Source organism: Oerskovia gallyi, from assembly GCF_014836745.1.
GTDB lineage: Bacteria > Actinomycetota > Actinomycetes > Actinomycetales > Cellulomonadaceae > Oerskovia > Oerskovia paurometabola.
Genome location: NZ_JACSQE010000004.1, coordinates 149622 through 206088, shown reverse-complemented (window position 1 = coordinate 206088; position 56467 = coordinate 149622). Strand labels below are relative to the sequence as shown.

Sequence of the window (56467 nt, the reverse complement as noted above, 5' to 3'; positions counted from 1 at the left end):
GCGGCCACGACTGGGACGTCTGGCAGCCCGCGTTCCGCGAGGCGATCGTCGACGTCTCCTCGCGTCTGCGCACCGAGCCCACCGTGCCGTGGGACGCCGAGCTGCTCGGCTCCGCGGGTGACGACCGTGCGGGCGGCATCCTCGCCACGCCCGACGGCGGCACGACCGTTGCCCTCAACCTCGCCGGGGCGTGGGCCGGGTCGCAGCCCGCGGGCGGCCTCGACGTCGTGCTCGCGCGCCGCGACGCGGACGGGGCGACCCAGTGGCAGCACCAGATCGCGACGGCCGCCGACGAGCGCGCGTACGGCGTGGTCGCCGGGCGCGCCGGGACGACGCTCGTCGCGGGGTACACCAAGGGCGACCTCGACGGGAAGCACCCGGGCTCGTCGCGCGACGACGGGTTCGTCGCGGCCGTGACCGCCGCGGGTGAGCGCGCGTGGACGCTCCAGACGGGCGACCCCGCCGCGGCCGACCGCTTCTACGCCGTCTCGTCCGACGGCGCGGGCGGCGCGTACGTCGCCGGGTACACGAGCGGGACCGTCCCTGGCGGGACGAGCGCGGGCGACAAGGACGCGATCGTCGGGCGCGTGTCGGCCGGTGGCGAGCTCCTGTGGCTGCGCCAGGTCGGCGGGCCGGGCGAGGACAAGGCGCTCGCCGTGGCCCCCGGGCCGGACGGGTCCGTGTACGTGGGCGGGGTCGCGGGGCAGGGCATGCCGGGCGCGCAGGGTGCCGGCGCCAACGACGGCTGGGTCGCGCGGTACGACGGCGCGGGCGAGCTCGTGTGGCTGCGCGGCGTCGCGACGTCGGCCAACGACCAGGTGAGCGGGCTCGTCGCGCGCGCCGACGGGTCGGTCGTCGCCGTGGGGCACACGCGCGGTGCGCTCGGCGGGGAGTCCGCGGGGGACAACGACGTGTTCGCGCGGGCGTTCGACGCGCGCGGCGAGGTCCTGTGGACGACGCAGACCGGCACGGCGACCGACGACCGCGGCGTGACCGGTGTCGCCGGGGCCGACGGCACGGTGCTCGTCGTGGGCACGACGTACGGTTCGCTGGGGACGCCCGTCGGCGGCGTGGACGTGTTCACGCTCGCGCTCGCGGCCGACGGCGCGCCCGGGGCCGTGACCCAGCTCGGGACGCGTGAGCGCGACGGGGCCGACGAGTGGGACGACGCGAACCTGTTCGCCGCGGCGGCCCCCGGGGCGGACGGCGTGTGGCTGAGCGGTCTGACGTTCGGGGCGCCGGCCGGTCTGGTGAACGCCGGGGCGGGGGACGTGTTCGTGACCCGGGTCGAGTTCGCGACCGGGCCGTCGGTGCCTTCGACCGAGGTCGTCGTCGAGGCGACGGCGCGCTGCGTCGGGGGCAGGGCGCAGGTCTCGGTGCGAGCTCTCAACGGCGGCGACCACCCCGTGGACGTCGCGGTGTCGACGCCGTTCGGGACCAAGAAGTTCACGGCCGTCGGGGCCGGGAAGAGCGCGCAGCAGACGTTCTCCGCCCGCGTGCCGGCGATCGAGGCGGGCGCGGCGACCGTGACGGTGAGCGAACCGTCGGGGCCGGTCGAGGTCCTCGCGCCGTACGCGGCGACGGACTGCGGGGCCTGACGCGGCGGGCCGTCCACATGCCTCGATCTCGGCAGGCTCTCCACAGGAGCGACCAGGCGTCACCGCGCGCCGCTGCGAGGACGACACAGTGGTCGGCGGGGCTCCGGTAGGCGCCGCTCGGCGGGAGCCGGGGGTGTTGTTTCGAGAATCACCAACAATTGTGGGCGATTCTCGAAACACCCCCCGCCCCCCCAGCGCAGCCCCAGCACCGTCTGTGTGCACACGCGGGCTACCACCACACCGCACGAGAGGGGAAGCCCGTGGACTGGAGCCGGCCAGTCTCGGCGGTCGTGCCTGGGCTCGAGGGCGCCGTCCTGCGGGGGCTCTGGGCTCGGCAGGACGACGAGCTGTCGGGAGCGCAGGTGCACCGGGTCGCGCACGCCGGTTCGTCGGAGGGCGTCCGCAAGGCGCTCACACGGCTCGTGCAGCAGGGGGTCGTGAGCCGTCGGGGCGCGGGGGCAGGCGCTTGGTACCGGATCAACACCGATCATGTGTGCTGGCCGGCGATCGAGGGGCTGTTCGAGGCACTCCATCCCCGCCGTGAGCTGCGACGTCGGGTCGAGAGCCTGCTGTGCGACGTCGTGCGGGACGACGAGGTCCGTGCGGAGATCGGCGTCGCGCTCGTCGGTTCGGCCGCGCGAGGGGACGGTGCCGCCGCCGACGACCTCGACCTGCTGGTCGTCGTCCCGGACGGCCTGGAAGGGTGGATCGCCGCGGAGCTGCTCGACCAGCTGTACCGCGACGTCCCGCGATGGACGGGGAACGACGCCGATGTCCACCTTGCGACGCCCCCACAGCTCGTCGCGTGGAGCCTCGGCGCCGCCCGGCCGGTGCTCGAACGATGGGCTCGTGACGCCGAACAGCTCTGTGGCCCACCGGTGCACACGCACCTGCCGCTCGTCGTCTGACGCCCGACGGCGGAGCGCACCTCCCAGGAGAAGGTGCGCCCCGCCGTCGGGCCGGGAACGAACGGCTCAGCAGGTGAGGTTCGAGCCCGTCGTCGTGCCCAGGATCTGCGCGAAGCGCTGGAACGCCGCGATGCGGCTCTGCACCTGCGCGGGGTTGCCACCGTTGCACTCGAGCGTGCCGTTGATCGACCGGATCGTCTCACCGAAGCCCGCGCCGCTGACGATGGCCTGGTGGCCCGACATGGTGCCCGGGCCCGACTGCGTGTTCCAGTACCAGAGGCCCGTCTTCCAGGCCACGGCCGGGTCGGTCTCGACCAGGTACGGGTTGTTCAGCAGGTCGATGCCCAGGGCGTCGCCCGCAGCCTTGTAGTTGTAGTTCCACGAGAGCTGGATGGGGCCCTTGCCGTAGTACGCGGACTGACCCGCGGGGCAGCCGTAGGACTTGCTCGTGTCGCAGTAGTGCGAGTAGTTCGCGGTGTTGCTCTCCTTGATGTAGACCAGGCCACCCGTCTCGTGGTTGATGTTCGCGAGGAACGCCGCAGCCTCACGCTTGGCGACCTCGCTGCCGCCCGACGTGGCGAACTGCGGGTACGCGCTGAGCGCCGCGACCAGGCCCTGGTACGTGTAGAACGGGTTCCGGTTGGGGAACATCTGGTTGAACTGGGCCTCGCTCACCACGAAGCTGCCCGTGCTGCCGCCGGTGCTGCCGCCGGTCGTCCCGCCCGTGGTGCCGCCGGTGGTGCCACCCGTGGTGCCGCCGGTCGAGCCGCAGGCGCCCTGGGAACGCCAGACGCCCCACTGGCCCGTGGTGCCCGGGGCCTCGCCCTGGGTCCACCACCCGGCCTTCCAGTTCTGGTTGTCCTTCGAGACGACTGCGCCGCCCGTGTAGACCGCGGACGAGGACCACGCCGGAGCGCACACCTCGGCAGCGGCCGCGCGGGGCGCGGGTCCGGCGATCGACCACGCGAGGGCCGTCGTCAGGAGAAGAGCAAGGAGGGCCAGCACCGTCGCTGGTCGTCGGATCGTTCGTGCCGTGAGCATGCACGTGCCTCTCGTCGATTACAGGGGACGTCTGCGAGCCTGGCGGGCGGTCCGCGGAATGGTCAACGCACGTAGGGGGTACTACGTAGGCGGAGTGGTGAGCGCCGGACGGTGCTGCTGACGAGAAGACCCTTCCCTGATAGGTTCTGCTATCAGGAGTGGTGGCGGTGGCACAAGACGGTTCGTCCGACGTCGAGAAGGCCTTCGAGGCACACCTGGGGCGCGTGGCCCAGCGGGCAGATGCGGCACGGGAAGTGGCTCGTTCATCGCTCGTCCAGGTGGTCAGGCAGGCGACCGACCTGGGCTGGAGCCAACGGAAGATCGGTGCGGCGATCAGCCGGAGCCAACCCGAGGTCCACCGGCTGCAGCACATGGCCACGGAGAGCGTGGACGGCGCGGTCTCCACCGATCCCGAGTTCCCCGACGTCACCCTCCTTGACCGCGTCATGGAGGAGCGGGAGCGGGTGGTGCTCGCCGCGGCGCGGCACGGTGCGGCGAACGTCAGGCTCTTCGGGTCCGTTGCGCGCGGGAACGACACTGCGGAGTCCGACGTCGACCTCCTGGTCGACTTGGACCCGCACGTCGGGCTCTTCGCGTTGGGGGCGCTCGAGATCGAGCTTGCGACGATCCTGGGTCGTCCGGTCGACGTCGTCCCAGCGCACACGCTCCGCCCCGAGGTCGCGGCGACGATCGAGTCGATCCCCCTGTGAGACGCGGGGATCGTGAGCGCGCACTCGATGCCCTGCATCACGTCGCCGTGCTCCGGGGTCACGTGGCAGGACGGTCGCTCGACGACCAGCTCGTCGTCGACGCCGTCTGTCTCCGTCTGCGCTGCGGACGGTCGAGCCGCAGCCCAGTGCACCGAGTAGTCTTCCCGATCGTTCGGGCTGACGACGATCGAGCCCGTCGACGAGGCAGGGGGCTTCGATGGAGGATCCAGGGACGGCACCGAAGGCAAACCGGATCAGGCGACACCTGAGTTGGGTGGTGCCGCTCGCGCTGGCGCCCGTCGCGTACGTTGGCTGCCTGGTGGCCTACAACGCGATCGAGCAGGGTGAGCCTGCGGACGGCTCGACGCTGCTCGTCCTGCTCCTGCTCACCCTGGGGGCGGTCGTCGTACCGCTCGTCCTCATCGTCATCGCGATCGTCAACGCCTCCGCGACGTATCGAGATCACCGGCGTGGCACGGGACGTCTCAACGCGGCCGAGCTCGTCGACATCCGCCGACGCGACGCTTCATCCCGCGCGTGGCGGGACGCTCAGGTGCTGCGCAGCCAGCTCCTCGCACACGAGGTACCTGCGACCTTGAGCGTCTGGGACGTCGTCCCGTACGCGAACGAGGAGTTCTTCTGCGACGTGCCCATCGGTTACGCCAGGTATTACGGCATGGACGTGACCTACGCGCAGACCTCCGGCTTTTTCTACGGCCGCCCGTCCTTCGTCATCGCCGGCCTCGCTGCGACGGCCATCTCGAACGCCGCCCAGCGAAATGCCGCCCGGAACAGGGCGCGCGAACAGTGGCGGGAGCACTGCATCGGCAGACTCGTCGTGAGCAACCACCGACTCCTCCTGCAGGTGCGAGGCCGGTGGCTCACGTTCGACTACTCCACGATGACCGCGGTGTTCCCGGAGCCCGCGAGCTGGGGACTGGTCTGCCAGTTCTCCGGGGCCGAGCCACTCCTGCTCACCGGTGACCACGCACCGTTCGTGGCCGTCATGACCCTCTACCGGACCCACGGCGAACGAGCCCTGCGCGAGCATCCCGGTCTTGCGCCGCTCGCCGTCGGCGGCTGAGGGATGCGGCGCCCAGGAGCGCGGCCGCTTCGGAGGGGCTCGAGAATGCCCGCGGCGTTCGCGCACCCCTCCAGAGGTCCGTGTCGGCGGCGGCTGGGAAGGTGGGACTCGGGAGGCCCCGCACCGGGCGGGACCGGGAAGGTCGCCATGAGCTCACCGACGCAGTCCCGTACGTACCCGCACGGGGTGCCGTGCTGGGTCGACACCGAGCAGCCCGACGTCGACGCCGCCACCGCGTTCTACGGCGCCCTGTTCGGGTGGACGTTCACCGACAAGATGCCGCCCGACGCACCGGGGCGCTACGTCGTCGCCTCGCTCGACGGGCAGGACGTCGCGGCGATCGCCTCCCCACCCGACGGCGGTGACGCGCCACCCGAGTGGATCACCTACGTCGCGGTCGACGACATCGGTGTGACAGCCGGGGCTGTCGCGGCCGACGGCGGCGTGCTGCTCTCCGGCCCTGAGGTCGTCGGCCCACCCGGACGGATGGCCTCGGTCCAGGACCCGCAGGGCGCACGGTTCCGCCTGTGGCAGGCGGGCACGCGCCTCGGGGCGCAGCGCGTCAACGAGCCGGGGACCTGGAACTTCAGCAACCTCCTCACCCCGGACCCCGACCGCGCCCTCGACTTCTACGGTCCGCTGCTCGGGTGGGACCTCGACCCCGAGCTCGGCGCCGGGATGTTCCGCGTCCCCGGCTACGGCGACCACCTCGCACGGACCGTGGACCCTGGCATCCACGAGCGGCAGGAGTTCGCACCCCCGGGTTTTGCCGACGTCGCCGCGGGCGTCGCGGGCGTGTCCGGGCCGGCGCGCTGGGACGTGGCGTTCTCCGTCGCCGACCGGGACGAGAGCGCGGCCGCGGCCGAGCGGGCCGGCGGGGTCGTGCTGTCGACGTCGGAGAACGAATGGGTGCGCGAGGCCGTGGTGCGCGACCCGCAGGGAGCGGAGCTGACGCTGTCGCAGTTCGCGCCGCAGGAGTGGGGGTAGGAGGAAACGGCTCTACCGAGAGAACTGCTCGAAACGCCAGGCGAGGAGTTCTGGGCTCGGCCGGTCCGTACGACGGCGCGGGACTGCCAGACGCTGACCATGCATCTCTTGGAGACCGTGTTTGAGCATCGGTCCGTCGACCTCGTGGAGGAGGTCACGGTCGATCACCACCGTGTACTCAGGAGTGACGCCAAGCATGTTCTGGTCGTACGCCGCATGGTGGATCTTGCACAGGGCGAGTCCGTTGCTGACCGTGGGAGTCCCCAGCTCGTGACCGTCGGGGACGATGTGCGCGGCGTCGAGCAGGGACCCGTGCTTGAGTCGGCAGATTGCGCACTGTGTGTCGTACGCGACGAGGACACGGGTGCGGAACGCCGGCTGGTGAAGCCGTTGCCTTGCGAGACGGACCGCGTAGGCGCGTTGCGGCTCCGTGAGGTTCTTGACGTCAGGAAGGAAGGTGAACGACTCGTCCAGGGCGATGAGGAACGTGCTTTCCTCGGGATAGTCGTCGACGACGTACACAGGCATGACCGGCGTGTAAATGTTCTCCACTTCCTTGCGGAAGAGGATGAGAGGTAGCCCGGTCGTGATGGCTTGACGCAGTTTTCGGTTATCTCCTCCCCAGGGATCTCCCTTGCGATACGCGTAGTGCAAGAGTCCGTCCTCGGACTCGGCGTCGTCGTAGGGGCCGTCGACCGCGGCGACGATCGAGAGGGTGGAGGAGAACTCGCGGGGGTTTCGGATTCCCCGGGAGTAGTCGATGACAGGGAGCTTCCGACCGTCCAGGTGAAATTCGAGCAGCTCGGAGCGGTGGAGAAACCCGCCGTTCAGCTCGGCGCGCTGCGCCACCCATTCCATAATCCGCGCGCGCAGCACGGCCTCGACGGAGGAGTCCATGTGCAGAGCTCACCAGACCAGCGCCCGATACAGCAAACGCTGCCTGTGAAACTGGGGACCTCACGGTGTGGCGCTCCAAGGAGGCATCTCGGAGGCTGAGCGCGCAGTGCGGCATCCCGGCAACGGGATCGAACATGGGGGTGAACTCCCGTTCGAGGACCCGATGGCCCGCGACGTACCACCATCCTGACCTACCCAACACATCGATGGCGTCACCAGGGGAGAAAGACATGAAGGTACACACACCTGGAGGGGTGCATCTCCAGCGCCTCATCACCGTGCATGACCTCGAGCAGTACGGCGCATCCACCGATCGTGAACGCCTGGAGGTTCGCGCTTACCTCCGCTTTGTGGTCCGGGAATCGTCTCCTGGCAATGCGCGGGCAACGATTCCTGTCGTTGCGGGGTTCTTCGCCGTGACTGTCACCGTCCTCGTCTTCATCTCCGGTCGGATCGAGGGCGATCCTCAGGTCCTCGTCGACTCGGTCCTGCGACTCGGTATCGTCGTGCTGATCCTTCTGAGCCTTGGCGGTGCCACACTGGGCTTTGCGTGGCGCGAGGATCGCCGCAACGCGATCGCCACGGCCTGGCTCGCTGAGATCGAGGCGGCTGAGGCCAGGTTGGGCAGACCGGGAGAAGCCGCCACCCAACTTCCGCCCGGGGAGTCCCGCCAGCGCCGCCGGCGGTCCGTTCCTGCGCGATCGTCGCCCTGAAGGACGGCCGTGAGGGAAACGACGTGGGCGGTCGACGTGGGGAGGAGGACTTCTACCGGGACGCTGACTTTCCCTGGTCGGAGACCGTCCTTCAGGTCGTCCATGTCCCGCTCGACACCCCGATGGGGCACACCGTGCCGCACGTCGCGCCGGAAGCAGCGGACGGTTCCTGACGTCGGTGCCGACGGTCCGCTCCGCGCCGAATCCCGTGCCCGGAGAGGTCAGCCGACCGAGACCCGCCCCAGCAGCTCCTCGAACACCCGCTCGCTCACGACCGGGATCCCGTACCGCCGAGCGGTGCGCGCCTTGCCGGACAGCGAGTCCGGGTCGGCGGCGATGACGACGCGTGTGCGCTTGGTGACGTTCGGCCAGGGTGCGAGGCCGGCGGCCCGCGCCTCACGCTCCCAGTCCTCGCGCGGTAGTGTCATGGCCCCGGTCAGTACGATCTCGTCGCCGTGCGCCAGCGCGAACCGTGGCCTGTCGGCCACGGTCGCCACGGCCCCGACCGTCGGCTCGATCGTCATCGCGCCGTTCACGTCAGAGACCACGACGACCGTCGCACTGGCGCCTTCGGCCGGGGCCGCGCACGTCACGGCGGTCTCCCCGACACCGGCCGGCGCTGCCGCACGGCCGCCACTCGCACCCGCGCCGTCGCCGCCCCCCAGCCCGACGGCGCAGCTCGCCTCCGCGCCCGGGTGCGCTCCGGCGTCGGGAACCCCGGCGAGAACGGTAGGCGGCGCGCCCGGGCGCGCTCCGCCGTCGACCACGTCGACCCCCACGCCACGCCCCGCGCGCCCGACCGCCGCCGCGACGTCGTCGGCGTCCAGGCCGAGCTGGCCCGCGACCTCGTGGAGGTCGGCGACCTCGGCGTCGGACAGGACGCCGTCCAGCAGGGCCACCCGCGCGAGCGCGTCGAGGTACCCGTGGTGCAGCGACTCGACCTGCGCCCGGCTGAGCCCGGCCTCCTCGGCGGCGGCGAGCAGGGCGCCGCGCTCGGTGAAGGACACGTACCGGTCGAGCAGGGCGAGGTCGAGGAGCGCGAGGTAGTCGTCGGCCTGGGGTGGGAAGGGGACGCGGTCGAGGCGGTCGGACAGGCCGGACAGCCAGTGGCCGGTCGGGCGGCTCGCGCCGCGCAGCACGGGTGCGAACGCCCCGGAAGAGGGCAGCCACGGCCACGAGTGCGTCGCGGACGCGTCGTGCGCGACGTTCCAGAGCGGGTCGGTGTCGTCGAGCCCGAGGTAGTGCTCGAGGAGTCCCGCGGTGGCGCGGGCGTCCCCGAGGGCCGAGTGGGCGCCGTCGTGCACGACCCCGGCGAGCTCGCAGCAGATCGCGAGCCCGCGCGGCGCGGACGGCAGGAACGTCCCGGCGAGGCGCATGGTGCACAGGCACGCGAGCGGGTCGATCCCCACGGGCAGCCCGACGCGGCCGAACTCGGCGCGCAGGAACCGGGTGTCGAAGCTCGCGTTGTGCGCGACGATCACGCGCCCTTCGAGGAGGCGCGCGAGGTGCGGCGCGACGATGGCGAACGTGGGTGCGAGCCCGACGTCGGCCGCGCTGATGCCGTGCACGTGCTGGGGGCCGAGGTCGCGCTCGGGGTTGACGAGCGTGCACCACTCGTCCTGGACGCGGCCGGTGGCGTCGGTGAGGACGACGGCGACCTCGGCGATGCGGTCGTGCTGGCGGGGCGAGAACCCTGTGGTCTCGAGGTCGATCACGGCGAATCCGGGCACGGGGACAGCGTGCCAGGTCGGGGCTGCGGGGTGAAGTCCGCGCATAGGAGGCGTCGAGGGAGTTCTCGCCGAGCGAGACGCGCGAATCGTTTTTAACCTGGACGGACATACCAATTCATCGGGGGAGCCGTAGTGCGCACTGCCGCCATCACGACCACAGTCCTGCTGTCCGTCGCCGTGCTCACGGGCTGCAAGGGCGGGGAGACGGGCCCGGGGCAGCCCACGCCGACCCCCACCTCGACCACCTCCCCGACGCCCTCCCCGACGACCCCGCCGGTCACCCCGACGCCGACCCCCACGCCGACCGACCCCACGACGCCCACCGAGCCCGGCGAGAACGAGGTCTCGATCCGGGTCCAGATCCCCGAGCGCACGGCACCGCCCTCGGGCGACTGACGCCGGCTCAGCCCTTCGCCCGCGCCGCCCGCCGTCGACGCCTCGCCTCCTCGGCCTTCCGCTCTGCGTCCTCGAGCTCACGGTCCACCGCGGCCAGCTCCTCCTCCGCCGCCGCGAGGGTGTCCCGCGCCTGGTCGAGCGCCGCGAGCATGTCCTCACGCTCGGCGGTCAGCCGGGCGATCTGCTCGTCGAGCTCGCTGAGCCGCGCGTCCAGCGGCCCGACGGCGTCGCTCGCCTCCCGCACGACGTCGGCGGCCTGGTCGCGGCGTCCTTCGAGCCGGTCGATCTCCGCGGCCGCGTCGGCGACCTGACGCTCCGCGTCCGCGAGGGCGGTGTCCGTTCCCGGGTGCTCGGTCACGGGTGGGGGAGCCTCCTCGCCCTGCTGCCCGGCGGCCCGCGAACGCGCCCCCGTGCCGCGCCGCGCCGCGCGCTCCGCGCTCAACGACACGACGTCGGCGCTCTCGCCCGACTCGTCCACGATCCCGAACCCGACGTACTGGAGCGCCTGCGTCAGGCACCCAGCCCGCACGAGGGCCCCGGCGTCGCGGTCCATGACGGCCGCGGTGAGCGTCTCGCCGAGGCGCCGCAGCACCTCGCCCGACACGGCGCGCCCGCCGACCTCGCCCGCGCGCGACACCTCTCGCACCAGCGCGTCGACCTGCCGTCGACGCTCGTGGTCGAGCTCGGTGAGTCGCGCCCGGTCGCGCGCCTCGGTCGCGGCGCGCAGGTCCTCGCCGAGTCCGACGAGGTCACCGACCTCGTCGGGGTGCGTGCGGGCGACCTGGTTGACGACCCACGCGGCGACGGTCGGCTTGGTGAGCGCGCGCAACCGTGCGGCGCCCACGGCGTCCCCGGCGGTCGTCGCGTGCTTGGCGGCGGCGTTCCGCGCGGCGACGAACTCGTCGAGAGGCAGGGCGAACAGCCGGTCGGCGGCCTGCTCGCCGCTCGTGCCGGGCTCGTCGCTCATCGGTCCAGCGTCGCACCGTTCCTGGGCCGGCACCTTCCAGGGCCGGCACCTTCCAGGTACCTGACGGCACGGAGAAGGTAGGGTCCAGGGTTGACCGCGTCCGGCCCGAACCCGGGCGTCGTGCACAGTCGTCGACACGCAGGGGAACCCATGGACCAGGAAGCGCCGCTCAGCGTGGCCGTCGCCGACGCGCCGACCGACGCCACCGCCGACGCCACCGCCGCCGCCACCGCCGCCGCCACCGCCGCCGCCGCCGCCGCCGCCACCGCCGCCGACGCCACCGCCGCCGCCACCGCCGCCGCCACCGCCGCCGACGCCACCGCCGACGCCACTGCCGACGCCACCGCCGCCGACGACGCGACGGACGCCCCGCCGTCGGGCAGCGTGGAGCGCGACGGCAGCGAGGAGACCGCGAAGAAGCCGCGCCTCGACGCCCTGGTCACCGGCTGGGTGGGTCGCGCCCTCGACGCCTACCCGCGCCCGGCCGTGCCGCTCACCGAGCACTGGGACGCCTCGGCCGCGGGGCTGGTGCGCCAGGTCCCGCTGGTGCCGCGCTTCGCGACCAAGCCGCTCGAGCTGCTCGACCGGTTCGGGGCCGTGCACGTCGGCCCGCGCGAGGTCGGGTTCGACGGCGGCGCGATCGACTGGGACCGCGTGCTCGAGGTGCGCACGCAGCCTGCGTGGTCGAGCCTGTCGGCCGACGCGCTCGAGGCGAACTTCGCGCAGTACCTGCGCGTGATCCCGCGCGTGCCGGGGCGCGGCTGGGTCCTGGGCAAGGTCTCGGAGCTGCTCGTGTCGCTGTACCTGAGCGTCGTCCCGCTGCCCGACGACGCCGCTCGTCTCCTGGAGCCGGGCGACACCACGGACGAGGCGCCGGTCGGCGGTGCGGCGCCCGCAGGCGGCTCGTTCACGCGGCGGACCGTGACCGAGATCCTCTACAAGCGGCGCATCGGCGAGGGGGAGCGGCAGGCGAGCACGACGTCGGTCCTGCTGCAGCTCGCGTTCCCCGGGTCGACCGATGCGATGCTCGCGCTCGCGGCCGAGCGGGGCGTGCGGGTCGTGCACGTCCCGGTCGACGAGGGCGAGATGGGCGCGACGATCAAGCGGGCCGCGGCGTGGCGCTCGACCGCGCTGGGACTACGGGACCGCTTCACGCGAGACACCGGCCCGACGGCGTAGCCCGGCCCGGGCGGCGACCGCGCCGCCCTGCCTGGCCCCCGCGCGCGGTCTACGCTCCGAGAGGGGCACGGCGACGGCACGACACGAGGCGGGACGGCACATGGCACGCAGGACGATCGTCATCACGGGAGCGAGCGACGGGATCGGGTCGGCGGCAGCCCGGGCGCTCGCCACGGACGGGCACGAGGTCGTGGTCGTGGGGCGCTCGCCCGAGAAGACCGCAGCCGTCGCGCGCGAGCTGGGAGCCGACCACTTCGTGGCGGACTTCGCACGCCTGGCCGAGGTGCGGGCGCTCGCCGCGCAGCTGCGGGACCGCTACGAGCGGATCGACGTCCTCGCGAACAACGCGGGCGGCATCATGGCCGACCGTCAGGTCTCCGAGGACGGCCACGAGCTGACGTTCCAGGTCAACCACCTCGCGCCGTTCCTCCTCACGACGCTGCTGCTCGACCGGTTGGAGGAGAGCCACGCGAGCGTCATCAGCACGAGCAGCGCCGCGCACCGGCTCTTCAGCGACTTCCACGTCGACGACCTCGAGTCCGAACGGTCCTACGCGCCCAACACCGCGTACGGCAACGCGAAGCTCGCGGTGAACCTGTTCACGCGCGAGCTCGACCGCCGGTACCGCGCGGCCGGCATCGCGGCGGCGTCGTTCCACCCCGGCGTGGTCGCGACGAACTTCGCCGCGACGTCGACGAGCAGCATGCGCGTGATGTACCAGACGGTGCTGAGCCGCTTCCTCACGTCGTCGACCAAGGGGGCCGACACCCTCGTGTGGCTCGCGACGACGACCCCGGGCGTCGACTGGGAGCCGGGGAGCTACTACGTCAAGCGCAAGGTCGCGACGACCCATCCCCTCGTGGGTGACCCGCGGCTCGCGGCCGAGCTGTGGGAACGGAGCGCGGCGATGGTCGCCGACGACGACGCCCCGGGGGCGGCGGCCTGAAGACTCGGGCCCGACCGGCGCACCGGCCGTACGTGTCGAACGGGCCCCCGGACAGCACGACGGGCCCGGTGCTCTCGCATCCGGGCCCGTCGACTCACCGCGCCGCCGGCCGAAGGGGGGTGACCTGCGGCGGGGAGGTCTGGAAGACCGTCAGGACGCGGAGGTCGTGACCTCGATGCGCTGCGGCGTCGTGCCGGCGTAGACGCCGGCGACGGTGACGGTCAGGACGCCTGCGTCGTAGCGGGCGCTGATGGCGCTCGCGTCGGCGGCCTGGGGGAGGGTCACGACGCGGTGGAACGCGCCGTAGCGGACCTCGCGGACGCGACGGCCCTCGGTCTCCTCGGCCCGCTCGTCCTTGCGCTCGCCGCGCACGACGAGCTTGCGGCCCTCGACCTCGACCGTGACGTCCTGGGCGGGGTCGATCCCTGGCAGGTCGAAGCGGGCGACCAGGTCGTCGCCGTCCTGGAAGACGTCGGCGTGGGCCGGGACGCCTGCCACGGGGCGGGCGGTGAGCAGGTCGCGCAGGGCGCGGTCGAACGCGGGGGCGGTGGTCAGGGTGGTCGTCATGGTGACTCCTTCGGTCGGTGCGGAACCTCTGACCGGTACAACTTGAGTCGCCTTCGCTCAATTCCGGATCGGCGTTCGCCCTGGACGAACGACCGACGACCCCGGAAGGCACGCCGACCGGGCCCCGTCGTGGCGGGGGCTACTCGCAGCCCACGCCGTCGCCGTCGCGGTCCAGCTTCTTGCTGTACCCGGGGTCTCCGGACCGGATCGGCGCCTTGCCAGCAGCCCGGACCGCGTCGCAGTTCGCGTAGGACACCGCGCCGCCCCCGCTCCCGCCGACGATCCCGGCGGGCGCGTCCGGCGTGGTCACCTTCGGCGCGCTCGACGACGTGCCCGACGACGTGCCCGAGCGCCCCGTCGCCGCGCTCCGCGCCTGGAGGTCGGCCTCGGCCGCGGTGACCGCGCCCTCGCGTCCTTCGACCGCCGTCAGCCGGGCCTGGAGGTCGGCCTCGGCCGTCACGGCGGCCGACTCGCGGGTCGCGAGCTCGGCCTCCTTCGCGACCGCTGCCTCCTCGCGGGCCGTGACGTCGGCCTGAGCGGCGCCCAGCTCGTCCTGCGCGGTCGTGAGCGCCGCGCTGTCCTCGTCCAGGGCGGCGCGAGCCTCCGTCGCCTCGCCCAGGGTGGCCTCGGCGGCGGCGAGCCGCGAGCCCGAGGGCACGGCGCCCAGCAGCAGCCCGACGACCAGGAAGGCGAGGCACAGGAAGGCGACGAGCACGATGCGCCGCGTGCGACCGTCGTGACGGCCTGCCACGGCTCCCGCACCGGTGAGGCTCGCGACCGGCAGTGCCATGGTCTGCTCGGTCGGCTCGCCCGCTGCGGGGTCCTCGACCCAGAGCGGCCAGTCGGCGGGCTTCGCCGGCCAGCGAGGGTCGGGCGTCCAGTGGGGGTCCGGGGTCCATCCCTCGGGCGGGGTGGGCCAGCCCGGGGGCGGGTTGAAGCGAACGGTCATGGCAGGGCTCCTCGTCGAGCGGGCACGCGCGCGGCGGTGCCGGGGCGACCGTCGTTCGGTCGACACCCCGGAGGCTAGGGGGAGCAGAGCCCTCGCGTCAGCACCCGGGAGGGGGTGAAATCCCCCGGGAGCAGACCGCGACGCGTCAGTTCTCAGGTGCTCCCAGCACGGCGACGAGGAAGTCGCCGTCCTCGGCGAACGGCCGCAGGTCCCACGTCGAGAGCGTGAGCTGAACCTCGAGCCCGGCCTCGGCGGCGTCGGCGAAGAACGCGTCGAACGCGTACCCGCGCCCCGCTCCGAAGCCGACGACGGCCCGACCGCCCGGCGCCAGGTGGGCGCGGAAGCGGCGCAGCACCTCGACCTCGGTGCCCGGCGCGAGGAACGTGACGACGTTCCCGGCGCACACGATCAGGTCGAACGGCTCGGCGATCCCGGCCGCGGGAAGGTCGAGCTCGGCGATGTCCCCGACGAGCCACGTCGAACCGGGGTGGTCTGCCTCGGCGGCCTCGATGAGCACGGGGTCGACGTCGACGCCCACCACCGTGTGACCGCGCGCTGCGAGCTCGGCACCGACGCGCCCCGGGCCGCTGCCCGCGTCGAGGATGCGGGCGCCGCGGGGAACCATCGCGTCGACCAGCCGGGCCTCGCCCGCGAGGTCGGCGCCCTGGGCGGCCATGGCGCGGAACCGCTCGACGTACCAGGTCGAGTGGGACGGGTTCACGGCGGTCTTCTGCTCCCAGCGGGTGGGGTTGGCCTTGCTCACCGGTGGCTCCTCGGGGTCGGGCGGGGCTCTGAACGGGCTCGGCGGCGGCCACGAGAGCGGGCCGCCGCACCTTCGACCGTACCCCCACCGGGTACTACCCCCGCGACCGTCCAGCGCCGACCAGACCCGGTCTCACCGACCGGACCCGGACCCCTCGCCCACCACGAGGTTGCCTGCGGTCGAGAACGGGATGGAGGTCGGTATCGGCGGCAGAACGACCTCAACCCCGTTCTCGGCACCCCGGGGACACCGGGCTAGCGGCCGAAGACCTCCAGGACCGGCGTCTCGCCGTCGACGAAACGGACGAACTGCCCCACGGTCGACGGCGAGCGCAGGGCCCGCGCGACGACGAGGGCGACGTTGCCGCGCGACGTCTTCCCCTCGTGCGCGTCGACCGTGATCATGCCGGTCGGCTCGTCGTTCGTCAGGGTGCCCGGGCCCAGGATCGTCCAGTCCAGGTCGGTGCCGCGCAGGTGGTCGTCGGCGGCGAGCTTGGCGTCGGCGTACGGGAAGAAGCTGTTGTCCTCCGGCACACCGTGGTCCGGCACCGAGCCGATCCACGACACCATGACGTAGCGCGAGACGCCCGCGGCGGCGGCCGCGTCCATCGAACGGATCGCGGCGTCCCGGTCGACGGCGTAGGTCCGCTCCGGGCTCCCGCCACCGGCGCCGGCGGACCACACCACGGCGTCGTGCCCGCGCAGGGCCTCGGTGATCTCCTCGGTCGTGGCGTTCTCGACGTCGAGCAGCAACGGCGTGCCGCCGAGCTCCTCGACGAGCGGGAGCTGCGACTCGTGCCGCACGATCCCGCTCACCTCGATCTCGTGGTCCCTGAGGATGGGGACGACCAGGCGACCCACCTTGCCGTGGGCTCCGATCAGGGCGACGTTCATGGTTCTCCTCGTGGTGTCGGTGACGGTGCTCCCTCCACGGTGCACCGAGGACGCGCGCTCCGCCCGCTGGGGGCAGGCCGGACTACTCCTCGACGACCGCCACGGTCACCTCGATGTTGCCGCGCGTCGCGTTCGAGTAGGGGCAGACCTGGTGCGCGGCCTCGACGAGCTCCTGGGCCACGGCGCGCTCGACGCCGGGCAGGCTGGCCTCCAGCTGCACGGCGAGGGTGTACCCGCCGCCGTCGAGGGGGCCGATCGAGACGCTCGCGCCGATGGCCGAGTCGACGACCGAGACCTTGCGCTGGCGGGCGACGCCCAGGAGGGCCGAGTGGAAGCATGCCGCGTAGCCCGCGGCGAAGAGCTGCTCGGGGTTGGACCCGTCGCCGGTGCCGCCCATCTCCTTGGGTACGGCGACGTCGAGGTCGACCCGCCCGTCGGTGGACCGGACGTGGCCGTTGCGGCCCTCTCCGGTGGCCAGGGCTTCCGCGGTGTAGAGAGTCTTCATCGTGCTACCTCCAGGGTGGGGTCGACGGGTGAACCTCTCGAACGTATGTCGCTCGGGGCAACAAGGTGTGGTCGGTTCGCGCAGAGCGCAGCGCCCGCACTCCCCGCCGTCGGGGTGCGGGTACCGTGGAACGGCCGCCGTCTCGGCGACCCCCCTCGACCACGGACTGACCGCACCCCCATGAGCAACGCACCTACGCCGTCGGGCACGCCTGACAGCGCTTCCCCCTCCCTGCCCGACGACGCCGCGCACCCCACCGCGCCCCTCGCCCCCGAGGGCGAGCAGCTCTCCCGCGGCCTGCGCACCCGGCACCTGACCATGATGGGACTGGGCTCCGCGATCGGGGCCGGCCTGTTCCTCGGCAGCGGCGTGGGGATCGCGACCGCGGGACCCGCCGTCCTGGTCTCGTACGCGGTCGCCGGCCTGCTCGTCATCCTCGTCATGCGGATGCTCGCCGAGATGGCGTCGGCCGTGCCGTCGAGCGGTTCCTTCTCGGTGTACGCCGAGACCGCGCTGGGACGCTGGGCCGGGTTCACCATGGGCTGGCTCTACTGGTTCACGCTCATCATGGTGCTCGGCGCCGAGATCACGGGTGCCTCGCAGATCGTGTCCGGGTGGGTCCCGGGCGTGCCGCAATGGGTCGTCGCGCTCGTGTTCGTGGCGGCGTTCGCGGTCGTGAACCTGTGGGGCGTCAAGCACTTCGGCGAGTTCGAGTTCTGGTTCGCGTTCATCAAGGTCGCCGCGATCGTGGCGTTCCTCGTGATCGGGGTGCTGCTCGTGCTGGGCTGGCTGCCCGGCACCGACCCCGTGGGGACGACCAACATCTTCGGCGACCCGGCCTCGCTCGCGGGCTTCGCGCCCCACGGGCTGCCCGGCATCGCGGCGGGGCTGCTCGTCGTGGTCTTCGCGTTCGGGGGGATCGAGATCGTGACGATCGCCGCGGCTGAGGCCCGCGAGCCGCAGAAGGCCATCGTGACCGCCACCCGCTCGATCGTGTGGCGCATCCTCTTCTTCTACGTGGGTGCGGTCGCGATCATGGCGCTCGTCCTGCCGTGGGACGCCCCCGAGCTGCTGAGCGGCCCGTTCGTCGCGGTGCTCGACCTCGCGGGGCTGCCGAGCGCGGCGCGGCTGATGGAGGCCGTCGTGGTCGTCGCGCTCCTGTCGGCGTTCAACGCCAACGTCTACGGGACGTCCCGCATGGCGTTCTCGCTCGCGGGCCGCGGCGACGGGCACCCGGCGCTGACCAAGGTGTCGCCGACCGGTGTGCCGTGGGTCGCCGTGCTGCTGTCGGTGTTCTTCGGCCTCGTGTCCGTGGGGCTCAACTGGCTGCTGCCGGGCGAGGTCCTGGGCATCCTGCTCAACGCCGTGGGTTCGGCGCTGCTCGTCATCTGGGTGTTCATCGCGGTCTCGCAGCTCCGGCTGCGCCCCCGCCTCGAGGCCGCCGCAGGTGGCGCGGACAGGATGACGCTGCGCATGTGGGCCTACCCCGGGCTCACCTGGGCGACGCTCGCGGGGCTCGCCGGGCTGATCGTGCTCATGCTGTTCGACGACGCCGCACGCGTCCAGCTCGTGTCGACGCTCGTGCTCGTGGGCGTCATCGTCGGGATCTACGCGGTGCGGTCGCGGCTGCGGAAGCGGACCGAGCGGGCCGGCGTCGGGTCCTGACCCGTTGACACCCACCCCCTCGCGGGTGTGCGCTGGAATCTCGCGCCAGGGAGCACCGGGAGTCTCGGGGAGAACCCATGTCTCGCATCGCCGGCTGGATCACGCACCGCTACGCCAAGTGGGTCGTCATCGCCTTCTGGGCGGTCGTCCTGGTCCTGACCGCGCCGCTGGCCGGAAAGCTCACGGGCGCGCAGGACAACGACGCCACGTCGTGGCTCCCGGCCGACGCCGAGTCGACCCAGGTGCTCGACGTCGCGAGCAGCTTCACCTCGCCCAACACGATCCCGGCGGTCCTGGTCTACGTGCGCGAGTCCGGTCTGACTCCCGAGGACCTGGCCAAGGTCTCCCAGGACGTCGCGACCTTCGGTGAGCTCGACACCCTGGACGGGGACGTCGTCGGGCCGATCCCGTCCGAGGACGGGCAGGCCGCCCAGGTGATCGTGCCCCTCGACCTGGGCAGCGAGGGCTGGAACCTCGCGGCCGACGCCGTCGCGGACCTGCGCGCGACCGCGGAGGACGGCGCGAACGGCATGGACGTCTACGTGACGGGCCCGGCGGGCGCGGCCGCCGACTCCTCGAAGGCGTTCGAGGGCATCGACTCGACGCTTCTCTACGCAGCGGCGGGCGTCGTGATCGTGATCCTGCTGCTGACCTACCGCAGCCCCACGCTGTGGCTCCTGCCCGTGGTCTCGGCGGGCGTCGCGCTGACCGTGTCGCAGGCCGTGGTCTACGTGCTCGCCGACCGCACGGGCCTGACCGTGAACGCGCAGAGCGCGGGCATCCTCACGGTCCTGGTCTTCGGTGCGGGGACGGACTACGCCCTGCTGCTCGTGGCGCGCTACCGGGAAGAGCTCCGTCGCCACGAGGACCGGCACGAGGCCATGTCGCTCGCGCTGCACCGCGCGGGCCCGGCGATCGTCGCGAGCGGTGCGACGGTCGCGATCGGCATGCTGTGCCTGCTGTTCGCGCAGATGAGCTCGACGGCCGGGCTGGGGCCCGTCGCGGCGGTCGGGATCGTGGTCGCGCTGCTGGTGATGCTGACGCTGCTGCCTGCGCTGCTCGTCGCGACGGGCCGGTGGGTGTTCTGGCCGCGCGTGCCGCACGTGGGTGACGACGAGCCCACCGAGCACGGTGTGTGGGCGCGGCTGGGCGGCCGGATCGCGAAGCGGCCCCGGCGTGTGTGGGTCGTGACGTCGATCGTCCTGGCCGTGCTGGGCCTGGGCATCACGCAGCTCGACGCGAACGGGCTCTCGAGCGCCGAGTCGTTCCGGGGCGAGCAGCCGTCGATCGTGGGCGAGCAGGTCCTCGCCGAGCACTTCCCGGCGGGGTCGGGCTCGCCCGTGGTGGTCGTCGCGGACGACTCGTCGCCCACCGCGGTCGCCGCGGTGCACGACGCGTTCGCGGGCACCGAGGGGATCGACGCCTCGAGCGTGACCGAGCCCGTGTCCGCGGGCGGATACGCGTACATGGAGGGCACGCTCACGTCCGAGCCGGACTCGCAGGCGGCGTACGACACGGTCGACCGGGTCCGGGACGCGGTCCACGCGGTCCCGGACGCCGACGCCCAGGTGGGCGGGGCGAGCGCGATCACGCTCGACGTCCAGCGCGCCTCGGCCGCGGACAACATGCTCATCATCCCGATCATCCTGCTGACCGTGCTGGTCATCCTCGCGCTGCTCCTGCGCGCGATCACGGCGCCGCTCATCCTGGTCGCGACGGTCGTGCTGTCCTTCACCGCGGCCCTCGGCGTGAGCGCGCTCGTCTTCAAGTACGTCTTCGGCTTCGAGGGCGCCGACACGTCGCTGCCCCTGTTCGTGTTCGTGTTCCTCGTCGCGCTGGGGATCGACTACAACATCTTCCTCATGAGCCGGGTGCGCGAGGAGTCGCTGCGCGTCGGGACGCGGCGCGGCGCGCTGATCGGGCTGGCGGCGACGGGGGCGGTCATCACGTCGGCCGGGCTGGTGCTCGCGGGGACGTTCGCGGTGCTGGGCACGCTGCCTGTGGTCGCGTTCGCGGAGATCGGGTTCGCGGTCGCGTTCGGCGTCCTGCTCGACACGCTCGTCGTCCGGTCGGTGCTCGTCACGGCCCTCAACCTCGACGTGGGGCGGCACATGTGGTGGCCGAGCGCCCTGGGCCGCAAGGAGGACGTGCCGGCCGAGGCGACCCCGGTGGTCCCGACGGGCGCACCGGTCCGCGAGTAGCACCCGGTCAGGACGGCCCACGCCCGACGGCCGAGCGCGCCTCCCGGAGAGCGCCGCCGTCGGGAACTGTGCTCACCCCTTCTTATTACTTACAGTTTCGGCAAAACTGTAAGTACTATGGAGCGGTGATGACAGATCCGCTGCCCCTCGCGATCGCGCCGGTCGGCCACGAGGAGCACGTCTGGGTGGCAGAGGACGACGGGCTGTCCACGCGCGCACAGGTATCTGCCGGATCCGGCCCGTATGCCTCGACGGTTCCCGCCAAGATCGTCGGCCTGGCTCCCGACGTCCCGAGCGACCTCGCTGCCGACGTCGAGGTCGCCACGTCCGAGCTCACGCGCTTCGACGCCTACGCACGTGCCGCGCTCGGCGTGGACAGCCCCGCACTGGGCCCTATGGCGTCGGTGCTGCTGCGCACGGAGTCGGCGTCGTCCTCCCAGATCGAGAACCTCACGGTGGGTGCCAGGCAGCTCGCCCTGGCAGAGATCGACCAGTCGACCAGTGCGAACGCGCAGACCGTCGTCGCCAACGTGCGCGCGATGGAGGCAGCGCTCGCGCTGGCCGACCGGCTGGACGAGACCGCGATCCTCACCATGCAGCACGAGCTCCTCTCCGGACAGCGCGGCTGGGAACAGCACGCAGGTCGATACCGTGACGGGCTGGTCTGGGTGGGGGCGAGCAGCATCAGCCCGCGAGGAGCCTCGCACGTGGCCCCTCAGCCCGAGCTGGTCGCGCCCGCGATGAGTGACCTGGTGGAGTTCATGCGCCGGGACGATCTCCCCGTCCTTGTCCAGGCCGCCGTCGCTCATGCGCAGTTCGAGACGATCCACCCGTTCGTCGACGGGAACGGGCGCACGGGGCGCGCCCTCGTCCAGGCCCTGCTCCGGTCCAAGGGGACGGTCCGGCACACGACCGCCCCCGTCTCGGCGGGGCTCCTGGTCGACACCGAGGCGTACTTCGAGTCGCTGACGGCCTTTCGCGAAGGGGACGCTCGGCCGATCGTCGAGCAGCTCGCTCGTGCAGGTCGCTACGCCGCGCGGTCCGGTACGCAGCTCGTCGACGACCTGGCGGCGCAGATCGCTCAGGCGAAGGAACAGCTGGGGAACCTGCGCCCTCAGGCCGCGGCCTGGAGGGTCGTCCCTCATCTGGTTGCGCACCCCGTGGTCAACGCAGCGTTCCTGACCAGCAGGTTGCAGATGAACACCGTCACGGCGCAGCGCGCGTTGAACCAGCTCTCCGATGCCGGTGTGCTCCAGGAGCGCACCGGCAAGCAACGCAACCGCATCTGGCAGCACGACGGCATCCTGGCCGTGCTGGACGTGTTCGCGCAGAGCATCCGTCGGCGCTGACCGGAGACCGTGCGGTGCGTACCCGACGGCGGAGCACGCCTCCCGGGGGGGGCAGCGCCGTCGGGCAGGGGTCAGACCACGTCCTCGCGCTGCAGCCGGCGCAGCGTGATCCAGCCCAGCAGGACCGGGACCCAGCACGAGATCAGCCGGTAGAGCAGGACCGCGGGCAGGGCGATCGCGGACGCGATCCCGAAGCTCACGAGCCCGCCCGTGAGCGCGGCCTCGACCACGCCCACGCCGCCCGGGGTCGGGGCCGCCGACGCGAGCGTCTGCCCGACCATGGTCGAGAAGGCCGCGGCGACCGGGTCGCTGCCGCCGCCGAGCGCCAGGAGGCAGGCCCACAGGGTCGCGGCCGAGGAGACCGTGGTGCCCATCGCGCCCAGGACCGCGAAGGAGAGCCGACGCGGGTCCTTCGCGAGCCCGCCGAGCTGGCGGAAGGCGGGCAGCACGTCGTCACGCGCGTACGTGCGGACCGCGTGCCGGAACCGCGGCACCGCGAGCACCACGACCCCCGTGACGACGACCGCGACCGCCGCGGCGAGCAGCGCCCACCTCGCCCAACCCGGCACGTGGTGGTCGATGCTGCGCCCCGCGACGAGCGCGAGCACCGTCAGGAGCACGAGGTGGACCAGGACCTGCACGATGCTCTGGAGCGCGACCGTGCCCGTCGCGAGCGCCGTGCTCATCCCGGACTTCGACAGGTAGCGGACGTTGAGCGCGAGCGACCCGACGCTCGCCGGGGTCGCGGTGCCCGCGAACGCGTTCGCGAGCTGGACGCGGGTGGTCCGCAGGAACGGCAGGTGCCTCGGGGAGCACGCGGCGAGCGACGCCGCGGCGGCGAAGAACCCCGTCGCGGCGAAGAGCACGGCCAGGAGCGCCCACGCCGGCTGGGCGTCGCGCAGGGCCTCTCCCATGCGCGGGATCTCGCTGATCTCCGGGATGACGACGTACGTGAGGCCGCCGATGAGCACGAACCACACGAGCACGCGCAGGGCGTGGCTCGTGGGGGACCGGGTGGGCTTCGGGGGCGGGCCCGGGGCCCGGTCCGAGGCCTGGGCCGGGGTGGCCTGGGCCTCGGGGGCCGAGGCCTGGGGCTCGGGGTCGGGTGCGTGCGTGATGACGTGCTCCTTGCCGAGATGTGCGGGCCGTCCCGTGACCCTACCGACGCGCGGGGTCCGGCGCCCCGGGCCCCGCGCCGGGCGGCCGGGGTGACCGCGCGGTCAGTCGTTCGGCGTGACCTCGGGCAGCGGCGCGGGGCCGTCCGCGGGCACCCAGCCCTTGGGGGGCCGGACCGTCGGGACGTCGCCCACGATCGGCACCGGGCGGCGGTGGAACGGGAAGCCGTAGCGGGTCACGAGCCCTGCGAGCGTCGTGAGGCGGTTGCGCGGCCCGATGAGGCTCATGATGTGCACGAACAGCCACGCCAACCACGCGGTCCCGCGGGTCAGCCGGAGCTTCCCGGCGATGTCCGCGACGGCCGCTCGGCGTCCGATGACGGCCATGGTGCCCTTGTCGAGGTACCTGAGCGACGTCGTCGGGCGTCCTTGGACGAGCGCGCGGATGTTGCGCCCCACGACCTTGCCCGACTGGATCGCGGGCTGGGCGAGCTGCGGCAGGCCTGCGGGCGAGACCGCGACGTCTCCCGCCGCGAAGTGGTCCGGGAACCCCTCGACCTGCAGGTCGTCGCCCACGCGGATGCGCCCGCCCTCGCCCAGGGGCAGGTTCCAGCGTGAGACCTCCTCGTGCGGGGCGACGCCCGCGGCCCAGATCGTGAGGTCCGAGCGGATGAAGTCGCCGTCGGTGAGCTCGACGCCGTCGGGCAGGACCTTGGCGACGCCCGCGCCCAGGTGCAGGTCCACCCCGCGGCGCTGGAGCTCGCGCGCCGCGTACGTGCGGAGCTTCGCGGGGAAGGGCTTGATGAGCTCGGTGCCGCGCTGGACGATCTTGACGCTGAACGCGTCGCCGTGGATCTCCGGGTACGCGGGCGCCAGGCCCTGCGTGCGGAGCTCGGCGAGGGCGCCCGCGACCTCGACGCCGGTCGACCCGCCCCCGACGACGACGACGCGCAGGCCGTCGTCGGTCCCCGGGGAGGCCGCGGACTTCTCGAGGCGGACGAACAGGGTGTCGCGGATCTTCAGCGCCTGCGAGCGCGAGTACATCGCGAACGCGTGCTCCTTGGCGCCGGGCGTGCCGAAGAAGTTCGTCGTGACGCCGTTGGCCAGCACGAGGTAGTCGTAGCGGATCTCCTCGTCGTTGAGCAGGCGCAGCGTCTTGGTGTGCGGGTCGAGGCCCACGAGGTGCTCGTGGACCACGCGCACGTTGCGCTGCCCCAGGCGCAGCGCGCGCAGGAAGTACGTGACGTCGCCCGGGTTCAGGCCGCCCGTGGCCACCTGGTAGAGCAGCGGCTGGAACGTGTTGTAGACGCGGCGGTCGATCAGCGTGACGCGCACGGGTGCGCCTGCGAGCGCCTTGACGGTCGCGAGGCCTGCGAACCCGCCGCCCACGACGACGACGTGGGGGAGCGGTGCCCCGGTGGGTGCGGGGTGGGCGGCGGTGCCGTCGTTCACTGTGTGCCTTCCGATGAGCCGGGTGGTCCGGGGCACGAGCGTATGTCGCCCGGGGGGCGGTTGCGAGACGGGCCGCGCGGCCCGAGGTGGGTGGTCCGGACCGGGGCGCGAGGGCCCGTCTCGGTCCGGTGGACCCGTCTCGGCGGCCGCGCGTGACGGGGATCACGGGGCCGGGTATCTGACGTCGTGTGGACAACGGGGGTTCCCGGCGCGTAACTTCGAACTGACCGGTCAGTCTAAAAGAGTGATCGGACCTGGAACTCTCGGAGGAACCCCCATGAACCAGCCCGTCGCACGGCACGGCAGCGACGAGGCCACGTACCTCGTGCAGGCCCCGACCACCGCGCCCGACCACGGCACCGCGGCGAACGTCAGCAGGCCCGACGGCACCGCCCACCTCCCGCAGGGCGAGCTCGCCGCCGCGGACATCGCCGCCGACCTGACCCTGCGCGGCCCGCTCGGCGGCGAGATCGCCGAGCCCGACACCCCGCCCCTCGGCGACGGCACGCCCCCGCACGCGGTCAGCGCCTACGACCTCCAGCTCCACGGCCCGCGCGGCCTCGTCTACGGCCCCGTCGACCTCGAGATCCCGGCAGGCGAGGTCGTCGTCCTCCAAGGCCCGCAGGGGGCCGGCCGGTCGAGCCTGCTCCTGACCCTCGCGGGCCGCATGGCCCCCGACCACACCCCCGACGGCTGGCTCGTCGTGCTCGGCGAGAACCTCACGGGCCGTCGCGCGCGTCGCACCGCGGTCCAGCGCCGCGCCGCGATCGCCGGCTTCCACGGGATCGACGAGCTCGACGACGCGGTCACCGTCGGGGACTCGGTGCGCGAACGCCTCACCTGGCTCGCGCCCTGGTACCGCCGGACCCCCAAGGTCACCCAGGAGGTCTACGAGCGCGTGGCCCGCCCCGTGTTCGGGCGCCGCGAGCTGCCCGCGCTCGACGCCATGGTCTGGGACCTCGACGAGGTCGACGCCATGCTCCTGCGCATCGCGATCGCCATGGCCCAGGACCCCGAGCTGCTCGTCGTCGACGACCTCGACCAGGTCCACGACTCGGCCCGCCGCCAGATCGTCTGGGAACGCCTCGAAGCCCTCGCGGCCACGGGCGTGACCGTGATCGGCTCGGTCGCCTCCGCGGGCGAGGTCGACGCGATGCGCTGGGGCCGTGCCCCGCACGTCGTGCGCCTCGCGACCGGCCCGCAGCTCGTCGCGGCCTGACCCACCACCCCGGGCGACGGTCGTCGCCCCGCCCACGCTCCGCCGTCGGGCCCCATCCTTCGCACGAACAGAACGGAAGACACCTCTCGTGATGTCCTGGACCTCCACCGGTACGGAGCTGCGGCGGTTCCGCCGCGGCCTCCTGCCCAAGCTCGCCGTGGGCGCGATGATCTTCGTGCCCCTGCTCTACGGGGCCATGTACCTCTGGGCCTTCTGGGACCCGACCGGCAACCTCGACAAGTTGCCCGTCGCGATCGTCAACGCCGACACCGGCACCGAGGTGGATGGTGAACGCCTGGACGCAGGCGAGGAGGTCACGTCCACGCTCGTCGACTCGGGCGACCTCGAGTGGGCGCGCGTCGACGCGGCCGAGGCCGAGAAGGGTGTCAAGGACGGCACCTACTACTTCGCGCTGACCATCCCCGAGGGCTTCTCCGAGGGCATCGCGAGCGCCGCGGGAGACGACCCGCAGTCCGCGCAGCTCATGGTCACGTACAACGACGCGAACTCGTTCCTCGCCACGACCCTGGGACGCAGCGCCATGACGCAGGTCCAGGGCGCGGTGCGCGAGGAGATCGGCGCGCAGGCCGTCGACAAGGTCCTCGTGGGCCTCGGCAGCGCCCGCGACGGGTTCGCGCAGGCCTCCGACGGCGCGCTCACCCTCACCGCCGCGAGCGGTCAGCTCACCGACGGCGCGACGCAGGTCGCCGACGGTGCGACCTCCGCCGCCGACGGCGCGGGCACGCTCGCGTCCGGGATCGACCGGCTCGCCGACGGTGCAGGGTCCGCCGTGGCGGGCGCCGGAAAGCTCGCGACCGGCGCGGGCGCGCTGTCCCAGGGCGCGACCTCGGCGAGCGCGGGCGCCTCGAAGCTCGCCGCCGGAGCGTCCTCCGCCGCCGACGGCGCCTCGGCCCTCGCGGCCGGTGCGGCCACGACCCAGTCGGGCATGGTTCAGCTCGCCGACGGCTCGCAGAAGCTCGTCGCGGGCTTCACGGCACCCGACGGGCTCGTGGCCGGGGCCGACAAGGCCGCCGCAGGCGCCCAGCAGGTGTCCGACGGCGTCGCGCAGGTCCAAGGACAGGTCACCTCGCTCACGGGCAGCGTCCCCACGCTCCGCGCGCTGCTCCAGCAGAACGCCGCGACGCTCGGCGCCTCGGCCGACCCCCGGGCGCAGGCGCTCGCGGCCGCGAACCAGCAGGCCCTCGGCCAGCTCCCGTCCGACGCCGAGCTCGCCAAGAGCGCAGCCGGGCTCCAGGCCCTCGCCGACGGCTCGAAGCAGGTCGCGGCCGGGCTGCCCGCCCTCTCGACCGGCCTCAAGACGGCCTCTGCCGGAGCAGCGCAGATCGACGCGCAGCTCCACCCGGGCTCGGGCACGCAGACCGTCCGCGACGGCGTCGACGGCGTGGCCGCCGGGGCCGCGACCCTGAGCGACGGCCTCACGACCCTACGCGGCGGTGCCTCCGACCTCGCGGCCGGGAACGCCTCGCTCGCGTCGGGAGCGGGCACGCTCGCCGCCGGAACCTCGTCCCTCTACTCGGGCGCCCAGCAGCTCGCCGACGGCGCACAGTCCGCCGCGGCCGGCGCCGGGGCGCTCGCCGACGGCACCAGCACCCTGGCCGACGGCGCCACCCAGGTCGCCGACGGCGGCGCGCAGCTCACCGACGGTGCGCAGACGCTGACCGACAAGCTCGCCGAAGGGTCCGAGGCCATCCCCGACGACGGCACCGCCCTGCGCGAGCAGCGCGCCGACGTCATCGCGGCCCCCGTGACCGTCGCCGACCACGACCTGGCCGAGGCCGAGGGCTTCGGCGAAGGGTTCGCACCGTTCTTCATCCCGCTCGCCCTGTTCGTGGGAGCGCTCATCACGTGGCTGCTCATGCGCCCGCTGCCCTCGCGGGCCCTCGCGACGCCGGCCTCGGGCCTGCGGACCACGCTCGCCGGGTTCCTGCCCGCGCTGTGCATCGGGTTCGCGCAGGTCGCCGTGATGCTCGCCGTCATCCACTGGGGCGTGGGCCTCGACATGACGCACGCGCTCGGGACGCTCGCGTTCACGACGCTCGTCGCCGCGACGTTCCTCGCCCTCCAGCAGGCCCTCATGGCGCTGCTCGGCCCGGCCGCGGGCAAGGTCGCGATCCTCGCGCTGCTCATGCTGCAGCTCGCGTCCTCGGGCGGCACCTACCCCGTGCAGACCACGCCCGCGTTCTTCCAGGCCATCCACCCGCTGCTGCCCATGAGCTACGCGGTCGACGGCCTGCGCCAGACGATCACGGGCGGCGTCGACGGACGGCTCTGGTTCGCGGTGGTCTACCTCGGCGTGCTGCTGCTAGCGTCGCTGGCGATCAGCGCCTGGCGGGCGGGCCGCATGCGCACCTGGACCCTCGACCGCCTGCACCCCGCGCTCGAGATCTGACGACGAAGAGGCTGGACGAACGATGACGACGACCAAGGCGGACCCGACGGCGGATGGACCGGGCGCCGTCGGGCCCCTTGAGCCCGGCGCCACCGCAGAGGCCGGGACCCGGCGCGAGCAGGCCTTCGCGGCCCGCCGCGCCGGGACCCGGCAGCAGATCATCGACGCCGCCGTGAGCCTCATCGCCGACCAGGGGTTCACCGCCACGTCCGTCGAGGACATCGCGGCCGCCGCGGGCGTGGCCAAGGGCAGCGTCTACTACAACTTCGGGTCCAAGTCCGACGTGTTCGAGGCCGCGCTCGCGGGCGGGCTCGAACGCCTCACCCTCACGCTCTCCGAGGCCCGCGGAGGGCTGCAGGGCAAGGAGGCGCTCGCGGCGCTCATCGCGTCGCTCCTCGAGCAGATCCGCGCCCACCCCGACTTCGCCAAGCTCCTCGCGGCCGAGGTCTTCCGGGTCGGGCGCGAGTGGCAGGAGACGGTCGGGCACATCCGTGCGCGCGTCATCGAGTTCTACGCGGCCGCGCTGCGCGAGGAACGCCCCGGGGACGACGTGTCGCTCCTCGCTGCGTCGGTGTTCGGGGCCACGCTCGTCGCGGGGCTCGAGTGGCTCGTGTTCCAGCCCGAGCGCGGGTTCGGCGAGGTCCTGGCCGCGGTGCTGGAGCTGGTCGCGGGCCTCTGAGCGCGGCCCCCGCCGAGGGTGACGTGCCCGCCGCCGATGGTGACGTGCCCGCCCGGCTCAGCCCAGCAGCAGCTTCCAGCAACCCACCCCGATGAGCCCCGCGAGCAGCGGCGCGACGACGGGCACCCACGCGTAGCCCCAGTCGGAGGGGCCCTTGTGCTTGAGGGGCAGGAGCGCGTGCACGATGCGCGGCCCGAGGTCACGGGCCGGGTTGAGTGCCGGACCGGTCGGGCCGCCGAGCCCCGCGACGAGCGCCCACACGAGGAAGCCGAGCGCCATGTGCGCGAGCCCGGGCTCGGTCGTGGTCAGCGGCGAGTTGACGATCGCCAGGGCGCACGAGAACAGGATGACCGAGCCGAGCAGCTCGTTCGCGAACCCGTTGACGCGGCTGTGCGCGGCGTTGACGGTCGAGAAGGTCGCGAGCACGTCGTCGACGTTCTCGGTGCGGTCGTAGTACGGCTTGTGAGTCGCGACGATCGCGAGCTGCCCCGCCATGGCCCCGAGCATCTGCGCGACCACGTACGGCGCGACGTCGGCCCACGGGAACAGGCCCCACGTCGCGAGCCCGATCGTGAACGCCGGGTTGATGTGGTTCCCGCTGATCCCGCCGAACATCAGCGCCGGGATCATGACGCCGAACCCGTACCCCATCGCGATGAGGCTCCAGCCGCCGCCGTATCCCTTGGACCCCTTGAGGTGCACGTTCGCGACCGTGCCGTTGCCGATGATGATGAGTATCGCCGTGCCGATGAACTCGCACGCGGCACGCACCGCCAGGGAGTAGTCCGGATCCATGCGCACACCCTGCCAGGGGTGGGCTGCGGGCGGGTGGCACGACACCCCGCGAGACGGGGTCTCGCGCGATCAGGCCCGACGGCGTCGCCCGCCGCGGTCGGTCCCGTCACCTTCGGCGGTCCAGCCCGTCACCTTCGGCGGTCCAGCCCGTCGCCGTCGGCGATCCTGCCTGGCACCCTCGGCGTTCCACCGTTCCTGTGTCGCGTCTCGCCCCGTGCCCGTACGCTCGCGACAACCGAACTCCCGCAGCGTCGCGTCGAGTGTGCGGTCTGCTGCTGGGAGACCAGTGGAGGAGAACGAGTGTGAGAACACGTCCGATCGTCCCGTCCGTCGCCGCGCTGAGCCTGGGGCTCGCCGCGGTGTTCGTCCCGCCGGCCGCCGCCGCGCCGCCGGCACCACCCGCGCCGCTCGAGGACCACGTCACGGGCGCTGCCGTCATGGAGCACCTCGAGCAGTTCCAGGCCATCGCGGACGCCAACGGCGGCAACCGCGCCCTGGAGACCCCGGGGTACGAGGCGAGCGCCGCGTACGTCGAGCAGGTCCTGACCGACGCCGGGTACACGCCCGAGCGCCAGTACTTCACGTTCGAGGACCTCGTGACCGACGAGCTGTCGCTCACGGCCGGCGGGGTCGCGGTCACGCAGAGCGTCTTCCCGGCGGAGTTCGCGCCCGACACCCCGCCGGAAGGCGTCACGGGACCCGTCGTCCAGCCGGCCGACGCCCTCAAGCAGGGCTGCACGCCCGACGCGTGGGCAGGCGTCGCGGCCACGGGCGGCGTCGCCCTGGTCAGCCGAGGGTCCTGCAACTTCTCGCTCAAGGTCCAGCACGCTGCCGCCGCGGGGGCGGCGGCCGTCATCATCTACAACAACACGGCGGGCCCCATCAGCCCGACGCTCGGCGAGCCCAGCGACGCGTGGGTGCCCACGGTCGGCATCACGCAGGCCGACGGGCAGGCCATCATCGCGGGGGTCGCGGGCGGGCAGACGAGCGCGACGTACGTGCTGCAGACCTCGACCGTCTCGCACACGACGTTCAACATCCTCGCCGAGACCGGCACGGGCCGGGCGGACAACGTCGTCATGCTCGGTGCGCACCTCGACGGCGTGCCCGAGGGGCCGGGCATCAACGACAACGGGTCGGGTTCCGCGGCGATCCTCGAGACCGCGGTCCAGCTCGCCGAGCACGGCGGCCCGCTCGACAACCAGGTGCGGTTCGCCTGGTGGGGCGCCGAGGAGGTGGGGCTGGTCGGGTCGACGCACTACGTCGACGACCTCGTCGCGAACGACCCGGCCGCGCTCGACCAGATCGCGACCTACCTGAACTTCGACATGGTGGGCTCGCCCAACTACGTGATCGGGGTCTACGACGCCGACGAGTCCACGTATCCGGCGCCGGTCGAGGTGCCGCCGGGCTCGCCCGAGACCGAGGACGTCTTCACGGACTACTTCGACTCGATCGGGCAGGCGTGGGTCGACTCGGAGTTCTCGGGCCGCTCGGACTACCAGGCGTTCATCGCGAACGGCGTCCCCGCGTCGGGCCTGTTCACGGGCGCCGACGACGTCAAGACCGAGGCCGAGGTCGCGCTGTTCGGCGGCACGGCGGGGATCTGGCAGGACCCGAACTACCACTCGGCGAACGACGACATCGAGAACATCGACCCGGTCGCGCTCGACATCAACGCCAAGGCGATCGCGCACGCCACGGCGTCGCTCGCGGCGGACACGTCGGCGATCAACGGCGTGGTCTCGCCGGTCGACCCCGAGCTGACGGGGCTGTCGGCGACCGCGCGATGCACGGGCAAGGTGGCCTCGCTGTCGGTCGTCGCGACCAACGGCGAGGACCGACCGCTCGACGTCCGCATCACGACCCCGTTCGGCGAGAAGACGTTCAACCACGTCAACCCGGACAAGCTTGCGCACCAGTCGTTCAGCGCGAGGTCAGGGTCGCTCGCGGCGGGCAGCGTGACGGTGCGGGCGTGGGACGACACGGGCTCGCAGGAGACGTACACGCTCGACTACGCGGCGCTCACCTGCTGACCTGACCGTGAGACCGAGGTCGCCTCTACCTCGGCGGCAGTGCCCGACGGCGCCCCCTCCTCCGGTGAGACTCTCGCCGGAGGAGGGGGCGCCGTCGGGCACGGGGAGGTCAGGCCGGTGGGGCTGGGTCGCCCGGCGAACCCGGTGGGCCGGCTGCTGCGGCCGCCTCCGCCTCGCGTGCCGCGACGTTGCGCTTCGAGAGCAGGCTGTGCCGGTACCCGAACGACGCGTAGATCACGAGCCCGATCACGACCCACACGAGGAACCGCAGCCACGTGAGCGTCGTCAGGTTCGTCATGAGCCACAGGCACGCGACTCCCGAGAAGATGGGCAGCACGGGGGACCACGGGACGCGGAACCCGCGCTGGATGTCGGGCCGGGAGCGACGCAGGATCGGGATGCCGAAGCTCACGAGCACGAACGCCGACAGCGTGCCGATGTTGATCATCTCCTCGAGCAGCTCGACCTGCGCGAGCCCCGCGATGAGCGCGACCACGATGCCAGCGCCCACCTGGAGGCGGACCGGGGTGTGGAAGCGGTGCGAGGTCTTGGAGACGCCGCGTGGCAGCAGACCGTCGCGGCTCATCGAGAACATGACGCGCGTGAGCCCTAGGAGCAGCACCATGATCACGGTGGTCAGGCCGATGAGGATGCCGACCGAGATGACGCGTCCGGCCCAGTCGGCGCCCACCAGGATGAAGGCCGTGGTCAGGGAGGGATCCTCGGAGGCCGCGAGGTCGGTGTAGGAGACCATGCCCGTGACGACGAGCGTCACCAGGATGTAGAGGACCGTGACGACCGCGAGGCCGCTCAGGATGCCCTTCGGGATGGTCTTCTGCGGGTCCTTGGCCTCCTCGGCGGTGGTCGCGACGACGTCGAACCCGATGAACGCGAAGAACACGAGCGCCGCGCCCGCGAGCAGGCCCATGACGCCGTACGTCGTGGGCTCGAGGCCCGTGAGGAAGCCGAACAGGGGCTGCTCGAGCGCCGACTTCTCGGGCGCGGGCTGCGACGGCGGGATGAACGGCGTGTAGTTCTCGGCCTTGACGTAGAAGAAGCCGACGACGATCACGAACAGCGTGATCGCGACCTTGATGATCGTGAACACGCTGTTGATGCGGCTGCTGAGCTTGGTCCCGATCGCGAGGAGCGTCGTGAAGACCGCGACGATGAACACCGGCCCCCACTCGAGGTCCACGGGACCGATCGGGATGGTCAGCGGCAGGTCCACCCCGAACAGCGAGAACGCGTCCGCGAGGTAGATGCCCCAGAACTTCGCGATCACCGACGCAGCGAGCAGCATCTCCAGGATGAGGTCCCAGCCGATGATCCACGCGACGAGCTCGCCCATGGTCGCGTAGGAGAACGTGTAGGCCGAGCCCGCGATGGGCAGGGCCGAGGCGAACTCGGCGTAGCACATGACGGCGAGCGCGCACACGATCGAGGCGATGACGAACGAGATGATGACCGACGGCCCGGCGAAGTTCGCGGCGGCCGTCGCGCCGACCGAGAAGATGCCCGCCCCGACCGCGACCGCGACACCCATGACCGCGAGGTCCCAGGCGTTGAGGTCGCGCTTGAGCGACCGTTCCGGGTCGTCGAGGGCGGCGAGGGACTCCTCGACGGACTTGAGTCGTAGAACACCGTTGGCCATCGGACCAGTCTGTCCGGCGGGTCGCCAACACGCGCGGCGGGGGCGCGCGCCGCCCACGGTGACGGGACGGACGTGCCGGTGCGCCGCCGTCGGGCCGGAGCGGTGCGGGGACCTGGGAGAATCCTCCGGTGACCCTCTCGACCCCGGAACCCGTCCGCCCCGGCGCGAGCACCGCGACCGGCGAGCTCCTCGCGGTGTGCCGCGTGCACGTCCTGCTGCCCGACGCTGGCGCGGTCGGAGTGACCGCGATCGACAAGCGACCCGTCGAGGGACCCGTCAAGGTCCGGCCCCTGGGGCTGTACGCCGACGTCCAGGCCGACCGCGCGCACCACGGCGGCGAGGAGCAGGCCGTGTACGCGTACTCGCAGGAGGACGCCGACCACTGGTCGGCCGAGCTCGGCTACGAGGTCACGCCCGGGCTGTTCGGGGAGAACTTCCGCACGCGCGGCGTCGCGGCGAGCGGGGCCCTGATCGGTGAGCGTTGGCAGGTGGGGTCCGCGGTCCTGGAGGTCACGCAGCCGCGCACGCCGTGCTCGACGTTCGCGCGCCGGCTCGGCGAGGAGCGCTGGGTCAAGAGGTTCACCGACGCGAACCGCACGGGCGCGTACCTGCGGGTCGTGACCCCGGGCGAGGTGCGGGCCGGGGACGCGGTCGAGGTCGTTCACCGGCCCTCGCACGGCGTGCGCATCGCGGACTGGTTCGGGGCGCGCGTCGCGGGCACGACGGTCGAGGTCTCGCAGCGCCTGCTCGACGCGGAGGCCGCAGGCGAGGTCCGGTTGTCGCACGAGGTGCGGGAGCGCGCCGAGCGCGCCGTCCGCTGATCCGTCGCTGAGTGCGGAGTACTTGTCGCCGGATCGCCCGTTCGACGACAAGTACTCCGCACTCAGCGCGCATCAGGCGCGCCGCGGCTCGGCCGGGGGCCACTCGCCGTCGTCCGAGCCGTCGTCGGCCGCGAACAGCAGCTCGTGCAGCCGGACCTGAACCTCCTCGACGTGCGGGACGTCGGGCAGGGTCATGCCGGGCTTGGCGGTCGCGTCCGAGATGATGAGCGTCCCGCAGCCGAACATGCGGTCGACCAGGTCCTTCTCGTACGTGACGTCGTTGATGCGGTAGAGCGGGATGTCGCGGCCCGTGCGCGTGAGGATGCCGGTGCGTGTCGACAGGCGCTTGGTCGTCACCGTGTACTTGGTCGTCAGCCAGCGCAGGTGCGGCACGACGACCCACACGAACGCCGCGACCGCCGCCACGCCGAGCGTGCCCCACAGGATCACGGGGTGCTCGGGGGAGAACCAGAGGATCGCCGCCGCCGCGGCCACGATCAGGACCAGGACCAGGATCGGCAGGAACAGGGCCTTGGGGTGGGTCCGCAGCTCCATGACGACGGTCTCGCCCTCGGCGAGGTTCTTGTTGACGCTCATGGGGAGCATCGTGCCACCCCGGGTGGGTGTCGCGGCGCGGTGTCCCGGTCAGGCCGTCGGCAGGTTCCACCCCTCGACCGTGCGCAGGCCGTGCCCGTGGCCGAGCAGGCTGATGCTCGCGGTGCCCAGCTCGAACCGCGCGGCGGTCGCGGGTCCCAGCTCGAGCCAGACCGCGGCGAGCACGCGCAGCAGGTGACCGTGCGCGACGAGCAGGACGTCGCCGCCGTCGCGCAGCACGGGGTCGACGCGCCTGACGACTGCCCGCGCCCGGTCGGCGACGTCGTCGAGCGTCTCGCCCTGCCGGGTCCCCGGCTCGCCCGGGGCGCCCTCGGCACGGGGCACCACGTGCACGCCGTCGCGGAAGATCAGCCAGTCGCGCCCGATCTCCTCGCTCACGTCGTCGGCCGTGCGGCCCTCGACGGGGCCGTAGTCCCACTCGGCGAGGTTCGGTTCGGCGACCGCGTCGGGGTAGCCCGCGAGCTCGGCGGTCCGCCGGGCGCGCAGCAGCGGGCTGCGCAGGGCGAGGGCGAACGAGCGTCCGGCGAGGAACGCCCCGGCCGCCCGGGCCTGGTCCTCGCCGAGCGGGGTCAGGGGGATGTCGCTCGTGCCGGTGTGCTGGCCGGAGCGGCTCCACTCGGTCTCACCGTGCCGCAGGAGCACGAGCTGGGGGTCGGGCATGGGGTCCTCCGGGGTCGGGGTGCTGTTCCGAGCATCCCCCAGGCCCGACGGCGGAGCACCCGCTGGGCGGCGGTCGTAGCCCGCGGACGGGTCGCCCGGGGGACGGGCCGGGCGCCGCCGAAGGGCCTCCGGCGGCGGGCGCACGGGGAGGCCGCGGGCGGGTGTGACCGAGTCGGGGGTCGTCCTGGAGCCTGTTCTGGCCCTAGGCTCGTCCGTCATGACCACCTACTCGATCCTGACGGCGACCGCTGCGCTGCGAGGCGAACCGTTCGAGGCCGAGACCGACGAGGCGGCGCTCGACGTCGTCCGGTCACGCAAGCGGAGCGGGAACCTGCCGCTCACCTCGTTCTCGTTGCAGACCTCGGACGACCGCACGGTCGCGTCGTGGAGCGGGGCGCACGAGGTCGTCTGACCCGCTGGCTACCCGGCGCGCAGCGCGTCCGTCGAGGTGTCGTCCGCCCTGGCCGCGTCCTGGACGCCGAGCGTCGTCCCCAGGGTGAGCCCGCCGTCGTCGGGGTCCGAGAGGGGGGCGAGGCCCAGCCGGGAGTAGAACGCGATCGCGCCGTGGTTCTCGGCGCCGACGCCGAGGTGCAGGCCCGGGACGCCGAGGTCCGTGAGCTGGCCCGTGAGGTGCTCGATCATGCGTCGTCCCCAGCCGGTGCCCTGCGCCTCGGGGAGCAGGTCGATGTGCAGGTGCGCGGGGTGCGTCGCGGGCTCGGTGAGCCAGGGTCGCGGCGTCGCGGCGGTGCGGTCGTGGATCTGGCGGACCAGGCGCGCGTCGGGCGTGGGGTCGGCGGGGTCCGGAAGGGGGTACCGCTCGCGCAGGAACGGCCACCACTCGCGCTCGCGCCACTCCTCGAAGGCCAGCGTGTCGCGGCAGCCGATCACGTAGCCGACGACGCGGTCGTCGTCGGTGACGAGCACGCTCACGAGCGACGGGTCGTGGGCTGCGTAGGGCGCGGCGTAGATCTCGCCGAGCAGGCGTGGGTCGGAGTAGACGGCGGTCGCGTCGCGGCCGTTGTCTCCCGTGCGCAGGCAGATGTCGTACAGCGCGTCCAGGTCGCGGGGCGCGTAGGGCCGGATTCTCACGGTGGTGCTGTTCCTCGGGTCCGGGGGGTCGTCGGGCGCTCTCCCGGTCGCGTCTTCTCGGCGGGACCTCGTGCGGCGGACGGCGGGGGATGTGCTGCCAGTCAAGTTTACAGACGATCATCGGGCGCCCGGTGCCGGGGTGGTCTCGGTGGGATCTCGATGCTGCCCCGGGTTTCGGGCACGCTTGAGCCCGAGCACCGCGGACGCCGGGGCCGGAGGAGGAGAACGACGTCGTGAGCACGGACAGCACCAAGAGGGTCGGCAACGCGACCGTCCTGCGCGCCCTCAACGACGGGGCCGCGCTCGAGGCTCTGTTTCGTCACGGGCCCATGACCTCGGCCGGCCTCCAGGAGATCCTGGGTCTGTCCAAGCCGGCGACCGCGACCCTCGTCGCACGGCTCGAGGCCGCGGGCCTCGTCGAGCGCTCGGGACACCGCGATGGTCGGCCCGGACCGCGCGCCGTCGTCTGGACGTTGCGCGGCGCCTCCGGGTACGCGGCCGGTGTCGACGTCACGGTCGGCCAGGTGTCGGTCGTGGTCGCCGACCTCGCCGACAAGGTGCTCGGCAGGTCGGAGCGCGCGGTCGTCTGGACCGCCGACGAGCACCTGCCGGGCGTGCTCCCGCCAGGCGCGCATCTCGACGTCGTCAGGGCCGTCCTGGACGAGGCCTGCGTACGGGCCGGGATCTCCCGGGCCGACCTCCTCCAGGTGGTCGTCGGCTTCCCCGGGTCGGTCGACCCGGCTACCGGACGCCTCGCGTACGCCCCTCACCTCGCGGTCTGGAACGACCAGGACGTCGAGGCGCAGCTCGCCCAGACGCTCGGCGCGAGGGTCGCGGTCGAGAACGACGTCAACCTCGTGGCGCTCGCCGAGCTCGCGCGCGAGGACCTGGCCGACGTCCGGGACCTGTTCGTCCTGTGGGTCGACCAGGGCGTGGGATCTGCGACCCTGCTCGACCGGCGGATCCGCCGAGGTCGCCACGGCGGTGCGGGCGAGATCGACCAGGTGCCCGTCCCCGACCCGGCCCGCCGGGGGTGCGAGGGCCGGAGCACGGTCGCCGACCTCGTCCAGCTCGACGCCGTCGCGCGCCTCGCGCAGGCCTACCGCCTGGCGCCGTTCGACGCCGCGCCCCTCGACACGCTGCGCATCGCCCCGGCCTCGGCGGGACGGGGGTCCGACGTCGCACGCAGCCCGCAGGTTCGCGAGGCCGCGTCGCGCGTGCTCGCGGCGGCGGCCCTCGAGCCGACGGGCGACGCGGGGGACTTCCTCGACGACCTCGCCCGGCGCCTCGCGGTCGTGCTGAGCATGGCGATCGGGGTCCTCGACCCCGACGCGGTGGTGCTCGGTGGCGAGGTCGCTGCTGCTGGTGGGGAGGCACTGCGGGGCCGGGTCGCCACGGCGCTGCACACCGAGCACGGGGCGCCGACCTCGGTGCTCCTGTCCACCGCGCAGGGCGACGGCGTGGTCGAGGGGGCGCTCGCGGCGGCCCTCGACCACGCCCGGCGCCGCGTCTTCGGCGCGGGGAGCGTCACCGCGTCCTGACCGGCGGACCGTTCGACCGGGCCGTCGCCCTACCCCGTGGTCCGCATCTCGCCGGACGAGGTCCGCAACCCGATGCCTCAGGCGACGCCGTCGATCCCCACGATCGACAGGAAGACCACGAGGGACCCGAGCAGCACGACGGCGACACCGACCGAGATCAGCAGGACGGTACGGGGACGGACGGGCATGGGGCTCCTGCCGGGCTGGGGTCCCGCGCACGGACGTCCGCGCGCGGTGAAGGGAACCGGACCATCGTAGGCAGGATCCGCGGCTGCCGGCGCGGACCGTCAGGCGTCGTGGGTCGAACGGTCGGCGAGCTCGGGCGGCCAGACCACCTGGAAGCGTTCGAGCACGATCTCCTCGTCCTCGGACCACTGCGCACCCCGGGCCGCGCACGTGCGGATCCAGTACTTCCTGTGCTCGCGTCGCCAGCTCTCGAGCGACCGGTCGTCCTCGCCCTCGTCCCACGCGAAGGCCGCGTCCACGGAGCCGAACGTCCCGAGCCGCAGTTCGATGCTGCGCAGGATCACGCGAGGGTGCCCGGCGCCGTCGCACGCGACCCAGTGCGACCCGACGCGCGGGAGGGCGTCGCCGCGGGCGGCGAACTCGGAGGCGAGCTCCGCCGTCGCGCGCTTGGCGCCGTGCGTGACCTCGCGCAGCAGGGCGTCGGAGAGCGTCGGGGAGTCGCCGAACCGCTCGACCGTGTACTCACCGCACAGGGCGACCGCGTCCGGGTGCGCGGCGGCGTAGTCGGCCCAGAACGCGTCGCCAGCGAGGGTGTCGACGGGCGGAAGCTCGGTGGGCGGGTGGGGAGCGAGGGCGTCGGTCATGCCCGATGGTCCCATCGGGCGCCGTGCCTGGCCGAGGCATTTTCGACCGGGCGAGGGGGGGGCGGGGGCCCCCCCCCCCCTCCCAGTCAGGCTCTGGACGCCGCGAGCTCGTCGGTGCGGGCCGTGCGGCGGGCGAGCGTCCCGTCCCGCCACGTGAGGTAGCCGCCGTCGAGGTTGCGCACGTCGTACCCGAGCTGGGTCAGCAGTCGCGCGGCCGTGTGCCCGCGCTGCCCCACCTGGCAGTGCACGACGACGGGGGCCCCGGCGGGGATCTCGGCCGCGGCCCGGTCGCGCAGCTCGTCGAGCGGGACGTTGAGCGCGGGCAGCGTCTCCGCGCCCTCAGGGCCGTCAGCAGCGCGCACCTCGACGGTCCCGCGCGCGTGCTCGCCCGGCGTGCGGACGTCGACGACGGTCGCGCCCTGGGCGACGAGCGCGTCGAGCTCGTGCCACTGGACGCTGCGGGTCTCACCCGCGCGCAGGTTGTCGGCCACGTAGCCCAGCATGTTGACGGGGTCCTTGGCCGAGCCGTAGGCCGGGGCGTACGCGAGCTCGAGGTCGGCGAGGTCGGAGGCCGTGAGCCCGCCTGCGATGGCCGTGGCGAGCACGTCGATGCGCTTGTCGACGCCGTCGCGGCCGACTCCCTGCGCGCCGAGGATCAGGTCGGTCTCGGGGTCGACGAGCAGCTTGAGGGCCATCTGGGTCGCGCCGGGGTAGTAGCCCGCGTGCTGCGCGGGGTGCGTGTGGATCGCCCGGTAGGGGCGCCCCTCGGCACGCAGGCGCTTCTCGTTGCGCCCGACGCTCGCGGCCGTCAGCCCGAACACCCCGACGACGGCCGTGCCCATCGAGGGGCGCATGCCGTTGCGGCGCCCCAGGATCACGTCGGCGACGTGGCGCCCGTGCCGGTTGGCGAGGTTCGCGAGGGGGATGAGGGTGGTCGGCTCGTCGCCGGTGGACGAGGCGTCGGAGGTCGTCGCGGCGAGTGCGTCGCGCTTGGTCGCGGCGTCGCCCACGGCGTAGACGTCGGGCACCGAGGTGCGCAGGTCCTCGTCGACGAGGATGCCGCCGCGCGGGCCGACCTGCGCTCCGGCGAGGACCGCGAGCTCGACGTCGGGGCGGACGCCGATCGCGGCCACGACGAGGTCGGCCGGGACCGTGCCACGCGGCGAGCCGTCGGCCGAGGACAGGTCGGCCGTGTCGGGGCCGAGCGCACCGACCTGCGTCGAGGTGCGCACGTGGACGCCGTGGGCCTCGAGCTCCTGCTGGACGCGGATCGCCATCTCGGGGTCGAGCGGGGCCAGGACCTGGTCGGCGAGCTCGACGAGCGTGACGTCGAGACCACGGTGCACGAGGTTCTCCGCGACCTCGACCCCGACGAACCCGCCGCCGATCACGACGGCCGAGCGGGCCGGTGGCCGGGCGGGCGACCGGCCCGGTGACCGGACGGGGCCGGGCATGGTCGTGGCGCGTGAGCCGGCGGGGTCCGTGCCGTCGATCGTGCCGTCGATCGCGGCGACGATCCGGTCGACGTCGGCCACGTCGCGCAGCACGAGGGCGCGCTCCATGCCGGGCGCGGGCGGGACGATCGGGCGGGCCCCGGGGCTCAGCACGAGCCGGTCGTAGGTCTCGACGGACTCCTCGCCCGTGGCGAGGTCGCGGACCGCGACGGTGTGCGCGTCGGCGTCGACGCCTGTGACGCGGTGGCGGACGCGGACGTCGATGCGGAAGCGGGCGGCGAGCGACCCGGGGGTCTGGAGGAGGAGCGCGTCGCGGTCCTCGATGACTCCTCCGGCGTAGTAGGGCAGGCCGCAGTTGGCGAACGAGACGTGATCGCCGGCCTCGAGGACGACGATCTGCGCGTCCTCCGACAGGCGACGAAGACGGGTCGCCGCGGACATGCCTGCCGCGACGCCTCCGACGATGACGATCTTCATGCTTTCCTCCTGGGGGTTGGGAAGCACTATACCCCCGGGGGTATAGTGGGACCACGTCCACCAAGGAGGAAAAGCGTGTGTAGAGCGGTGACCTGCAAGAAGTGCGGCAAGACGACGTGGGCCGGCTGCGGCCAGCACGTCGACCAGGTCATGCGGGGCGTGCCCCGCGCCGACCGCTGCGAGGGCCACGCGGCCGAGGCCAAGGCACCTGCGCAGGGGTCCTTCCTCTCGCGCCTGTTCAAGCGCTGACCCCCCGACCCGACGACCACGAGGAGAACCACCATGTGCAGCCCCGCCCGCTGCGGAACCTGCCGCAAGATCACCTGGACCGGCTGCGGCATGCACGCCGACGAGGTCCTCGCCGAGTTCGAGCCCTCCGAACGCTGCACCTGCCGATGAGCCCGGCGCCCCGGCGCGCCGTGCCCGACGCCGTGCTCGACGCCCTGCCCGTCCAGGTGCGCCGACCTGCGTGGGGGAGGCGACGGCTCGTCGTCGCCGCCGCCGTCGTTCCCGGGCTCCTCGTACTGCTCGTGGAGGCGGGCGGTGGCTGGACCTCCGGCGTCGCACCCCTGTGGCTGGGGCTGCTCGCGGCCGTGGCAGTCGTCGGCGGCCTCACGCTCGCGAGCTACGTCCCGGCCCGGGGCGAGTCCTGGCGGGATACCCTCGGGTGCTCGCCGTGCGCCGTCGTCTCGGGCGGCACGGTGCTCGCCGCCGTGTTCCTGGTGGGCCAGGCGCCGCACCAGACCGGGATGGTGGCGCCCGCGCTGGCTGTTGTCCTGTTCGGGCTCGTGCAGCGCACGAGCAGCACGCGCGACGCGTGCGTGCGATGAGAGGGAGAGTCATGGAGCTCGACAAGGACGAGATGAAGAAGGTCTCGAACCGGCTCAAGCGTGCCCAGGGGCAGCTTGCCGCGGTCGTGCGGATGGTCGACGACGGCGGCGACTGCGCCGACCTCGTGATGCAGCTCTCCGCGGTGTCCAAGGCGCTCGACCGCGCCGGGTTCGCGATCATCGCGTCGGGCATGAAGCAGTGCCTCACGGACGAGGAGAACGGCACGGCGGACGTGCAGAAGCTCGAGAAGCTCTTCCTGTCGCTGACCTAGTGCGAGGGCATCTCGAGGCAGCCGCCGTCGGCGATCGGGCCGCCTGACTCCAGGGCGAGCGCGCCCGGCCGGACGTCTCCGAAGACGCACCCGCCCGGGACGCTCACGCCGATCCCGAAAGCCGTCGTGCCGTCTCCCCAGACGTCCGTGTCGCCCGTGGTCTGGATCGTGGTGAAGCCTGCAGCGGTCAGGGCGTCGACGACGTCCTGCGAGCCGAACGTCGCACCCGACCCGGTCAGCGCCGCCAGCGCCGCCTCGACCGCCGGGACCGAACGCGCCGCGAGAGCCGCGTCCTGCGGGCTGGAGACCCGCTGCCGGTACGCGTCGTTCGAGCGCATGAGCGCGTCGGGGTCGTACGGCACGCAGCCGGTCGGCAGGTGGCCGTCGGTCGCCGGGCAGGCCCCGGTCGGTGACGGCGAGGCCGTCGGTGAGGCCGGGGCGGCTTCGGCCGCGAACCGGTTCCCCGAGCGATCGGCCCAGTTGTCGAGCTGCAGCGCGACCGCGCCGAGCACGAGGACCGCCCCGAGCGCGCCGACCGCCACGATCGTGGCCAGGCTCCCGAGGACCCAGCGCCCTGCGCTCACGAGGCCACGACGAGACGGGTGATCGCGGCGACGGCCTCGTCGTCCCCGGTCGCCGTCGGAGAGTCCGCGCGGGTCATGACGACGAGGGTCGTCGGCTCGGCGCCGGGCCGCCACAGGACGCCCGCGTCGTTGACGACGCCGTAGTCACCTGCGCCGGTCTTGTCCGCGAGCTCGTAGGTGCCGTCGAGGCCTGCGCGGAACCGCTTGCCGGACGTGGTGCTCCGCAGCATCCAGTCACCGAGGCGCGCGGTGGTCAGGGCGCCTGCTCCGCGCTCGAGCAGCAGCGCGGCGTAGATGCGCGCGACGTCGTCCGGCGTCGAGGTGTCGCGGTCGTCTCCCGGCGTCGCCTCGTTGAGCTGCGGCTCGATCCGGTCGAGACGCGTCGCGCGCGCGCCGAGCGAGGCGGCGAAGGTCGTGACGGCCGTCGGGCCGCCGATCTCCCGCAGCAGGAGGTTGCCCGCGGTGTTGTCGCTGAAGCGGAGCGCGGCGTCGGCGAGCTGCGCGGGGGTCATGCGCCAGGTCGTCGTCGCGGACGTCACGGGGGAGTTCTCGACGAGGTCCTGTGGGCCGAACGCGATCTCGTGCGACCAGTACGCGTCGTCGTAGGCCTTGTCCGCGAGCAGTGCCCCCACGGCGATCGGCTTGAACAGCGAGCACATCGGGAAGCGCTCGGCCGCGCGGTAGCCGTAGTCGGCCCGGCCGCCGCCACGCACGCTCACCCCGACCGTGAGCGACCGCGACCGTTCGAGGTCGCGCAGGGCCTCGTCGAGTTCGGGTCGTCCGGCTGCCGACGGCGATCCGGAGGCCGGGGCGGCGACCGCAGGGTCCGTACCGTGCGGAGAGCAGGCGGCCGTGAGCCCCGCAGCGGCGAGCAGGGTGAGGACGGATCGGCGGGAGACCGCTGGGGCGGTCGTGTCTCGAGGAGTCATGCCACGAGTCTCGGAGCGGTGATCGATGCAGACAAAGCACGAAATGCCCCTATCGATGCGAGAGTGGCATCCATGGGTCGATCACTCGATGTCCTGGCAGCGTGCGAGGCATTCGTCGCCGTCGCCGACCGGGAGAGCTTCACGGCCGGTGCCCTGGCAGCGGGCATCAGCCAGTCCGTGGCGAGCCGACGCATCGGGGCCCTCGAGGCCCATCTGGGCGGACGGCTCTTCGACCGGACGTCGCGGCGGGTCGCGCTCACCGGGCTCGGCCGCGGCGTCCTGCCCGGCGCCGCACGGCTCGTCGGTGCGGCCGCCGACCTGGTCGACGACGCCAGGCGCTCTCGTTCGCGCCCGCTGAGCGTGGGCGTCCCTCCGTCGGTGCCACCGCTCGTGCTGGCAGAGCTGTGCGCAGCCGGTGCTGCCGGGCGGCTCCCGCTGGCCCCTGTCGCGGGGAGCCCTGCGGAGCGCGCCGAGGCGTTCCGTTCCGGGCGTACCTCGCTCTTCCTCGAGAACGTCCCCGCGGACCGGGCGCGCTGGATGGCACGGCTCGGGGTCGGCTCCCACCCCGACGACGACGCGACAGGGACGTTCCACCTGGCCGAGCTGCGCCCCTCGCGCGGACGACCGAACGGAGCGCTGCGACGGCTCTGGCTCCAGCCCGAGGACGACGTGCCCCACGTCCGCGACCGGATGGAGCGGGCCCGGGACGAGGCGGGGCTCGCTCCCGTCCAGGTCCGCGTCGCGGAGTCGACCGTGCGAGCGCTGTCCGAGATCCTCGTGTCCGACGACCTGGTCCTCTGCACACGACCCGAGGCCTCGACCTATGACCTGCGGTGGCGCCCCCTCGGTGACCAGCAGCTCGTGCGGGCGTACGCCGTGGGCGCGGCCGACGAGAGCCTCGCGGCGCGGTTCGTCGCACTCTGCTCGGCTGCGGTCGTGACCGTGCTCGGGGCCGACGACGCGAGCGCCCGTGCGACGCAGACCGGGCTGGAGCCCGTCCGTGGGTGATGGGTCGGTGGTCGGGGAGGCCGTCCGGGTGCTCGACGCAGCGGGGCTCCGGGCCTCGGTCCTCGTGCAGGATCTCGGGACGGGCAGGGAGCTCGCGATCGAGCCGGACGTGGCCTACCCGCTCGCCTCGGTCGTCAAGCTCCCGCTCCTGGTCGCGGTCCTCGAGCGGGCAGCAGCGGGGACGATCGACCTGTCGACGGTGGTCACGCTCGGCCGCTCCGAGCGGACGCCGGGGCCGACGGGGCTCTCGCAGTTCGCCCATCCCGCGAGCCTCGCCGTCGAGGACCTGCTGTACCTCGCGACCTGCCTGAGCGACGACACCGCGGCCGACGCCCTGTTCGCGCTGTGCCCACCGAGCGAGGTCAACGCCACGCTGCGCGCGCTCGGGATCACGGACGTGACGCTGCGGCACCCCATCCACGAGCTCCACCGCACGCTCGCGAGCCGCCTCGGCCCGGACGAGCTGCATCTCGCCCTCTCCCTGGCCATCCGTTCGACGACCGAGGGACGGGGGCACCTCGTCCCGCAGCTCGACGTCTCGCAGGCGAACGCGGGCACGACCCGGGGGCTTGTCCGGCTGCTCCGTGAGGTGTGGACCGGACAGCGCCTCGACCGCGCGACGGTCGAGAGGACCCGTGCGCTCCTGGCCAGGAACGTCCTGCGGAACCGGCTCGCACCGGACCTCGAGAGCGACGCGTCGACCTGGTCGTCGAAGACCGGGACGTTCCTGCACCTGCGGCACGAGGTCGGGGTCCTCGAGCACCACGACGGCTCGACGTTCGCGATCGCCGTGCTGAGCGAGTCCACGGTGCCCGCCCGGATCCAACCGGCGGCCGAGCAGGCCCTCGGCTTCGCCGCCCGCTCGCTCCACGACGAGCTGCGCTCGCGACGCTGAGGGGGCTCCCGCAGGCGGACAACCTGCGCCCCGGGGGATGATCGCGGAGGTGAGCAGGACGCCCGGGGCGCGTGACGTCGTCGGGCACGAACGAACCCCGACCTCGCACCTAGGAGCCACCCATGAGCGACGACGCGACCTACGGCAGCCCCGTGTTCGACTGGTCCGTGCTGACGGTCCCGACCCCGCTCGCGATGGTGCGCGGGCAGCTCGGGTTCTCGTGGCTCGAGGTGCTGGGACGGCTCGTGACCCTCGACCAGGACGAGTTCGAGTGGGAGCCCGCGCCGGACGCGCTGCGCGTCGTGCGGCGCGGGGAGGAGCGCTCGCCCCGGACGCTCGGGGTCGGCGAGTGGGTCATGGAGTGGCCTGAGGGGTCGGACTCGCCGCAGCCGCGGACGATCGCGTGGCTCGTCGCGCACCTCACCGAGGCGTTCTTCGAGCGGTGGGAATGGACGTTCGGCGACCGCATCGCCCGGCGGGACGCCGTCGCGTTCTCGGGCGAGGTGGACCCTGCGATCGAAGGTCTGACGCGCTGGGTCGACCTGTGGCGCACCGGCGTCGACTCTCTGCCCGACGACGAGGTGTTCACGGTCGGGCTCAGCCAGGCGACCGAGATCGACGCCCAGGCGCCGTTCGGGCACCTCGTGCTCCACATGAACCGCGAGCTCATCCACCACGGCGCCGAGATCATGGTGCTGCAGGACCTGTACCGGGCGCGGCACGCGGACTGAGTCACCCCGACGACGGCGCGCCACCCCACAGGGCGGCGCGCCGTCGTGCTCCGCGGACAGGACCGTAGCCGTCCTCTCGGCGACGTCGCCGAGGTCGTCGGTCAGCGCCGGGCGATGAAGTGGTACTCGCCGCCCGCGTACGTGCAGGAGCCGACGATGTACCCGCGGTTGCGCCACTCGGCGCGTCCCGCGTTGCAGCTCGCCAGCGTCGTGAAGCCACCGACGACCTGTGAGCTGAGGAGTGCGACCTGCCCGCTGAGAGGTGTGGCCTGGCCGCTGAGGGGCGCCGCGCTCGCCGGAGCCGCAGCTCCGACCAGAGTGGTGACCCCGACTGTTGCGGAGACGAGGGCTCCGATGACCTTGTTTCGCATGTTCTCCCCTGATTCATCCGAATGCCCCGTAGTGGGCACGACGCCCATCGTCGTCACAGAGCTGGACGGCCCGCAACCGGAGAGGCGTCGGCAGGATCACACCCTTCCGGGGGAATCCCCGGCCCGTCGCCGCGGTTGAGAACGGGCATGAGCGAAAAGGTGAAGGTCGACATCTGGTCCGACGTTGCGTGCCCCTGGTGCTACGTCGGCAAGCGCCGTTTCGAGACGGCGCTGGCCGGGTTCGCGGGCCGCGACGACGCCCCCGAGGTGGAGATCGAGTACCACTCGTTCGAGCTCGCGCCGGACACCCCGGTCGACTTCGAGGGGACCGAGGTCGACTTCCTGGCCAAGCACAAGGGCATGCCCAAGGGGCAGGTCGAGCAGATGCTCGGACAGATGACGACGGTCGCCGCTGCGGAGGGCCTCACGTACGACTTCGACGCCCTCCAGCACACCAAGACCCTCAAGGCGCACGAGCTGCTGCACCTCGCGAAGTCGCGCGGCAAGCAGGTCGAGATGAAGGAGCGCCTCCTCAAGGCCTACTTCGAGCAGGGACGCCACGTCGGCCGCATCGACGAGCTCGTCGCACTGGCGACCGAGGTCGGGCTCGACGCGGACGAGGTCCGCACGGCCCTCGAGAACGGCGACTTCGCGGACGACGTCGAGCAGGACATCGCGCAGGCGCGCGCCTACGGCATCAGCGGCGTCCCGTTCTTCGTGTTCAACGGCAAGTACGGGGTCTCGGGCGCGCAGGACCCGGCCGTCTTCACGCAGGTCCTCGACCAGGTCGTCGCGGACGCCGCCGAGTCCGTGGCCTGACGCCCCGGTTCGACCGTGGCCTCGGACGCCTCCACCTACCACGTGGAATGCGACCGAGATCACAACAGGAGCGGTAGCGAATGCGACCGAGTATCAGCCAGACTGTCGGAAACCCGCAGCGTCGCTGGTCCCGGTGGCCCCGCAGGCGTCCGCCCGTCGAGACGGCCGGCCATCCCACCACCCACGAGCACCGCAGCACGTGACATCAGGAGATCCCATGACTGACACCCAGGAAAACCTCTTCCACTCGATCGCGAACCCGCGCCGCACGACCCTCATGACGGTCTCGGCCGCCGAGGCCGCCGCGCCGTTCACGATGGTCGGCAGCGACGACGGCGCTGTGTGCGTCGACGGGGTGTGCGCTCTCCCCGAGTGATCACCGGCCGATTCTCGGCCTACCGCCGACAGATGCCCGGCCCGGCCCTGCGCCGGGTGTGACGAACGGGTCGCCGCGTGCGACCGCTGACCACCCGTTCGTCACACCCGGGGCGGGGCCGCGCCTGTCTGATCGGCAGCGCGAGCGACTCAGCCCCGGTGGTGGCGGCCCATCGGCACGAGCGTCGGGGTCCCCGTGATCGGGTCGGGCACGACGAGCGAGTCCAGGCCGAACACCTCGCGCACCATCTGCGCGTCGACGACGTCGCCCGGTGCCCCCTCGGTGTGCACCGTGCCGTCGCGCATCGCGACGAGGCGGTCGGAGTAGCGGCACGCCATGTCGAGGTCGTGCAGCACCATGACGACCGTGGTCCCGCGCGAGGTGTTGAGGTCGACGAGGAGGTCGAGCACGTCGATCTGGTGGGCGATGTCGAGGAACGTCGTCGGCTCGTCGAGCAGCAGCAGGTCGGTGCGCTGAGCGAGCGCCATGGCGATCCATACGCGCTGCCGCTGCCCGCCCGACAGCTCGTCCACGGACCGCTCGGCGAGGTCGAGCGTCCCGGTCGAGGCGAGCGCGTCGGCCACGGCCTCGTCGTCGTCCGCGGTCCATCGCCGGAACCAGCCCTGGTGGGGGTAGCGGCCGCGACCCACGAGGTCCGCGACGGTGATGCCGTCGGGGGCCACGGGACTCTGCGGCAGCAGGCCGAGCGTGGTCGCGACCTGCTTGGTGGGCAGCGTGCGGATGTCCTCGCCGTCGAGCAGGACGGCCCCGCCCACGGGCTTGAGCAGGCGCGCGAGGCCGCGCAGCAGCGTCGACTTGCCGCACCCGTTGGAGCCGACGATCGACGTGATCTTCCCGGCCGCGATCGTGAGGCTGAGGTCCTCGACGACGAGGCGCTCGTCGTAGGCGAGCGACACGTGGTCGGCCGCGAGCGTGTGCGTCCCGGCGGTGCGCGCGCCCCCGGAGGTCTCGGGGTGGTCGGTCATTCTCAGCCTCCGCGTCCGGAACGGTTGGTGCGCACGAGCAGCCACAGCAGGTAGGGGGCGCCGACGATGCCCGTGACGACGCCGACGGGCAGCGTCACGTCGGGGATCGCGAACTGTGCGACGAGGTCGGACCCGAGCACGAGCAGCGCGCCCACGAGGGCCGCGGGCACGAGCGCGAGCCGCCCGTCGCCGAGCGTGCGGCGCGCGATGGGGGCCGCGACGAGCGCGACGAACGCGACCGGGCCCACGACCGCGACGGCCGAGCCCGCGAGGCCCACGGCCACGAGGATCAGCAGGAGACGGGAGCGTTCGACGCGGATGCCGAGCGCAGCCGCGGCGTCGTCACCCAGCTCGAGCGAGCGCAGCCGCGGAGCCAGGTAGGCCGTGAGCGGTGCGAGCACCACGAAGCAGACGAGCAGCGGGTTGAGCGTCGACCAGTCGGAGCGGGCGAGCGAGCCCGTGATCCACACGAGCGCGGCCTGCGCGTCGCGCACGTCGCTCGTCGTGAGGACCCACGAGACCACGCTCATGCACAGGGCCGCGACGCCGATCCCGATCAGGACGAGCCGGTACCCGGCCACGCCGCCGCGCCACGCGAGCAGGTAGATCGCGACGGCCGCGACGAGCGACCCGACGAGCACCAGCCCCGTGAGCGCGAGCCCGCTGATGCCCAGCACGACGACGCCCAGGACTCCCGCGGCGCTCGCGCTCTGCGTGATCCCGATGATGTCGGGGCTCGCGAGCGGGTTGCGCACGATCGACTGGAAGAGCGCGCCCGACAGGCCCAGCGCGGCCCCCACGACCAGGGCCGTGAGGAGACGCGGCAGGCGCAGCTCGACGATCACGAACTGCGTGAGGACGTCGGCGCGGCCCAGGACGGTGTCGAGGATGCCGGACAGCGGGACGGACGCGTCGCCCAGCGTCATCCCGACCGCGGCGAGCACGACGAGCGCGACCGACAGGCCCGTCACGAGCCGCGCCTCGCGCGAGCGCCCGCGGTGACGCGAGGCCCGGGCGACGTCGACACCCTGGTGGGCGGCGCCGTCGGGCAGGCCGTGCGGGGCCGTGGCCGGGGCGCTCACAGCGACACCGTCTTCCCGCGCCGCACGAGCGCGATGAACAGGGGTGCGCCCACGACCGCCGTGACCACGCCCGCCTGCAGCTCGCCAGGGCGCGCCACGACGCGCCCGATCACGTCGCACCCGATGAGCAGCACGGGCGCCGCGACGGCCGCGTACGGCAGCACCCACCGGTAGTCCAGCCCGACGACGTAGCGCGCCACGTGCGGGACGACGAGCCCCACGAAGGCCACGGGTCCCACGGCCGCGGTCGCGGCCCCGCACAGCAGCACGATCGCGACGCCAGCGACCACGCGCGTGCGGGTCACGTCCTGCCCGAGGCCGCGTGCGACGTCGTCTCCCAGGGCCAGGCCGTTGAGCGAGCGTCCGAGCGCGAGCGCCAGCACCAGGCCCACGACGACGAACGGCAGCACCTGCCACACGACGGCCGAGCCGCGCGCCGCGAGCGATCCGACCTGCCAGAAGCGCATGAGGTCGAGCGCGGCGCGGTCGACCAGGAGGACCGCCGTCACGACCGACGTCAGCGCCGCCGTGACGGCAGCACCGGCGAGGGCGAGCTTGACCGGGGTCGCGCCCTCGCGCCCCACGCTCGCGACCCCGTAGACGATCGAGGCAGCGACAGCGGCTCCGACGAACGCGAACCACACGTAGCCGCCGACCTGCGAGACCCCGAAGAACGAGATCGCGCCGACCACGAAGAGCGACGCGCCCGCGCTGATGCCGAGCAGGCCCGGGTCGGCGAGCGGGTTGCGCGTCAGGCCCTGCATGAGCGTGCCCGCGGCGCCGAGCGCGGCCCCCGCGACGAGGCCCACGAGCGTGCGGGGCACGCGCTTCTCGATCACGACGAGGTGGTCGGGGTTGGTCGGGTCGTAGCTCGTGAGGGCGTCCATGACGACGCTGAGCGGCAGGGCGTTGGCCCCGACCGCGAGGCTCAGCGCGCACACCGCGGCGAGCGCCACGACCAGGACCACGAGCCCGACGACGAGACGCCGAGCACGGGCCGGGCGACGAGAGGTCGCCCGGCCCGTGCCGGCGTCTGTGCTGTGGGTCGTGCTCATGAGTGGTGTGAGACTACGACACCTTCTCGGCGGCGGTCGCGAGCTGCGGCACGTACTGGTCCAGCATCCACGGGATGGACAGGACCGTGGGGGCGCTCGACGCCATGACGAACGACTCGCCCACGATCGGGGCGAAACGGCCCTCGGCGACCGCGGGCATCGCGGCGATGACCGGGTCGGCCACGAACGTGTCGACGTCGGCCTGCGTCGCGAAGTACATGATGAGGACGTCGGTCTCGATCTTGGAGACGTTCTCGTAGCTCAGCGGGTACCAGAAGGTCCCGGACGACGGGTCGGCGTCGAGCTCCGCGACGCTCGGCGAGAGCGTCATGCCGAGGTCCTCGACGACCTGCACGCGCGGGTCCCCGGCGCGGTAGACGTTGAGCTGGTCGGCCGTGTTGGCGGCCGCGTAGAAGAAGGACTTGTCCTTGATGACCGGGTAGGCGTCCGACTGCGCGGCGATGCCGGCGTCGGTCTCCTCGAGCAGGGCGTCGGCCTCCTCGGACAGGCCCAGGGCCTCGCCGACGATGTCGAGCTGGTCCTGCCACGACAGGGACCACGGCTCGTCGGGGTACGCGACGACGGGTGCGATCTTGGAGAGCTTGTCGAACTCCTCCTGCGTGATGCCCGAGTAGGGGGCCAGGATGACGTCGGGCTTGGCGGCCACGACCTCCTCGAACGGCACCTCGCTCGTGTCGCCGCCCGAGAGGAGGGTCGGCGTCTCGGCGCCCATCTCGTCGAGCGTCGAGGCGACCCAGGGGAGCACGCCGTCGGCGTTGCCGCCGTACTTGTAGGCGGGCATCGCGACGGGCACGACGCCGAGCGCGAGGACGGCGTCCTGCGTCGACCAGCCCCAGGTCACGACGCGCTCGGGCTTCTCCTCGATGACGGCCTCGCCGAGAGCGCTGTCGATCGTCACGGGGAAGGCGCCCTCGGACGCGGTGCTGTCGGCTGCGGGCGACGAGGCGTCGCCGGTGGACCCGCCGGAGCAGGCTCCCAGGGCGAACGCGGTGGCGACGGTCGCGGCGACCAGCGCTGCGGGCCGGAGCCGTCGAGAGACGGTGCGAGACATGATGCTCCTCGGTCGGTGCTGCACGGGGGTGGTGGTGCTAGAGGTAAGGCTAACCTCATGACCTGGGAGCCCTCGACGAAGGGGGCCCGCGCGACCCAGTGGGATGGTTCACAACGTGCTGTCATCTCCCGGCCGGGGTGTGTCGCGGAACTGCCGTCCGGGGGTGGTCGGTGTGCTGGTGCCGAGCACGAGGTTGCGGTCGTTATGACCGGCTTGGTGACCGCAACCTCGTGCTCGACCGCACGGAACCTCGTGCTCGGCAGTTCGATGTCAGCCGCACGGTCGACCGACGCCCACCGCATGGTCGGCGGTGAAGGGCCGGAGGGTCGGCTCGTCGACCACCCGACCCCGACCCGCTCAGTTCCCCCGGTGGTCCTGGATCGAGAGCCTCGGACCGCGCCGCGGCGCGTGCCCCAGTCCCGACACCTCGAGCAGCCGCACGACCCGGTACCGGTGCGGCGCGTAGGGCGCGAGCAGCGCCAGCATCCCGGCGTCGTCGGTCCGTTCGCCGGTCAGCGCCCACCCGACGGCCTTGGCCAGGTGGAAGTCCCCGACCGACACCGCGTCCGCGTCCCCGAGCGCCCGCTGCGCCACCTCCGCGGCCGTCCACACCCCGACCCCGGGCACGAGCTGCAACCGCGCCTGCGCCGCGGCCGGGTCCATCACCGCGCACTCCTCGAGCCGCCGGGCGACGCGTGCGCACTCGACGACGGTCCGCGCCCGCCGCGGGTCGACGCCGGCCCGGTGCCAGTCCCACGTGGGGATCGTCGCCCAGGTCCGTGCGTCGGGCACCACGCGCATGCCGTCGGGCGCAGGCCCCGGCGCGGGCGTCCCGTAGCGAGCGAGCAACCAGCGCCACGCGTGGTGCGCGGTCACGACCTGCACCTTCTGCTCCAGGACGGCAGGCACCAGGGCCTCGAGCACCCGCCCGGTGCGGGGGACACGCAGCCCGGGGTGGCGGCGGTGCGCGTCGCGGAGGCGAGCGGGAGGCTCGAAGGAGGCTGCGTCGTCGGGCTCGCCGAGGAGCGACGGGAGCGACGCGGCGAGCTCGCCTGCCCCCGGCCCCCACGCCTGCCCGACGACGTCACGCGCCCCCGCCTGCACCAGCCGGTAGGTCACGGGGCCGGTGGGGAAGAGGCTCGTGCGCCAGGTCCCGGCGTGCGGGCCGCCCGGCACGACGCGGAACGTGGGGTCGTAGGGGCCGCGGGCGAGCTTCGCGAGCGTCGACCGCAGGTCGAGCGGGCGCTCGGAGCGCAGGGCGAGGGGGAGCGGGTCGGCCGGTCCCGACCGGACGAGCGCCGGTGCGGGGAGCGGGGACGCGGTCATCGCCCCAGTGTCGCACCGCCACCTGGGCCCTCGGCCTGGCTGGCCGCCAAGCAGGTTCGCCGAGAACGGGATCGAGGTCGCCGTGAGCCCCGGAACGACCGCAACCTCGTTCTCGGCGGCCCGGGCGGCCCGGGCGCACCGGGCGCACCGGGCGGCCCGGTCGGCTCAGCCGGCGGTCAGCTGTGCGGCCAGGCCCGCCCGGTCGATCTGCCCGCGGCGCGCCGCAATGCCCTTCCGCGGAACCTGTCGGCGTTGCTAGGGTCCGAGCCTCACGACGTGTAGCTCAGCAGGAGAGCACCGGGCTCTGGTCCCGGAGGGCGCGGGGGCAGTACCCGCCACGTCGGCCATCGCCATCGTCGTCGTCGCCGTCGCCGTCGCCGTCGTCGCCGGTGTCGCTCGGCGTCGGCTCTGCAGGAGAAGGAGAAGCGACCGTGTCGTACGCCCATGACCGCCTGGCGGCCGCGCTCGTCACCGCGGCGGCCCATCATGACGCCGAGACGCGCACACGTGCGGCAACTCGTGTCCGGGACTGGTCCCGGCACCTGAGGGCCGTCGCCCGGGGCGATGTCGAGGTCGGCTCCCGAGCCCCCGCCAAGGAGTTCCCGGCGTGGGTCACGCTCGACGTCCTGCACGGCGGCTTCGCGACGGGAGAACCGTCGGCCGGGGGTGCCCTCTCCTCCGAGGAGCGGCAGACCGCGCGCCGTTGGGGTGTCTCGGAGACCCGCCAGGCGCTCCTGGCGGGGGCGCTCACGGAACGCGGTCTTGCCGACCTCGACGAGATGCTCCGCTCGGGCCGGTTCACGGTCGTGCACCCCGAGAACGCCGCCCTCCTCGTCGTGGCCTGGCTGGTGCGCGCCGGGGACATCGACGGGGCGGCCCGTCTGGTCGCGGAGATCGCGCCCTACGGGGACCGGCTCCGCTTCCTCCCTGCTGGCCGTCCGGTCTCGGTGACGCCCGGCGGAGTCGTCCACCGATACACGGCGGGCGACGTGCACGAGCGTCTCGTCCGTCGCCGGCCCCACCGGCAGGTGGAGGCGCAGCGCGAGGCGCTCGACGTCTGGAACCCGTTCGCCGACCGTCTGCTGGCGCTCTGGGTGGAGACGGTCGAGGACGGCGTGGTCGACGCTGTGCGGCCTGCGGGGTGGCGCGACCGGGTCCGGGCGGCCGCACAGGAGCACGCGACGCTGAGCGCTGAGCACACGCTGTGCACCGCGCACGGCAACCCCAAGAAGAACCTCGGCGCGCTCGTGCGGGCCACGAGGTCCGTGGCAGCGGGCGCGCCGCTCGTCGCCAGGGACCGGGGTCGTCTCCAGGCCGCTGTCGACGGCATGACGAGGAAGCGAGGGGCTCCGGGCTCCTCGTTGCTGCAGGCGATCCGAGAGGCCCAGGCGCACGCGGGGGAGGCGCCCTCGCACGCGGCCGTGGCCGGGATCGTGGCCGGGCGGGTTGCACGGCGCCCGGCCTGGTCCGGGATCGAGGACGTCGACGCCCTCGTGACGCAGGTCGCTGCGGACGAGGAGACACGCCACGTTCCCGCAGGGACGGTCGTGCCCCGGCAGATCGCCCGGGTCGTCCGCCTCGCGCGCTCCGCGCCGCTGGACGACCTCCTGTGCGAGGGGGACGTGCCCTCCGCGGAGGTCCTGGCGCAGCTCGTCCCTCAGGTGGCCGGTGCGGTGGTCTCCCGCGGGTTGGACGACGACCTGAGCCGCGTGATTGCCGAGAGCTACCGTGCCTTCCGGGCCCGGCGTTCGGTGCTCCTGCGCAACCTCGCAGCGCAGGTGCGCTTCGCGGAGCTGCCCTGGGTCGCGGCAGTCGACGGGCACAGGGCCTCAGGGTCGGTGGGAGCTCCCGAGGGGCTCGCTGTCGCGAGGGAGTTGGCGGGCTCGTGCTTGAGGCGCTTTCCGGAGCGCATCGTGCCGAACACGCTCGTCGTCGAGCTGGAGGCGCTGCTGGCGGACGCCGGCATCGACTCACCACTCGTCCCCGAGCTCGCGGCGGACATCTTCGAGGGGGCCTTCTCGCGCCGGTTCATCGAGGCCGCGTCACGCACGAGCGAGATCGCCGGGGCGCTCTACCAGGACTACTTCGGGATCCGCGAGGATCTCGCGGAGGTCGTGCGGGCCGCCGGCGGCCCGCGGGCGCGCACGTGGTTCGCGGACCTGTGCCGTCGGCGGGCAGCGGCGATCGGGGCGTCGGACGCGGACCTGCGGTTCGTCGTGAACGGCATGGTCATCGAGCAGGCGCAGATCCTCACGACGCACAACCTCGCGGCCCTGGTGTCTGTCGGGGCGGTCGCGCCGGACGACTTCGGCCCGCTCGCGCGAGCGGCCTTTGCCGAGGCGCGTCGGGGGGTTGTTGGCGGGCGCACCCAGTGGTCGCGCGGCGACCGGCACGCGGCGGCGAATACGATCAAGAACGCCGCGTACGCGTGGCGGCAGTCGGTGTTCTTCCTCGCGGGGGCCCGGCCCGACGAGCAGCACGAGCTCGTCCACTGGTTCGGGGCCGTCACGTCGGCGCACTCGGACGAACAGGCGGCCGCGCTGGGGCCCGTGGTCGCGGATCTCGCACGGGTCCTCGCCGGTGGGCCGCGTCCATCACTCCCATTCGTCGGGTGGGCCGCGGGTCCGCACCCGATGCTCGTCGATGTCGTGCCCGCGCCGGGGCGCAGGATCGACGAGCGCTGAGGACGGGGCCGATCTCGGAGCGGCCTCGACTCCGTTCTCGAACGGTTCGGGAGAGGTCCGCGAGGCTCAGCCCGCAGCGAGCTGCGCGGCCAGGCCCGCCCGGTCGATCTGCATCCAGTGCTCGACGATCCGTCCGTCCTCGACCCGGTACACGCAGCTCGCGACCTGGACCACGGGTCGCCCCGTCGGGGCGTGGCCGTCGATCTCTCCCAGGTGGTTCCCCTCCTGGGTCCAGCGCACGTAGACCTTGTCGCCCGCGGCGAGGACCTCGTCGATCGTGAGCCGGAACGGGCCGTAGGCCGCGATCATCTCCTCGACGTGCTCGGCGTACTGCTCGGGCGTGCGTTCGACCGTGGTGGGGTCCTCGGCCTGGACCTGGTGCGCGCGCACGAGGGGGGCCATGAAGTCGCCCGCCCGGTGCGGGGCCGTGCCCGAGCGGACGACGGCGAAGAACTCACGGACCAGGGCCTCGGGTGGGGGAGTGCTCAGGGGACATCCTGCCGAGCCGCCGCCCGGTCCGGCGGCGTTCGTCCAGAACGGGTTTGGGGGGGG

Annotated in this window: 55 protein-coding genes and 1 tRNA gene (1 of these 56 running past the window's edge); 29 read left to right on the top strand and 27 right to left on the bottom strand. The window is 73.1% G+C overall.

What is annotated here, in order from left to right:
- Both H9640_RS06680 and H9640_RS06675 read left to right on the top strand, forming a co-directional pair.
- Positions 1-1598, top strand: partial view of an alpha/beta hydrolase-fold protein gene (locus H9640_RS06680; protein ID WP_191789925.1) — the 3' portion only. Its footprint begins 940 nt before the window's first position; only the last 1598 of its 2538 coding nucleotides appear in the window; its start codon lies off the left edge, out of view; it ends in the stop codon at positions 1596-1598.
- Positions 1599-1888: 290 nt separating this feature from the next.
- On the top strand, positions 1889-2506 hold the full coding sequence (locus H9640_RS06675; RefSeq protein ID WP_191789924.1) for a nucleotidyltransferase domain-containing protein: 618 nt from the start codon (positions 1889-1891) through the stop codon (positions 2504-2506).
- Positions 2507-2572: 66 nt separating this feature from the next.
- Here H9640_RS06675 and H9640_RS06670 read toward each other — a convergent pair whose 3' ends face one another.
- Positions 2573-3547, bottom strand: a complete 975-nt coding sequence (locus H9640_RS06670; RefSeq protein ID WP_191789923.1) for a glycoside hydrolase family 19 protein — start codon at positions 3545-3547, stop codon at positions 2573-2575.
- 167 nt (positions 3548-3714) lie between these two features.
- Here H9640_RS06670 and H9640_RS06665 point away from each other — a divergent pair, with 167 nt between their 5' ends.
- The 3 genes from H9640_RS06665 to H9640_RS06655 all read left to right on the top strand — a co-directional run bounded on the left by H9640_RS06665 (position 3715) and on the right by H9640_RS06655 (position 6328).
- Positions 3715-4257: a nucleotidyltransferase family protein gene (locus tag H9640_RS06665; protein ID WP_318243683.1), complete on the top strand. Its 543-nt coding sequence runs from the start codon at positions 3715-3717 to the stop codon at positions 4255-4257.
- A 277-nt stretch (positions 4258-4534) separates the two neighbouring features.
- Complete coding sequence (locus tag H9640_RS06660; protein WP_225226811.1) at positions 4535-5341, top strand: hypothetical protein; 807 nt, start codon at positions 4535-4537, stop codon at positions 5339-5341.
- A gap of 147 nt (positions 5342-5488) precedes the next feature.
- Positions 5489-6328: a VOC family protein gene (locus H9640_RS06655; protein ID WP_191789921.1), complete on the top strand. Its 840-nt coding sequence runs from the start codon at positions 5489-5491 to the stop codon at positions 6326-6328.
- A gap of 12 nt (positions 6329-6340) precedes the next feature.
- Here H9640_RS06655 and H9640_RS19095 read toward each other — a convergent pair whose 3' ends face one another.
- Positions 6341-7225 (bottom strand): HNH endonuclease, encoded by an 885-nt coding sequence (locus tag H9640_RS19095; RefSeq protein WP_225226810.1) that lies wholly within the window; start codon positions 7223-7225, stop codon positions 6341-6343.
- Positions 7226-7455: 230 nt separating this feature from the next.
- On the opposite strand from H9640_RS19095, the gene H9640_RS06645 reads away from it, so the two are divergent.
- Positions 7456-7938, top strand: a complete 483-nt coding sequence (locus H9640_RS06645; protein ID WP_191789920.1) for a hypothetical protein — start codon at positions 7456-7458, stop codon at positions 7936-7938.
- Between the two features lie 221 nt (positions 7939-8159).
- Here the strand turns inward: H9640_RS06645 and H9640_RS06640 are convergent, their stop codons facing one another.
- Complete coding sequence (locus tag H9640_RS06640; RefSeq protein ID WP_191789919.1) at positions 8160-9668, bottom strand: exonuclease domain-containing protein; 1509 nt, start codon at positions 9666-9668, stop codon at positions 8160-8162.
- A 132-nt stretch (positions 9669-9800) separates the two neighbouring features.
- On the opposite strand from H9640_RS06640, the gene H9640_RS06635 reads away from it, so the two are divergent.
- Positions 9801-10064 (top strand): hypothetical protein, encoded by a 264-nt coding sequence (locus H9640_RS06635; protein ID WP_191789918.1) that lies wholly within the window; start codon positions 9801-9803, stop codon positions 10062-10064.
- Positions 10065-10071: 7 nt separating this feature from the next.
- On the opposite strand, the gene H9640_RS06630 is transcribed toward H9640_RS06635, so the two are convergent.
- Positions 10072-11031 (bottom strand): hypothetical protein, encoded by a 960-nt coding sequence (locus H9640_RS06630; RefSeq protein ID WP_191789917.1) that lies wholly within the window; start codon positions 11029-11031, stop codon positions 10072-10074.
- Positions 11032-11181: 150 nt separating this feature from the next.
- Between H9640_RS06630 and H9640_RS06625 the strand changes: the two genes are divergently transcribed.
- On the top strand, positions 11182-12210 hold the full coding sequence (locus H9640_RS06625) for a hypothetical protein (protein ID WP_191789916.1): 1029 nt from the start codon (positions 11182-11184) through the stop codon (positions 12208-12210).
- 100 nt (positions 12211-12310) lie between these two features.
- Entirely contained in the window at positions 12311-13156 is an 846-nt protein-coding gene (locus tag H9640_RS06620) for an SDR family NAD(P)-dependent oxidoreductase (protein ID WP_191789915.1), read from the top strand.
- Between the two features lie 150 nt (positions 13157-13306).
- On the opposite strand, the gene H9640_RS06615 is transcribed toward H9640_RS06620, so the two are convergent.
- From H9640_RS06615 to H9640_RS06595, 5 genes are all read right to left on the bottom strand, one after another.
- Complete coding sequence (locus H9640_RS06615; RefSeq protein WP_191789914.1) at positions 13307-13723, bottom strand: Hsp20/alpha crystallin family protein; 417 nt, start codon at positions 13721-13723, stop codon at positions 13307-13309.
- Between the two features lie 139 nt (positions 13724-13862).
- Complete coding sequence (locus H9640_RS19090) at positions 13863-14672, bottom strand: excalibur calcium-binding domain-containing protein (protein ID WP_225226808.1); 810 nt, start codon at positions 14670-14672, stop codon at positions 13863-13865.
- Between the two features lie 145 nt (positions 14673-14817).
- Positions 14818-15435, bottom strand: coding sequence for a class I SAM-dependent methyltransferase (locus H9640_RS06605; protein WP_191789913.1), 618 nt, complete (start codon positions 15433-15435; stop codon positions 14818-14820).
- Positions 15436-15689: 254 nt separating this feature from the next.
- A complete protein-coding gene (locus tag H9640_RS06600) occupies positions 15690-16328 on the bottom strand; it encodes an SDR family oxidoreductase (protein ID WP_191789912.1) in 639 nt (212 codons plus the stop codon).
- 82 nt (positions 16329-16410) lie between these two features.
- The gene (locus H9640_RS06595; protein ID WP_191789911.1) at positions 16411-16833 is read right to left on the bottom strand and encodes an organic hydroperoxide resistance protein; all 423 of its coding nucleotides are present in this window, start codon (positions 16831-16833) and stop codon (positions 16411-16413) included.
- Positions 16834-17013: 180 nt separating this feature from the next.
- Between H9640_RS06595 and H9640_RS06590 the strand changes: the two genes are divergently transcribed.
- The 3 genes from H9640_RS06590 to H9640_RS06580 all read left to right on the top strand — a co-directional run bounded on the left by H9640_RS06590 (position 17014) and on the right by H9640_RS06580 (position 22048).
- Complete coding sequence (locus H9640_RS06590) at positions 17014-18498, top strand: amino acid permease (protein WP_191789910.1); 1485 nt, start codon at positions 17014-17016, stop codon at positions 18496-18498.
- Between the two features lie 77 nt (positions 18499-18575).
- Positions 18576-20699: an MMPL family transporter gene (locus tag H9640_RS06585; protein WP_191789909.1), complete on the top strand. Its 2124-nt coding sequence runs from the start codon at positions 18576-18578 to the stop codon at positions 20697-20699.
- A 128-nt stretch (positions 20700-20827) separates the two neighbouring features.
- Positions 20828-22048 carry a Fic family protein gene (locus tag H9640_RS06580; protein ID WP_191790049.1) on the top strand — a complete coding sequence of 407 codons (1221 nt, stop codon included), beginning with the start codon at positions 20828-20830 and terminating at the stop codon, positions 22046-22048.
- A gap of 71 nt (positions 22049-22119) precedes the next feature.
- Here H9640_RS06580 and H9640_RS06575 read toward each other — a convergent pair whose 3' ends face one another.
- Positions 22120-23034 (bottom strand): lysylphosphatidylglycerol synthase transmembrane domain-containing protein, encoded by a 915-nt coding sequence (locus tag H9640_RS06575; protein WP_191789908.1) that lies wholly within the window; start codon positions 23032-23034, stop codon positions 22120-22122.
- Positions 23035-23268: 234 nt separating this feature from the next.
- The gene (locus H9640_RS06570) at positions 23269-24615 is read right to left on the bottom strand and encodes an NAD(P)/FAD-dependent oxidoreductase (protein WP_191789907.1); all 1347 of its coding nucleotides are present in this window, start codon (positions 24613-24615) and stop codon (positions 23269-23271) included.
- A gap of 277 nt (positions 24616-24892) precedes the next feature.
- Between H9640_RS06570 and H9640_RS06565 the strand changes: the two genes are divergently transcribed.
- The 3 genes from H9640_RS06565 (at position 24893) to H9640_RS06555 (ending at position 28923) form a co-directional block, all read left to right on the top strand.
- Positions 24893-25834: an ATP-binding cassette domain-containing protein gene (locus tag H9640_RS06565; RefSeq protein ID WP_225226807.1), complete on the top strand. Its 942-nt coding sequence runs from the start codon at positions 24893-24895 to the stop codon at positions 25832-25834.
- A 91-nt stretch (positions 25835-25925) separates the two neighbouring features.
- Positions 25926-28244 carry a YhgE/Pip family protein gene (locus tag H9640_RS06560; RefSeq protein WP_191789906.1) on the top strand — a complete coding sequence of 773 codons (2319 nt, stop codon included), beginning with the start codon at positions 25926-25928 and terminating at the stop codon, positions 28242-28244.
- Between the two features lie 22 nt (positions 28245-28266).
- Complete coding sequence (locus H9640_RS06555) at positions 28267-28923, top strand: TetR/AcrR family transcriptional regulator (protein ID WP_191789905.1); 657 nt, start codon at positions 28267-28269, stop codon at positions 28921-28923.
- 57 nt (positions 28924-28980) lie between these two features.
- Here the strand turns inward: H9640_RS06555 and H9640_RS06550 are convergent, their stop codons facing one another.
- A complete protein-coding gene (locus H9640_RS06550; RefSeq protein WP_138826684.1) occupies positions 28981-29718 on the bottom strand; it encodes an MIP/aquaporin family protein in 738 nt (245 codons plus the stop codon).
- Between the two features lie 302 nt (positions 29719-30020).
- Between H9640_RS06550 and H9640_RS06545 the strand changes: the two genes are divergently transcribed.
- Entirely contained in the window at positions 30021-31754 is a 1734-nt protein-coding gene (locus tag H9640_RS06545) for a M20/M25/M40 family metallo-hydrolase (RefSeq protein WP_318243682.1), read from the top strand.
- Between the two features lie 109 nt (positions 31755-31863).
- Here the strand turns inward: H9640_RS06545 and H9640_RS06540 are convergent, their stop codons facing one another.
- Positions 31864-33408: an APC family permease gene (locus H9640_RS06540; RefSeq protein ID WP_191789904.1), complete on the bottom strand. Its 1545-nt coding sequence runs from the start codon at positions 33406-33408 to the stop codon at positions 31864-31866.
- Positions 33409-33536: 128 nt separating this feature from the next.
- On the opposite strand from H9640_RS06540, the gene H9640_RS06535 reads away from it, so the two are divergent.
- A complete protein-coding gene (locus H9640_RS06535) occupies positions 33537-34229 on the top strand; it encodes an MOSC domain-containing protein (protein WP_191789903.1) in 693 nt (230 codons plus the stop codon).
- 72 nt (positions 34230-34301) lie between these two features.
- On the opposite strand, the gene H9640_RS06530 is transcribed toward H9640_RS06535, so the two are convergent.
- Together H9640_RS06530 and H9640_RS06525 are read right to left on the bottom strand one after the other, a co-directional pair.
- Positions 34302-34826 (bottom strand): PH domain-containing protein, encoded by a 525-nt coding sequence (locus tag H9640_RS06530; RefSeq protein ID WP_191789902.1) that lies wholly within the window; start codon positions 34824-34826, stop codon positions 34302-34304.
- A gap of 48 nt (positions 34827-34874) precedes the next feature.
- Positions 34875-35504, bottom strand: a complete 630-nt coding sequence (locus tag H9640_RS06525) for a histidine phosphatase family protein (protein ID WP_191789901.1) — start codon at positions 35502-35504, stop codon at positions 34875-34877.
- A gap of 217 nt (positions 35505-35721) precedes the next feature.
- On the opposite strand from H9640_RS06525, the gene H9640_RS06520 reads away from it, so the two are divergent.
- Complete coding sequence (locus tag H9640_RS06520) at positions 35722-35916, top strand: hypothetical protein (RefSeq protein ID WP_191789900.1); 195 nt, start codon at positions 35722-35724, stop codon at positions 35914-35916.
- An 8-nt stretch (positions 35917-35924) separates the two neighbouring features.
- Here H9640_RS06520 and H9640_RS06515 read toward each other — a convergent pair whose 3' ends face one another.
- Positions 35925-36593 carry a GNAT family N-acetyltransferase gene (locus H9640_RS06515; RefSeq protein WP_191789899.1) on the bottom strand — a complete coding sequence of 223 codons (669 nt, stop codon included), beginning with the start codon at positions 36591-36593 and terminating at the stop codon, positions 35925-35927.
- A 233-nt stretch (positions 36594-36826) separates the two neighbouring features.
- Here H9640_RS06515 and H9640_RS06510 point away from each other — a divergent pair, with 233 nt between their 5' ends.
- The gene (locus H9640_RS06510; RefSeq protein ID WP_191789898.1) at positions 36827-38134 is read left to right on the top strand and encodes an ROK family transcriptional regulator; all 1308 of its coding nucleotides are present in this window, start codon (positions 36827-36829) and stop codon (positions 38132-38134) included.
- A 287-nt stretch (positions 38135-38421) separates the two neighbouring features.
- Here the strand turns inward: H9640_RS06510 and H9640_RS06505 are convergent, their stop codons facing one another.
- The gene (locus tag H9640_RS06505) at positions 38422-38964 is read right to left on the bottom strand and encodes an ASCH domain-containing protein (protein WP_191789897.1); all 543 of its coding nucleotides are present in this window, start codon (positions 38962-38964) and stop codon (positions 38422-38424) included.
- A gap of 86 nt (positions 38965-39050) precedes the next feature.
- A complete protein-coding gene (locus H9640_RS06500; RefSeq protein ID WP_191789896.1) occupies positions 39051-40895 on the bottom strand; it encodes an FAD-dependent oxidoreductase in 1845 nt (614 codons plus the stop codon).
- A 75-nt stretch (positions 40896-40970) separates the two neighbouring features.
- On the opposite strand from H9640_RS06500, the gene H9640_RS06495 reads away from it, so the two are divergent.
- From H9640_RS06495 to H9640_RS06485, 3 genes are all read left to right on the top strand, one after another.
- Positions 40971-41144: a hypothetical protein gene (locus tag H9640_RS06495; RefSeq protein WP_191789895.1), complete on the top strand. Its 174-nt coding sequence runs from the start codon at positions 40971-40973 to the stop codon at positions 41142-41144.
- A 146-nt stretch (positions 41145-41290) separates the two neighbouring features.
- Entirely contained in the window at positions 41291-41725 is a 435-nt protein-coding gene (locus H9640_RS06490; protein ID WP_191789894.1) for a hypothetical protein, read from the top strand.
- Between the two features lie 11 nt (positions 41726-41736).
- Positions 41737-41997, top strand: a complete 261-nt coding sequence (locus H9640_RS06485) for a metal-sensitive transcriptional regulator (RefSeq protein WP_138826660.1) — start codon at positions 41737-41739, stop codon at positions 41995-41997.
- On the opposite strand, the gene H9640_RS06480 is transcribed toward H9640_RS06485, so the two are convergent.
- Complete coding sequence (locus H9640_RS06480; protein ID WP_191789893.1) at positions 41994-42581, bottom strand: DUF6993 domain-containing protein; 588 nt, start codon at positions 42579-42581, stop codon at positions 41994-41996. The two genes, H9640_RS06485 and H9640_RS06480, sit on opposite strands and share 4 nt — an antisense overlap.
- Complete coding sequence (gene bla / locus H9640_RS06475) at positions 42578-43510, bottom strand: class A beta-lactamase (RefSeq protein ID WP_191789892.1); 933 nt, start codon at positions 43508-43510, stop codon at positions 42578-42580. Before bla ends, H9640_RS06480 begins: the two co-directional genes overlap by 4 nt.
- A gap of 72 nt (positions 43511-43582) precedes the next feature.
- Here bla and H9640_RS06470 point away from each other — a divergent pair, with 72 nt between their 5' ends.
- The 3 genes from H9640_RS06470 (at position 43583) to H9640_RS06460 (ending at position 46144) form a co-directional block, all read left to right on the top strand.
- Entirely contained in the window at positions 43583-44518 is a 936-nt protein-coding gene (locus tag H9640_RS06470) for a LysR family transcriptional regulator (protein WP_191789891.1), read from the top strand.
- Positions 44511-45413 carry a serine hydrolase gene (locus H9640_RS06465; protein WP_191789890.1) on the top strand — a complete coding sequence of 301 codons (903 nt, stop codon included), beginning with the start codon at positions 44511-44513 and terminating at the stop codon, positions 45411-45413. The genes H9640_RS06470 and H9640_RS06465 overlap by 8 nt, the downstream gene beginning before the upstream one ends.
- Positions 45414-45535: 122 nt before the next feature.
- Complete coding sequence (locus tag H9640_RS06460; protein WP_191789889.1) at positions 45536-46144, top strand: DinB family protein; 609 nt, start codon at positions 45536-45538, stop codon at positions 46142-46144.
- A gap of 101 nt (positions 46145-46245) precedes the next feature.
- On the opposite strand, the gene H9640_RS06455 is transcribed toward H9640_RS06460, so the two are convergent.
- Positions 46246-46515, bottom strand: a complete 270-nt coding sequence (locus H9640_RS06455; protein WP_191789888.1) for a hypothetical protein — start codon at positions 46513-46515, stop codon at positions 46246-46248.
- A gap of 147 nt (positions 46516-46662) precedes the next feature.
- Between H9640_RS06455 and H9640_RS06450 the strand changes: the two genes are divergently transcribed.
- Both H9640_RS06450 and H9640_RS06445 read left to right on the top strand, forming a co-directional pair.
- Positions 46663-47334 (top strand): DsbA family oxidoreductase, encoded by a 672-nt coding sequence (locus H9640_RS06450; RefSeq protein WP_191789887.1) that lies wholly within the window; start codon positions 46663-46665, stop codon positions 47332-47334.
- A 217-nt stretch (positions 47335-47551) separates the two neighbouring features.
- Positions 47552-47710, top strand: coding sequence for a hypothetical protein (locus H9640_RS06445; RefSeq protein ID WP_191789886.1), 159 nt, complete (start codon positions 47552-47554; stop codon positions 47708-47710).
- 149 nt (positions 47711-47859) lie between these two features.
- Here H9640_RS06445 and H9640_RS06440 read toward each other — a convergent pair whose 3' ends face one another.
- From H9640_RS06440 to H9640_RS06420, 5 genes are all read right to left on the bottom strand, one after another.
- Positions 47860-48696 carry an ABC transporter ATP-binding protein gene (locus tag H9640_RS06440; protein WP_191789885.1) on the bottom strand — a complete coding sequence of 279 codons (837 nt, stop codon included), beginning with the start codon at positions 48694-48696 and terminating at the stop codon, positions 47860-47862.
- A 2-nt stretch (positions 48697-48698) separates the two neighbouring features.
- Positions 48699-49778, bottom strand: coding sequence for a FecCD family ABC transporter permease (locus tag H9640_RS06435; protein WP_191789884.1), 1080 nt, complete (start codon positions 49776-49778; stop codon positions 48699-48701).
- On the bottom strand, positions 49775-50833 hold the full coding sequence (locus H9640_RS06430; RefSeq protein ID WP_191789883.1) for a FecCD family ABC transporter permease: 1059 nt from the start codon (positions 50831-50833) through the stop codon (positions 49775-49777). Before H9640_RS06430 ends, H9640_RS06435 begins: the two co-directional genes overlap by 4 nt.
- Positions 50834-50846: 13 nt before the next feature.
- Entirely contained in the window at positions 50847-51905 is a 1059-nt protein-coding gene (locus tag H9640_RS06425; RefSeq protein ID WP_191789882.1) for an iron-siderophore ABC transporter substrate-binding protein, read from the bottom strand.
- A gap of 357 nt (positions 51906-52262) precedes the next feature.
- Positions 52263-53231, bottom strand: a complete 969-nt coding sequence (locus H9640_RS06420; protein WP_225226806.1) for a DNA-3-methyladenine glycosylase family protein — start codon at positions 53229-53231, stop codon at positions 52263-52265.
- A 272-nt stretch (positions 53232-53503) separates the two neighbouring features.
- Here H9640_RS06420 and H9640_RS06415 point away from each other — a divergent pair.
- A tRNA-Gln gene (locus tag H9640_RS06415) sits at positions 53504-53578 on the top strand.
- Positions 53579-53662: 84 nt separating this feature from the next.
- Positions 53663-55915 carry a hypothetical protein gene (locus H9640_RS06410; protein WP_191789881.1) on the top strand — a complete coding sequence of 751 codons (2253 nt, stop codon included), beginning with the start codon at positions 53663-53665 and terminating at the stop codon, positions 55913-55915.
- Positions 55916-55981: 66 nt separating this feature from the next.
- On the opposite strand, the gene H9640_RS06405 is transcribed toward H9640_RS06410, so the two are convergent.
- Positions 55982-56467 (bottom strand): ester cyclase (locus tag H9640_RS06405; protein ID WP_225226805.1); only part of this gene is annotated, 486 nt, incomplete at its 5' end.

Bases quoted from the DNA above. Each gene is read 5' to 3' on its own strand.
- H9640_RS19095 (WP_225226810.1), bottom strand. From the start codon at position 7,225: ATGGACTCCTCCGTCGAGGCCGTGCTGCGCGCGCGGATTATGGAATGG.
- H9640_RS06555 (WP_191789905.1), top strand. From the start codon at position 28,267: ATGACGACGACCAAGGCGGACCCGACGGCGGATGGACCGGGCGCCGTC.
- H9640_RS06425 (WP_191789882.1), bottom strand. From the start codon at position 51,905: ATGTCTCGCACCGTCTCTCGACGGCTCCGGCCCGCAGCGCTGGTCGCC.
- H9640_RS06540 (WP_191789904.1), bottom strand. From the start codon at position 33,408: ATGGCCAACGGTGTTCTACGACTCAAGTCCGTCGAGGAGTCCCTCGCC.
- H9640_RS06490 (WP_191789894.1), top strand. From the start codon at position 41,291: ATGAGCCCGGCGCCCCGGCGCGCCGTGCCCGACGCCGTGCTCGACGCC.
- H9640_RS06530 (WP_191789902.1), bottom strand. From the start codon at position 34,826: ATGAGCGTCAACAAGAACCTCGCCGAGGGCGAGACCGTCGTCATGGAG.
- H9640_RS06470 (WP_191789891.1), top strand. From the start codon at position 43,583: ATGGGTCGATCACTCGATGTCCTGGCAGCGTGCGAGGCATTCGTCGCC.
- H9640_RS06595 (WP_191789911.1), bottom strand. From the start codon at position 16,833: ATGAAGACTCTCTACACCGCGGAAGCCCTGGCCACCGGAGAGGGCCGC.
- H9640_RS06455 (WP_191789888.1), bottom strand. From the start codon at position 46,515: ATGCGAAACAAGGTCATCGGAGCCCTCGTCTCCGCAACAGTCGGGGTC.
- H9640_RS06520 (WP_191789900.1), top strand. From the start codon at position 35,722: ATGACCACCTACTCGATCCTGACGGCGACCGCTGCGCTGCGAGGCGAA.
- H9640_RS19090 (WP_225226808.1), bottom strand. From the start codon at position 14,672: ATGACCGTTCGCTTCAACCCGCCCCCGGGCTGGCCCACCCCGCCCGAG.
- H9640_RS06485 (WP_138826660.1), top strand. From the start codon at position 41,737: ATGGAGCTCGACAAGGACGAGATGAAGAAGGTCTCGAACCGGCTCAAG.
- H9640_RS06505 (WP_191789897.1), bottom strand. From the start codon at position 38,964: ATGACCGACGCCCTCGCTCCCCACCCGCCCACCGAGCTTCCGCCCGTC.
- H9640_RS06440 (WP_191789885.1), bottom strand. From the start codon at position 48,696: ATGACCGACCACCCCGAGACCTCCGGGGGCGCGCGCACCGCCGGGACG.
- H9640_RS06620 (WP_191789915.1), top strand. From the start codon at position 12,311: ATGGCACGCAGGACGATCGTCATCACGGGAGCGAGCGACGGGATCGGG.
- H9640_RS06525 (WP_191789901.1), bottom strand. From the start codon at position 35,504: ATGCCCGACCCCCAGCTCGTGCTCCTGCGGCACGGTGAGACCGAGTGG.
- H9640_RS06625 (WP_191789916.1), top strand. From the start codon at position 11,182: ATGGACCAGGAAGCGCCGCTCAGCGTGGCCGTCGCCGACGCGCCGACC.
- H9640_RS06655 (WP_191789921.1), top strand. From the start codon at position 5,489: ATGAGCTCACCGACGCAGTCCCGTACGTACCCGCACGGGGTGCCGTGC.
- H9640_RS06560 (WP_191789906.1), top strand. From the start codon at position 25,926: ATGTCCTGGACCTCCACCGGTACGGAGCTGCGGCGGTTCCGCCGCGGC.
- bla (WP_191789892.1), bottom strand. From the start codon at position 43,510: ATGACTCCTCGAGACACGACCGCCCCAGCGGTCTCCCGCCGATCCGTC.
- H9640_RS06450 (WP_191789887.1), top strand. From the start codon at position 46,663: ATGAGCGAAAAGGTGAAGGTCGACATCTGGTCCGACGTTGCGTGCCCC.
- H9640_RS06565 (WP_225226807.1), top strand. From the start codon at position 24,893: ATGAACCAGCCCGTCGCACGGCACGGCAGCGACGAGGCCACGTACCTC.
- H9640_RS06460 (WP_191789889.1), top strand. From the start codon at position 45,536: ATGAGCGACGACGCGACCTACGGCAGCCCCGTGTTCGACTGGTCCGTG.
- H9640_RS06500 (WP_191789896.1), bottom strand. From the start codon at position 40,895: ATGAAGATCGTCATCGTCGGAGGCGTCGCGGCAGGCATGTCCGCGGCG.
- H9640_RS06600 (WP_191789912.1), bottom strand. From the start codon at position 16,328: ATGAACGTCGCCCTGATCGGAGCCCACGGCAAGGTGGGTCGCCTGGTC.
- H9640_RS06630 (WP_191789917.1), bottom strand. From the start codon at position 11,031: ATGAGCGACGAGCCCGGCACGAGCGGCGAGCAGGCCGCCGACCGGCTG.
- H9640_RS06585 (WP_191789909.1), top strand. From the start codon at position 18,576: ATGTCTCGCATCGCCGGCTGGATCACGCACCGCTACGCCAAGTGGGTC.
- H9640_RS06420 (WP_225226806.1), bottom strand. From the start codon at position 53,231: ATGACCGCGTCCCCGCTCCCCGCACCGGCGCTCGTCCGGTCGGGACCG.
- H9640_RS06615 (WP_191789914.1), bottom strand. From the start codon at position 13,723: ATGACGACCACCCTGACCACCGCCCCCGCGTTCGACCGCGCCCTGCGC.
- H9640_RS06580 (WP_191790049.1), top strand. From the start codon at position 20,828: ATGACAGATCCGCTGCCCCTCGCGATCGCGCCGGTCGGCCACGAGGAG.
- H9640_RS06645 (WP_191789920.1), top strand. From the start codon at position 7,456: ATGAAGGTACACACACCTGGAGGGGTGCATCTCCAGCGCCTCATCACC.
- H9640_RS06670 (WP_191789923.1), bottom strand. From the start codon at position 3,547: ATGCTCACGGCACGAACGATCCGACGACCAGCGACGGTGCTGGCCCTC.
- H9640_RS06550 (WP_138826684.1), bottom strand. From the start codon at position 29,718: ATGGATCCGGACTACTCCCTGGCGGTGCGTGCCGCGTGCGAGTTCATC.
- H9640_RS06445 (WP_191789886.1), top strand. From the start codon at position 47,552: ATGACTGACACCCAGGAAAACCTCTTCCACTCGATCGCGAACCCGCGC.
- H9640_RS06590 (WP_191789910.1), top strand. From the start codon at position 17,014: ATGAGCAACGCACCTACGCCGTCGGGCACGCCTGACAGCGCTTCCCCC.
- H9640_RS06430 (WP_191789883.1), bottom strand. From the start codon at position 50,833: ATGAGCACGACCCACAGCACAGACGCCGGCACGGGCCGGGCGACCTCT.